This is a genomic window from Desulfosediminicola sp., assembly GCF_048381775.1.
Lineage (GTDB): Bacteria > Desulfobacterota > Desulfobulbia > Desulfobulbales > Desulfocapsaceae > Desulfopila > Desulfopila ganghwensis.
This window is the reverse complement of sequence record NZ_JBLXGE010000011.1, coordinates 173015-230685: the sequence shown is the minus strand read 5'-3', so window position 1 is coordinate 230685 and position 57671 is coordinate 173015. Positions and strand designations below refer to the sequence as shown.

The 57671-nt window shown below is 48.1% G+C and carries 51 protein-coding genes and 1 pseudogene (1 of these 52 cut by a window edge); 30 read left to right on the top strand and 22 right to left on the bottom strand.

All coding sequences use genetic code 11. The features are described from left to right. The 3 genes from ACN5NT_RS17975 to ACN5NT_RS17965 all read right to left on the bottom strand — a co-directional run. Window positions 1–1605, bottom strand: partial view of a Lon protease family protein gene (locus ACN5NT_RS17975; protein WP_136799641.1) — the 5' portion only. Its footprint begins 801 nt before the window's first position; the window shows 1605 of its 2406 coding nt (coding positions 1–1605); the start codon lies at window positions 1603–1605; its stop codon lies beyond the left edge, outside the window. 167 nt (window positions 1606–1772) lie between these two features. Then, a complete protein-coding gene (locus ACN5NT_RS17970; RefSeq protein WP_136799640.1) occupies window positions 1773–2588 on the bottom strand; it encodes a nitroreductase family protein in 816 nt (271 codons plus the stop codon). A 219-nt stretch (window positions 2589–2807) separates the two neighbouring features. Then, on the bottom strand, window positions 2808–3512 hold the full coding sequence (locus ACN5NT_RS17965) for an SDR family NAD(P)-dependent oxidoreductase (RefSeq protein WP_136799639.1): 705 nt from the start codon (window positions 3510–3512) through the stop codon (window positions 2808–2810). Between the two features lie 686 nt (window positions 3513–4198). Here ACN5NT_RS17965 and ppnN point away from each other — a divergent pair. The 7 genes and pseudogenes from ppnN to ACN5NT_RS17930 form a co-directional block, all read left to right on the top strand. Beyond that, complete coding sequence (gene ppnN, locus ACN5NT_RS17960) at window positions 4199–5599, top strand: nucleotide 5'-monophosphate nucleosidase PpnN (protein ID WP_419176348.1); 1401 nt, start codon at window positions 4199–4201, stop codon at window positions 5597–5599. 338 nt (window positions 5600–5937) lie between these two features. Next, window positions 5938–7155, top strand: coding sequence for a tryptophan synthase subunit beta (gene trpB / locus ACN5NT_RS17955; RefSeq protein WP_136799637.1), 1218 nt, complete (start codon window positions 5938–5940; stop codon window positions 7153–7155). Window positions 7156–7234: 79 nt separating this feature from the next. Beyond that, a complete protein-coding gene (locus ACN5NT_RS17950) occupies window positions 7235–7576 on the top strand; it encodes a hypothetical protein (protein ID WP_419176347.1) in 342 nt (113 codons plus the stop codon). Window positions 7577–8642: 1066 nt separating this feature from the next. Continuing rightward, entirely contained in the window at window positions 8643–11201 is a 2559-nt protein-coding gene (locus ACN5NT_RS17945; RefSeq protein WP_419176346.1) for a molybdopterin-dependent oxidoreductase, read from the top strand. A 20-nt stretch (window positions 11202–11221) separates the two neighbouring features. Further along, window positions 11222–11986 carry a 4Fe-4S dicluster domain-containing protein gene (locus tag ACN5NT_RS17940; protein ID WP_419176345.1) on the top strand — a complete coding sequence of 255 codons (765 nt, stop codon included), beginning with the start codon at window positions 11222–11224 and terminating at the stop codon, window positions 11984–11986. Between the two features lie 74 nt (window positions 11987–12060). Continuing rightward, window positions 12061–12696, top strand: coding sequence for a TorD/DmsD family molecular chaperone (locus ACN5NT_RS17935; RefSeq protein WP_419176344.1), 636 nt, complete (start codon window positions 12061–12063; stop codon window positions 12694–12696). 20 nt (window positions 12697–12716) lie between these two features. Beyond that, window positions 12717–12932 (top strand): annotated as a pseudogene (locus ACN5NT_RS17930) (4Fe-4S dicluster domain-containing protein); the annotation flags it as partial. A gap of 69 nt (window positions 12933–13001) precedes the next feature. On the opposite strand, the gene ACN5NT_RS17925 reads toward ACN5NT_RS17930, so the two are convergent. Next, window positions 13002–13421 carry a hypothetical protein gene (locus ACN5NT_RS17925; protein ID WP_419176354.1) on the bottom strand — a complete coding sequence of 140 codons (420 nt, stop codon included), beginning with the start codon at window positions 13419–13421 and terminating at the stop codon, window positions 13002–13004. Between ACN5NT_RS17925 and ACN5NT_RS17920 the strand changes: the two genes are divergently transcribed. The 4 genes from ACN5NT_RS17920 to ACN5NT_RS17905 all read left to right on the top strand — a co-directional run bounded on the left by ACN5NT_RS17920 (window position 13365) and on the right by ACN5NT_RS17905 (window position 15890). After that, entirely contained in the window at window positions 13365–13700 is a 336-nt protein-coding gene (locus ACN5NT_RS17920) for an ATP-binding protein (RefSeq protein ID WP_419176353.1), read from the top strand. The genes ACN5NT_RS17925 and ACN5NT_RS17920 overlap by 57 nt on opposite strands. Window positions 13701–13888: 188 nt before the next feature. After that, a complete protein-coding gene (locus ACN5NT_RS17915) occupies window positions 13889–14251 on the top strand; it encodes a hypothetical protein (RefSeq protein ID WP_136799631.1) in 363 nt (120 codons plus the stop codon). 116 nt (window positions 14252–14367) lie between these two features. Beyond that, the gene (locus tag ACN5NT_RS17910) at window positions 14368–14823 is read left to right on the top strand and encodes a YaiI/YqxD family protein (protein WP_419176343.1); all 456 of its coding nucleotides are present in this window, start codon (window positions 14368–14370) and stop codon (window positions 14821–14823) included. 329 nt (window positions 14824–15152) lie between these two features. Continuing rightward, window positions 15153–15890 (top strand): RDD family protein, encoded by a 738-nt coding sequence (locus tag ACN5NT_RS17905; RefSeq protein ID WP_419176342.1) that lies wholly within the window; start codon window positions 15153–15155, stop codon window positions 15888–15890. A gap of 249 nt (window positions 15891–16139) precedes the next feature. Here ACN5NT_RS17905 and sthA read toward each other — a convergent pair whose 3' ends face one another. Further along, window positions 16140–17552, bottom strand: coding sequence for a Si-specific NAD(P)(+) transhydrogenase (sthA, locus tag ACN5NT_RS17900; RefSeq protein WP_419176341.1), 1413 nt, complete (start codon window positions 17550–17552; stop codon window positions 16140–16142). Window positions 17553–17870: 318 nt separating this feature from the next. Here sthA and ACN5NT_RS17895 point away from each other — a divergent pair, with 318 nt between their 5' ends. The 4 genes from ACN5NT_RS17895 to ACN5NT_RS17880 all read left to right on the top strand — a co-directional run bounded on the left by ACN5NT_RS17895 (window position 17871) and on the right by ACN5NT_RS17880 (window position 20457). Further along, window positions 17871–18422 (top strand): TrmH family RNA methyltransferase, encoded by a 552-nt coding sequence (locus ACN5NT_RS17895; RefSeq protein WP_419176340.1) that lies wholly within the window; start codon window positions 17871–17873, stop codon window positions 18420–18422. 1 nt (window position 18423) lies between these two features. Beyond that, window positions 18424–19329 (top strand): DMT family transporter, encoded by a 906-nt coding sequence (locus ACN5NT_RS17890; RefSeq protein ID WP_419176339.1) that lies wholly within the window; start codon window positions 18424–18426, stop codon window positions 19327–19329. Between the two features lie 199 nt (window positions 19330–19528). After that, window positions 19529–19708 carry a DUF3012 domain-containing protein gene (locus ACN5NT_RS17885; RefSeq protein WP_136799626.1) on the top strand — a complete coding sequence of 60 codons (180 nt, stop codon included), beginning with the start codon at window positions 19529–19531 and terminating at the stop codon, window positions 19706–19708. 131 nt (window positions 19709–19839) lie between these two features. Then, a complete protein-coding gene (locus tag ACN5NT_RS17880) occupies window positions 19840–20457 on the top strand; it encodes a LysE family translocator (protein ID WP_419176338.1) in 618 nt (205 codons plus the stop codon). An 82-nt stretch (window positions 20458–20539) separates the two neighbouring features. On the opposite strand, the gene ACN5NT_RS17875 is transcribed toward ACN5NT_RS17880, so the two are convergent. The 4 genes from ACN5NT_RS17875 to ACN5NT_RS17860 form a co-directional block, all read right to left on the bottom strand. Continuing rightward, complete coding sequence (locus ACN5NT_RS17875) at window positions 20540–21226, bottom strand: PEP-CTERM sorting domain-containing protein (protein ID WP_419176337.1); 687 nt, start codon at window positions 21224–21226, stop codon at window positions 20540–20542. Between the two features lie 779 nt (window positions 21227–22005). Then, complete coding sequence (locus tag ACN5NT_RS17870) at window positions 22006–22764, bottom strand: nitrilase-related carbon-nitrogen hydrolase (RefSeq protein ID WP_419176336.1); 759 nt, start codon at window positions 22762–22764, stop codon at window positions 22006–22008. A 26-nt stretch (window positions 22765–22790) separates the two neighbouring features. Then, entirely contained in the window at window positions 22791–23888 is a 1098-nt protein-coding gene (locus tag ACN5NT_RS17865; RefSeq protein ID WP_419176335.1) for an ion channel, read from the bottom strand. Between the two features lie 321 nt (window positions 23889–24209). Further along, a complete protein-coding gene (locus tag ACN5NT_RS17860) occupies window positions 24210–24842 on the bottom strand; it encodes a nitroreductase family protein (protein WP_136799621.1) in 633 nt (210 codons plus the stop codon). 386 nt (window positions 24843–25228) lie between these two features. Here ACN5NT_RS17860 and ACN5NT_RS17855 point away from each other — a divergent pair, with 386 nt between their 5' ends. The 3 genes from ACN5NT_RS17855 to ACN5NT_RS17845 all read left to right on the top strand — a co-directional run bounded on the left by ACN5NT_RS17855 (window position 25229) and on the right by ACN5NT_RS17845 (window position 29784). Then, window positions 25229–26827 (top strand): aspartate:alanine exchanger family transporter, encoded by a 1599-nt coding sequence (locus ACN5NT_RS17855; RefSeq protein WP_419176334.1) that lies wholly within the window; start codon window positions 25229–25231, stop codon window positions 26825–26827. A gap of 368 nt (window positions 26828–27195) precedes the next feature. Then, on the top strand, window positions 27196–28491 hold the full coding sequence (locus ACN5NT_RS17850; protein WP_419176352.1) for a cystathionine gamma-synthase family protein: 1296 nt from the start codon (window positions 27196–27198) through the stop codon (window positions 28489–28491). A 537-nt stretch (window positions 28492–29028) separates the two neighbouring features. Continuing rightward, entirely contained in the window at window positions 29029–29784 is a 756-nt protein-coding gene (locus tag ACN5NT_RS17845) for a choice-of-anchor N protein (protein ID WP_419176333.1), read from the top strand. A 364-nt stretch (window positions 29785–30148) separates the two neighbouring features. Here ACN5NT_RS17845 and ftcD read toward each other — a convergent pair whose 3' ends face one another. The 3 genes from ftcD to ACN5NT_RS17830 all read right to left on the bottom strand — a co-directional run bounded on the left by ftcD (window position 30149) and on the right by ACN5NT_RS17830 (window position 35223). Continuing rightward, the gene (gene ftcD, locus ACN5NT_RS17840) at window positions 30149–31762 is read right to left on the bottom strand and encodes a glutamate formimidoyltransferase (RefSeq protein WP_419176332.1); all 1614 of its coding nucleotides are present in this window, start codon (window positions 31760–31762) and stop codon (window positions 30149–30151) included. Between the two features lie 169 nt (window positions 31763–31931). After that, window positions 31932–33176, bottom strand: a complete 1245-nt coding sequence (gene hutI, locus ACN5NT_RS17835) for an imidazolonepropionase (protein WP_419176331.1) — start codon at window positions 33174–33176, stop codon at window positions 31932–31934. Window positions 33177–33189: 13 nt separating this feature from the next. Beyond that, window positions 33190–35223: a urocanate hydratase gene (locus ACN5NT_RS17830; protein ID WP_419176330.1), complete on the bottom strand. Its 2034-nt coding sequence runs from the start codon at window positions 35221–35223 to the stop codon at window positions 33190–33192. 353 nt (window positions 35224–35576) lie between these two features. On the opposite strand from ACN5NT_RS17830, the gene hutH reads away from it, so the two are divergent. Beyond that, window positions 35577–37109 carry a histidine ammonia-lyase gene (hutH, locus tag ACN5NT_RS17825; protein ID WP_419176329.1) on the top strand — a complete coding sequence of 511 codons (1533 nt, stop codon included), beginning with the start codon at window positions 35577–35579 and terminating at the stop codon, window positions 37107–37109. 11 nt (window positions 37110–37120) lie between these two features. Beyond that, window positions 37121–37888, top strand: a complete 768-nt coding sequence (gene hutC, locus ACN5NT_RS17820) for a histidine utilization repressor (RefSeq protein ID WP_419176328.1) — start codon at window positions 37121–37123, stop codon at window positions 37886–37888. A gap of 137 nt (window positions 37889–38025) precedes the next feature. Here hutC and ACN5NT_RS17815 read toward each other — a convergent pair whose 3' ends face one another. Further along, entirely contained in the window at window positions 38026–38268 is a 243-nt protein-coding gene (locus ACN5NT_RS17815) for a MoaD/ThiS family protein (RefSeq protein ID WP_167495926.1), read from the bottom strand. Between the two features lie 84 nt (window positions 38269–38352). Beyond that, window positions 38353–40197, bottom strand: coding sequence for an aldehyde ferredoxin oxidoreductase family protein (locus tag ACN5NT_RS17810; RefSeq protein WP_419176327.1), 1845 nt, complete (start codon window positions 40195–40197; stop codon window positions 38353–38355). A 326-nt stretch (window positions 40198–40523) separates the two neighbouring features. On the opposite strand from ACN5NT_RS17810, the gene ACN5NT_RS17805 reads away from it, so the two are divergent. The 3 genes from ACN5NT_RS17805 to ACN5NT_RS17795 all read left to right on the top strand — a co-directional run bounded on the left by ACN5NT_RS17805 (window position 40524) and on the right by ACN5NT_RS17795 (window position 43298). Further along, entirely contained in the window at window positions 40524–41189 is a 666-nt protein-coding gene (locus tag ACN5NT_RS17805) for a response regulator (protein ID WP_419176326.1), read from the top strand. A 31-nt stretch (window positions 41190–41220) separates the two neighbouring features. Continuing rightward, window positions 41221–42996: a PocR ligand-binding domain-containing protein gene (locus tag ACN5NT_RS17800; RefSeq protein ID WP_419176325.1), complete on the top strand. Its 1776-nt coding sequence runs from the start codon at window positions 41221–41223 to the stop codon at window positions 42994–42996. Between the two features lie 110 nt (window positions 42997–43106). Continuing rightward, a complete protein-coding gene (locus ACN5NT_RS17795) occupies window positions 43107–43298 on the top strand; it encodes a hypothetical protein (protein WP_419176324.1) in 192 nt (63 codons plus the stop codon). A gap of 45 nt (window positions 43299–43343) precedes the next feature. Here ACN5NT_RS17795 and ACN5NT_RS17790 read toward each other — a convergent pair whose 3' ends face one another. Together ACN5NT_RS17790 and ACN5NT_RS17785 are read right to left on the bottom strand one after the other, a co-directional pair. Continuing rightward, complete coding sequence (locus ACN5NT_RS17790) at window positions 43344–44237, bottom strand: universal stress protein (protein ID WP_419176323.1); 894 nt, start codon at window positions 44235–44237, stop codon at window positions 43344–43346. Window positions 44238–44268: 31 nt separating this feature from the next. Further along, window positions 44269–44991 carry a hypothetical protein gene (locus ACN5NT_RS17785; protein ID WP_419176322.1) on the bottom strand — a complete coding sequence of 241 codons (723 nt, stop codon included), beginning with the start codon at window positions 44989–44991 and terminating at the stop codon, window positions 44269–44271. Window positions 44992–45771: 780 nt separating this feature from the next. Between ACN5NT_RS17785 and ACN5NT_RS17780 the strand changes: the two genes are divergently transcribed. From ACN5NT_RS17780 to lon, 4 genes are all read left to right on the top strand, one after another. Beyond that, window positions 45772–46110: a hypothetical protein gene (locus ACN5NT_RS17780; protein ID WP_136799833.1), complete on the top strand. Its 339-nt coding sequence runs from the start codon at window positions 45772–45774 to the stop codon at window positions 46108–46110. Between the two features lie 315 nt (window positions 46111–46425). Next, complete coding sequence (locus ACN5NT_RS17775; protein WP_136799846.1) at window positions 46426–47484, top strand: sulfite exporter TauE/SafE family protein; 1059 nt, start codon at window positions 46426–46428, stop codon at window positions 47482–47484. Between the two features lie 110 nt (window positions 47485–47594). Further along, window positions 47595–47870, top strand: a complete 276-nt coding sequence (locus ACN5NT_RS17770) for a hypothetical protein (protein ID WP_136799832.1) — start codon at window positions 47595–47597, stop codon at window positions 47868–47870. Between the two features lie 172 nt (window positions 47871–48042). After that, the gene (gene lon, locus ACN5NT_RS17765) at window positions 48043–50163 is read left to right on the top strand and encodes an endopeptidase La (protein WP_419176321.1); all 2121 of its coding nucleotides are present in this window, start codon (window positions 48043–48045) and stop codon (window positions 50161–50163) included. Here the strand turns inward: lon and ACN5NT_RS17760 are convergent. The 4 genes from ACN5NT_RS17760 to ACN5NT_RS17745 all read right to left on the bottom strand — a co-directional run bounded on the left by ACN5NT_RS17760 (window position 50139) and on the right by ACN5NT_RS17745 (window position 54670). Continuing rightward, on the bottom strand, window positions 50139–51497 hold the full coding sequence (locus tag ACN5NT_RS17760; protein WP_419176320.1) for a sigma-54-dependent transcriptional regulator: 1359 nt from the start codon (window positions 51495–51497) through the stop codon (window positions 50139–50141). The genes lon and ACN5NT_RS17760 overlap by 25 nt on opposite strands. Beyond that, a complete protein-coding gene (locus ACN5NT_RS17755) occupies window positions 51494–52936 on the bottom strand; it encodes a sensor histidine kinase (protein WP_419176319.1) in 1443 nt (480 codons plus the stop codon). The genes ACN5NT_RS17760 and ACN5NT_RS17755 overlap by 4 nt, the downstream gene beginning before the upstream one ends. A gap of 311 nt (window positions 52937–53247) precedes the next feature. Then, window positions 53248–53964: a DUF1326 domain-containing protein gene (locus ACN5NT_RS17750; RefSeq protein WP_419176318.1), complete on the bottom strand. Its 717-nt coding sequence runs from the start codon at window positions 53962–53964 to the stop codon at window positions 53248–53250. A gap of 334 nt (window positions 53965–54298) precedes the next feature. Beyond that, entirely contained in the window at window positions 54299–54670 is a 372-nt protein-coding gene (locus tag ACN5NT_RS17745) for a hypothetical protein (protein WP_136799827.1), read from the bottom strand. A 528-nt stretch (window positions 54671–55198) separates the two neighbouring features. Here ACN5NT_RS17745 and ACN5NT_RS17740 point away from each other — a divergent pair. Genes ACN5NT_RS17740 through ACN5NT_RS17730 form a run of 3 tightly spaced genes read left to right on the top strand, consistent with a single transcriptional unit; the run spans window position 55199 to window position 56974 of the window. Further along, window positions 55199–56101 carry a DMT family transporter gene (locus tag ACN5NT_RS17740; RefSeq protein ID WP_419176317.1) on the top strand — a complete coding sequence of 301 codons (903 nt, stop codon included), beginning with the start codon at window positions 55199–55201 and terminating at the stop codon, window positions 56099–56101. Next, on the top strand, window positions 56098–56367 hold the full coding sequence (locus tag ACN5NT_RS17735; protein WP_419176316.1) for a DUF3820 family protein: 270 nt from the start codon (window positions 56098–56100) through the stop codon (window positions 56365–56367). The genes ACN5NT_RS17740 and ACN5NT_RS17735 overlap by 4 nt, the downstream gene beginning before the upstream one ends. Before the next feature lie 52 nt (window positions 56368–56419). Continuing rightward, window positions 56420–56974 carry a hypothetical protein gene (locus ACN5NT_RS17730; RefSeq protein ID WP_419176315.1) on the top strand — a complete coding sequence of 185 codons (555 nt, stop codon included), beginning with the start codon at window positions 56420–56422 and terminating at the stop codon, window positions 56972–56974. Window positions 56975–57005: 31 nt separating this feature from the next. On the opposite strand, the gene ACN5NT_RS17725 is transcribed toward ACN5NT_RS17730, so the two are convergent. Next, window positions 57006–57224, bottom strand: coding sequence for a hypothetical protein (locus ACN5NT_RS17725; protein WP_419176314.1), 219 nt, complete (start codon window positions 57222–57224; stop codon window positions 57006–57008). After that, entirely contained in the window at window positions 57214–57576 is a 363-nt protein-coding gene (locus tag ACN5NT_RS17720) for a HesB/IscA family protein (RefSeq protein WP_419176313.1), read from the bottom strand. The genes ACN5NT_RS17725 and ACN5NT_RS17720 overlap by 11 nt, the downstream gene beginning before the upstream one ends. Between the last annotated feature and the right edge of the window lie 95 nt (window positions 57577–57671).

Genomic DNA, 57671 nt, shown 5'->3' with positions numbered 1-57671 from the left:
ATCAAGTGCTGCCTGCACATCATCACGTACGATTACATCCCCTTGGCGCTTTCGCGCCAGATGATCCGCTTCCTGAATTATTGCCAGCAACTCTTCAAGATACAGACTCAGCTTTTCTCCATCACCCGACAAACGGCTGCTATGTTCAATTACCCGCGCCATGCCACCTCTATCCATCGGCAGCAACTCTTCATTCTCGAGCATGCCTGCAACCAGGGCGATGTACTGCTCGATATTTAACTCGCTACGATCCATGGCGTGCTCGAAATCCACCTGTACCTTAAAGAGCGAATCAAACTCCGGATCATAATATTTCAATAAATAGTAGAGGTACATTTCTCCGATCAGCAGCACCTTGGCCCGCAATGGAATCGGCTGCGGCTCCAGGCTCACGGTATTGATCAGTCCAAGTAGTCGCTCCAGGGACTCAATCCTGATCTGACCTGAGCGCAGGGTACGCTTCAGCCCCTCGTAGGCATATGGCTGCATCAGGAGACGCCGGGCATCAATGATGATATACCCGCCATTGGCCATATGCAGCGAACCGGGTTTGATGAGAGTAAAGTGAGTGGTGAGCATACCCATCCTGGCCCAGTTCTCAATTCTGCCGTGGAGGTTCTGGTAGGTTGGCAAATCTTCATAAACCACCGGCGCCGAGTTGCTATCGTTACCCACCAGGACATTCACTTCATACCGGTCAAACGATGGCGTCCCTGCCATCATGACCATAAAATGCTCCCTGGCATCTTCTGCATGCTGCAAAAAATCATCGGAATGTTCAACTATATCATTCTCGACTTCCTGCAAATAGTTCCCCAGATCTTCCCGATCCCTATATTTAGTCTTCAAAGTACTGATAAGGCTGGACACCGCCTGACCGGCAGTTCTGCGCTTGAAGTTCAGTTTCAAGGCTTCCGCCTCGCGCTTGAGCTGAGTTATTCGCTGCATGCCTTCCTGCAACTCGACCTGATACTTTTCAATAAGCTCATCAATTCTCTGCCGTGTTGCCGCCGGCAGCTTTAAGAATTGTTCTGTATCCAGGATGTTGCCTTCTCCATCCATGGGCGCGACCATTATACCCTGATCACTCTTGACCACAGCAATAGATTCCCTTTTGGCATTCTCCTCTATCTCGCGATATATCCTGTCGACTTTGCGCTTAAGATCCTCCTGGACCGCCTTCATCTGCGCCTTTACTGCTTCACTCTCAAAAACGGTGCTGAGCGTCACCTTCATCATACTGATCAGGTCGCTCATCTCTTTTTTGAAGATCGCAGCCTTTCCGTTTTGAAACTCAAGCGCCAGAGGCTTGTGCGGTAACTTGAAATTATGGACATAGCACCAGTCGCTGGGGGCTGCTATGGTGAGCGCTTTCTGATCAATAAACGAACGAATAACCGTGTGCCGCCCGGTCCCTTGTGGGCCTACGACAAATAAATTAAACCCCTTATGTTCAATGCCTATTCCAAACTCAACCGCCTCCAGAGCTCTCTCCTGCCCTACAATCTGCAGGGTGTCCTTGAGCTCACTGGTACGCTCAAATGGCAGAGAAGCAGGATCACATCTCACAACAGCCTTTGAAGCCGGCACTGGTCGAATGGTCATTCTTCACCTCATTTTGGTCGATACAATATACTTTTGGCTGAAGGTTACGCTTCACTAATATGATAGCATGCACCGACAATTCACGACAATTGAGGTGAGAGTTTATTCTGGAAAAAACGGAGATTTTTGCTCACTCATCTCCGACCTCCTTGCGATTTCAGCACAAATCAGCGATAAATGATCTTTGGCTGATTGCGTGGTGGGATACGCTTATAGGTAAACTTTGGTACCCCAACCATAGCTACACCATGAAGAATATGATCTTCAGGCAGACCTATGAACTCTTTCAACGGTTCCCACTGGCTAGCGGCAAACATTACATAGCCGGCCCAACAACTGCCAGCGCCAAGCGAAGGGAGAATCAATTCCATATAAGCGAGCGCAGTGTGACAGTCTACGGTAGCTATACCAAACTCTTTTGAAGCATGTGTGATAACCAGATGTGGCGCATCCCTGCAGATTCGGTCAATCCCCTCGTCCCAGTCAGCAATAATCCGCTCCATATTGTAGGAAGCTGCAACCTCTGGATTATGCTTAGAAACGACCCGCATCCAATCAATTACCTGAGCCGCTATGGTCTTCACATCTTCCCTGTCAAAAATCACCAACCACTCAACCGGCTGCTTGTTACTGCCTGTCGGCGCCTTACTGGCGATAGAGATAGCCTTGTCAAGAATTTCACGGTCCATTGGTTGCCGGCGATACGTTCTGATTGAACGACGCGAACTGAGAAACAATTCTGCCTGCCCTTCATCGGGAAGCAAAGTGCTTTCGATCTCGCGACAACTCTCAGGGGTAATTCCGTCAATCGAAATAGCCGCTTCGGGGCAGATAGCGACACAGTGGCCGCAGCGAATGCACAGCTCCTCACCACCTTCAACCAGTATCGGTCCCGCGTCTTCGAGTTTTAATATGCGTGCAGGACATTCAAGAATACAGAGTGAGTCGCGCAAACATTTTTCGTTATCAACAGTCAGGAACATTTTTCCTCCTTTAAATTATTTAATTACCCCTGAAGCTCGGTGAAAACTGGTCATAAGTCAGGCGTAAGGTGGGTGGCCGGCGTACAGGCAGATTAGATTAAGTTAACGTGCTCAATAACATATTTGACAGAGACTACATCCCGAAAAAGTGTAATAGAAAACCGGCTGTGGTACAATTTCACACCTCGTCCCCTCACAAATCTCTATATCGATTTCCCATTACCACGACACAGAAGTGCGGTTTCGGAAAAAGCCGCCAGTCAGTTTTTGTGGGGCATCCAACGCCAGCCAAATAATGGTATCGGCCCCCTCCTCCGCTGAATTAGGTGCATTTTCACCGCCCAGTTCGGTTCTCACCCAACCGGGGTCGGCTGCATTGACAGCAATTCCGTCATCTGCCAGATCCGCTGCCAGACTTATGGTCAGCATATTCAGGCCGTTTTTTGACAAACTGTAGGCGGGAGTTTCTCCAGTTAGATTTTCGATGGAACCTGCCCCGCTGGAGACGTTTATAATACGACTATTCTCTCTAGCCTTCAGCAACGGGATAAAATTATTACACATCCTCCACGGCCCAAGGAGGTTGACATCCATGGTGTATTCCACTTCTGCCATGGCTACTTTAGACACCCGCTGCCAGTTGTCATAATTCACCGCCGCGTTATTGATCAGAATGTCGAGATATCCATACTTCGTTGTCACATAGTGGACCAATGTCTCGACACTTTGGTTCTCACTCAGTTCCAGGGGGTGAAAGTCAAGCAGTCTTGCATGGGTAGCCATCTCCATCATCGCCAACTGCCCATCATGGGGGTTACGACAAGTAAAAAGTGTTCGGACACCACGCTCACACAAGCCTCTGACCACCGCATTGCCGATACCCCTGTTGCCACCAGTAACCAATGCCAATTTCTGATTATCCATTCAACGCCTCTTTACTCATTCTTTCTCCACCTTGCTGGCTATGGAGTACTTTAGGCTATCTGGTACATACAGTCTGACGATTTCCCCCGAACTGTTCGGCCCAGGTCAACCAAAACAATAGCACAGGATAACTGAGAAGAGAGTATTTTTCTATTATCTGAAAAAAGTTGTCCAGGCCTGCGGCAGATACAGGCCTAGACAGAGGAGAGAATAGTGAGGTCTCACTTTGAAGAAGGTGCTATGGGATTTGTGCATGGTGCTTCAGGAGATCATTCATTTCACCCTGCGATTCGACCAAAGGCTTGTCATTTCCGCACATCGTTTATTCTGCACGCCTCTATTTCGTTTCACAATTGAACGTACCCCTTGTACAACCGCATTAGACACAACCTATGTGAGAGAACCGGCAGAAATTGATTAGCTTTAAGTTATAATAATTCTGTGTTTTGCCGAAAACATAACAACAGGTGTACATCATGTTTGCCTGACACAATCATTTTCCATCAGCCAGAAGAATCAGCTTGCCTTTTGAACGACAAGTGACTAAAAAAATCATCTGTGTCTTCAGCTTTTACACCGCATACTGCACGGTTTTTATTAATTTCTTCAAACGCTTCTCATGGCACCTTGCTCGAAGCAACCACGGCAGCACGCGTAATTATTGTTCATCAACACCAAGGAACATAATGGTTCATACTGTCAAAAATACTACTATTCTTCCCCATGGCTATCTCGACCTGCTCTCGCAGATGGAAGCTCACCGCTTACTGACTGCCAGTCAGGGGAAAATCCATGAACTTTTCCGTAACTGCTCACTCGCAGTTCTCAATTGCGGCGATGATCTCGACGATAGCAGAAAATTGTACGAGCGCTACCCCGACTTTGATATCGCTGTCATTCGTGAGAATGGTGGTATCGCCCTGGAACTGCAAAACGCTCCCGCCAGCGCCTTTGTAGGCGATAAAGTTATTCAGGGTATCCGTGAACATCTTTTTGCAGTTCTCCGGGATATTGTTTTCGCCGAGGATACCTTATACTTAAACCCGGCCCTCAATCTCACCACCAGCCGGGGTATCACCAATGCGGTATACCATCTGCTTCGCAATGCCGGGGTGCTCAACCCCAATTTGGAATCAGGCTTGATAGTCTGCTGGGGTGGGCATTCCATTTCACGGGAAGAGTACGATTACACCAAGGAAGTTGGCTATCAACTTGGCCTGCGTAGCCTCAACATATGCACCGGCTGCGGAGCAGGAGCCATGAAAGGACCAATGAAAGGTGCCACCATAGGTCATTTCAAGCAGCGTTTTACCGAAGGACAGTACCTGGGTATCACCGAACCGGGCATTATCGCCTCCGAATCCCCAAACCCCATCGTCAACGATCTGGTCATCATGCCCGATATTGAAAAGAGGCTTGAGACCTTTGTTCGCCTGGGCCACGGGGTTGTTGTCTTTCCTGGTGGCGTCGGAACAGCCGAGGAGATTCTCTACCTGCTCTCCATCCTGTTAGATCCAGCCAATCAGGACATCCCCTTTCCATTTGTTCTCTCAGGCCCCTCTTCAGCCAGGAACTATTTTGCTGAGATAGACCAATTTATCGGCCTTACCCTCGGAGAGGAAGCTCGCAGCAAATATGACATTATTATTGATGATCCTGAGCGAGTAGCCCAGGTTATGGAAAGAGGTGTACAGAAAGTCAGTGAATACCGTATGCAGAGCGATGACACAATGTTCTTCAACTGGTCATTGAACATCGATTACGATTCACAGATTCCATTCGAACCAACCCACGAGAACATGCTCACTCTTGACCTGAGCCTTGACCGTCCAGCCAGAGAACTTGCTGTAGATCTGCGTCGGGCATTTTCCGGAATCGTGGCAGGCAACGTAAAGCCAGCTGGCATTCAAGCGATTGAAGACCATGGTCTGGTCCAGCTTCGAGGCCAAAGCGAGATAATGGACTCGCTTGACAGTATGCTCAAGGGGTTTATCTCCCAAAATCGCATGAAAATCCCCAGCGATCAGGAGTACCTCCCCTGCTACTCCATCGTCCAGGATGAGGCATTGGCCGAACTCAAAAACTAGGAGTCTGATATAGCCCAACGGACCGACCTTCTACGCCCCGTGTGCCAGGGTATTTTCCATCGTGAATATCCTGGCCCTCTCGTATCAGTATGCTAGTACATTTTTTATTGAAATTACCGTCAAATTCCGTATTCTAGATCATTCGACTTCACTGTATCGGAGTCGTTATTTCTACTATTGAAATAACAGCGAAGAAAAGAGGCTACCCGGCTACATTTTGGCCGACAATTGGCTTGCTCAATCACCACTGCTGACCCGGATCATTGTGAAATAAACAAAGGGTTCATGAATATACGGTCTAATCTCAGGAATGTATTAAAAAATCAAGGAGTAAAGAAATGAGCACAGATATAAAGTCTATCGAAATGCCTGACAAAAATGGCTGGTTCGGCGAGTATGGAGGCAGCTTTATTCCACCACAACTTGAAAAGATTTTAGGTGAAATCAATGAGGCATATCTTGAAATCACCCAAGACCCTGCGTTTCATGAAGAACTGAACATGCTCTACCGCGACTTCGTCGGTCGGCCAAGCCCTATTTTTCATCTGAAAAATCTTTCCACCAAAGTAGGTGGCGCCCAGATATATCTCAAACGCGAAGACCTCAACCACACTGGGGCCCATAAGATTAATCACTGTCTTGGCGAGGCCCTGCTGTGCAAGAAAATGGGCAAAAAGAAAATTATCGCAGAAACCGGTGCGGGCCAACATGGCGTCGCGCTTGCCACCGCTGCAGTCCTGGTCGGGCTTGAGTGCGACATCTATATGGGTGTAATTGATATAGCTAAAGAGCACCCCAATGTCGTGCGTATGAAGATCCTTGGTGCCAATGTCATCCCGGTTGATCGCGGAACACAAACTTTGAAAGATGCCGTCGATGCTGCATTTGAAGCGTATCTTGAAGACCCGGTCAACCAACTCTACGCCATCGGCTCGGTAGTAGGTCCACACCCGTTTCCGATGATGGTTCGCGACTTTCAGGCCGTGGTGGGCAATGAAGCGAGAGTACAGTTTCAGGACAAATATGATAAACTGCCAGACAATCTCGTCGCGTGTGTAGGTGGCGGCTCAAACGCCATGGGACTTTTCAGCGCCTTTCTTGATGACAAAGATGTAAAGATCTGGGGTGTCGAACCATCAGGCCGAGGTTTCAAGGATGGAGATCATGCCGCAACGTTGACCAAAGGCAGCCCCGGAGTACTGCACGGTTTTAAATCATATGTACTCCAGGACGACAAAGGCGAACCGCTACCCGTCTACTCAGTTGCCAGTGGTCTCGACTATCCCGGTGTCGGACCACAACATAGCCTCTTGAAAGATATCGGTCGTGCGCAGTATGTTACAGCCAGCGACTCAGAAGCAATCGATGCGCTTTTCGAGCTTTCCAGAACCGAAGGCATCATTCCCGCAATCGAAAGTGCCCACGCAGTCGCTTTTGCAATTAAGCTCGCCAAGGATCTGAAGGAAGACGAAACCATATTGGTGAATCTTTCCGGCCGCGGCGACAAGGATATCGACTTCGTCGTCGAGAATTATGGTAAAAACTACGGCGTATAAACCACCACCGCCCTCTCCTCTATTTAGGAGTGAGAATAGGCCTTATGCTTGGTCATTGCGTCGGAAAGTAAGAGTGGGCATGCCACTCTTACAGGAGACAGACAGGATTATGTTGGAAATAACTGAAGAAGCGATGAAATTTTTCCCGGATCTCCGTCAGGAGGGAGATCACCGTCCAGCCATACGTATCGCCGTGATGGGAACCGGCGGCACAGACACCGGCCTTGGTCTGGTACCCGATGAAATTCTTGAAAACGATCTTGCTACCCAGCATGGCGAATTCACTGTGGTGATTGACAAAAAACTCATGGAATACTGCCAATCAATTACCATCGACTTCAGCCACGGTGAACCGAACCGTTGCGCTTCACTTTCCAAACGAGGATTTGCTATTAAGGCAAAAAACCCTGTAAAGCTCTGATTGGAACTATCTAAACTATTCAACCAAAACGGGGCTTCTCACCAGTTGGTGAAGCCTCGTTTTTTTTTAGCGACGTTTCAAATGGATTTGAGAATTGAACCTGCCTGGCTCACAATCAGATACATCATGGCAGCGAACGATTCGTTGTTTCGATACCTCTTGAACAATTTCCAGCAGCTTAAAACAAACTATTAAGTCCCTCAAGGCAAGCATTTATGTACATGGAGATCCATCGTTGAATAACCTGCTCAGCATGGCGTGATTTCTCAGAGTCGTGAGAGCAACTAATAACGCTGGAAGTATATTTATTGCCCTCGAGTAGCAAGGTCACTTTCACAATGAAAACCTTGATGCGTTGCCATGCCTGTTCAATGCTCCCACCATTTTGAATCCATGCCGGAGACTCTTTGATCCGCCTTGCAGACGCTGTTCCAGTTTCCTTGTGTCCTCACACCGGATTGACAAATCTCTGAACAATATGAAACCAGTCAATCGAGATTTTGTTTACGCAAATGTTCTATAAGATTGCTGGATGAACTACCTTCAAATTCAAGTATGAAACTGATTATATGAACGTTTTTCATTCCTCTCCCAGAGGCTACGAAGAGAACACGTTCAGAGGACTTAACCATATCAGTAAAAAATGGTTACATAAATGCGACCACGTTTGCCGCCAGTTTCATCAAGCCAAACTGAGCATAGTTCTGAAAATCGAAGTCCGCAGAAAAACAATTTAGGACAAACTCAACCTTGATAAACTTGATCTTTAACGAAACCTCCTCATATACTTCATGGTAGGAAGTTGTTTCCCTGAAGCCACATGTTTTCCACGGTTTTTGCTCATACCTCAACGTAATATCGATGAATTATATCTTATTATCTGTTTTAACTTCGGAACATCTTCCCCGGAGAAAGTTTTCTTGCAGCTATTCATCTGTAATGAGACGGGATTTTTGTTACAGGCAGGTATTGTATACCACCCCTGTGGGCTAGGACATAAAAATTGTTCATTAAGTAGTTTGTGTGTTGTCCCAATTTCCTATTCAAACTGTATGCGGAGGTAACCATGAAGATAAAAAGGAGGGACTTTCTGAAACTGACTGCAATGGCTGGTGCTGCCGTGGCGGTTAATGGGTACGCTCAGTCTGAGCCGGAAATGAACAGTCTTGCTCCATTGGGGGCAGACAGGACATCAAGCCCAGAAATAGGTGAATGGAAACCAACCACCTGTCAGGGATGCACCACCTGGTGTCCCGCTGAGGTATTTGTCCAGGAAGGCCGGGCGGTAAAAGTTCGCGGTAATAGGTATTCCAAGCAAAATGATGGTACTGTCTGCCCGCGTGGTCATCTTTCCCTGCAACAGGTATACGACCCTGACAGGATCAAGCAACCCATGAAACGGACGAACCCTGAAAAAGGAAGAGGGGTCGACCCGAAGTTCGTGCCTATCAGCTGGGATGAGGCGTTGAACACTATAGCGGATAAGATGATGGCGTTGCGCGAGGCTGAAGAACCGGAAAAATTCTGCCTTATGAGGGGACGCTATACCTATCTGCGCGACATTATCTATGATGTGATGCCCAAAGTATTTGGTTCACCAAATAACATTTCCCACAGTTCAACCTGTGCCGAAGCGGAAAAATTTGGGGCATTTTATACGGAAGGATACTGGGACTACCGCGACTATGACATATCGAATTCAAAATATATTCTTATCTGGGGCTGTGATCCTGTAGCCAGTAATAGAATGGTGCCCGCCACGATCAGGCGGCTTGGTGATGCTCTTGACAGGGCGACCGTTGCCACGGTTGACCCTCGTCTCACCACAAGTGCTGCGAAGGCAAACGAATGGCTCCCGCTACAGCCAGGTACCGATGGTGCACTGGCACTCGGCATTGCCCATGTCCTTCTCAGCAGTGGGGCCTGGAATAAGGAATTTGTCGGTGATTTCGCAGACGGTACGAACCTCTTTAAGGTGGGCGCAACTGTTGATGAGGCCTCCTTTATCGAAAAGGAAACCAACGGAGTCGTCAGGTGGTGGAATCTTGCGGTAAAAGACATGACCGCTGCAAAAGCTGCTGAGATCTGCGGAATCCCGGAAGATCAGATCGTCAGGGTGGCAAAAGGGCTGGGCGAGGCTGCACCAAATGTGGCCGTATGGATGGGGCCGGGAGCAGCCATGCAGGCCCGGGGTGCCTATTCGGCCATGGCTGTCCATGCGCTGGGCGGCCTACTCGGCAGTATCGATAATGAAGGCGGGTCGCTACAGACTGCCAAAATCCCTGTCAACAAACTCAACGCAGATCTCCTCGGCAAACATCAGGATGAACTGGCCAAAAAGCATTCAAAGCTTGAAAAGATCGATCAACGCGGTCGTCTGGAGTTGCCGGTTATCGCCAAGGGTAAATCCGGTGGTGGGGTTTCGACCAATAATGCTGCAAAGGGCATTCTTAACAAAGACCCAAATGAAATCAAAGTGCTGGTAGGGTATATGAACAACTTCCCGTTCTCCTGCAACGGCACGGATCTCTGGGAGGAGGCGCTTTCGTCGGTTCCATTCACCGTGCATCTGACCACCAATGCCTCTGAGTTTACCGTATTTGCAGATATCGTGCTGCCGTGCACGGTGAATATGTATGAGCGATACGGGTTTGTAAAAACCAAGGCGAACCGTTACGCCACCTGCACCCTGCTGCAGCCGGTGGTCAAGCCATTTTGGGATGTCATTGACGACGAATCCGCCTTCCCGTTCCTGATTTCCGAAAAACTCAAAGAGCGTGGTTTCTCAAACCTCTACGACTGCCTGGTGGAGATGTACTCAGACCCGGAAACCGGAGCAAAAGCCACTACCCCGGAAGAGTTTACTCTGTTCGCCTTGAAATACTACACCCACCCCCTGTGGGACGGCAAAAAGGACACCCACGGTGACAAGATCAACGGCTGGTCCGAGATGCTTGAAAAGGGTATGTGGAACTCGGGAGCATATAAATATAAGTCGCATTGGGGTGGCAAGTTCGCCACCACCACCAAGAAATTTGAATTCTACAGCGAGACCTTGAAAAAGGCACTTGCAGGCCATGCGGAAAAGCACAATGTCGATGTGGACACGGTTATGCAGAAGAGCAATTATACCGCCAGGGGCGAGCTTGCCTTTGTACCGCACTACGAGCCGCCATTGCGCCATGGCAGTGAGCAGGAATATCCTTTTGTCTTTATAGATTACAAATCACGCCTCAATCGCGAAGGTCGCAGCCAGAATAGCCCATGGTACTACGAGTTCAAACATGTTGACCCGGGCGATGTGGGACACCAGGATAGCCTGCGCATCCACCCCACGGATGCCAAAAAACTGGGAATCAGTAACGGCGACAAGGTGAAAATCACCTCCATGGGAGGCAGCGGCGAATGCGTTGCCCGGGTCTGGGAAGGCGTGCGGCCCGGTACAGTCAGTAAAGCCTACGGCCAGGGCCATTGGGCATACGGCCGGACCGCGACGGATGATTTTATGAAGAGCGCAACCAAAGGCGTGAACAACAACACCATCATTCCATGGGAGCTCGAACGCCTCTCCGGCTCGAACGCCCGTAACGGTGGTCATGCTGCAGTTCGTATCGAGAAGATTTAGCAAAGAGGAGGACATAAGCAATGACACAATATGGAATGATAATAGACCTCAGAAAATGTGTTGGCTGCGGAGCCTGCGCACTCGCATGCAAGACCGAGAATAACACTGCGCTCAGGAATAATGGTCAAACCCATAACTGGGCGGATTTCATCCATGAGACAACCGGAACATTCCCTAACACCAAATTCCGTACCATCCCGGTACTCTGCAATCACTGCAGCGATGCCCCATGTGTCGAGGAGTGCCCGGTTGAGCCAAAAGCTATGTATAAAACCGCTGATGGCATCACCATGCATAATGATGAGCGCTGTATCGGTTGCCGGGCCTGTCAGGACGCCTGCCCCTATAGCATGGACCATGTTGAGAAAGACGGTGCTTCAGGCGAATACAGCGTTATCAGTTACAATGAGGAGGGTGAGTCGACTCAACCGTTTTATACAGACAACACCCAAGTCATCAAAGACTGTTCAACCTCTGCGGCGGAGATCGCTTCATTGGCAGGGGCTACCCCGCCGTATAGAACAGATTACCAGCACTCTGAGTACGAAAATGTCCGTCGTGACAACATCGTCGAGAAATGCATTTTTTGTGATCACAGGGTACAAAACGGCAAGCAGCCTGCCTGTGTGGAGGCATGTCCTTCAAACGCCAGAGTTTTTGGGGATCTTGAGGACAGCAACAGCGAGGCGGCGAAACTGCTCGCCGATAACAAGGGGTTTGTCCTGCTGGAGGATAAAGGTACTTCGCCAAATGTCCATTATATACGCGACTATTCAGCACGCTAATCTCAACTCAAGATACAGCACCGTCAAATTGAGGCGGTGTTGTTTTCTATTACAGCGATACACTATCACCTACTATGAGCAATCCAGAAACCATCATACTCCGCAGTAACTGTTTCAAACTACTCGCTGCCTGCTTTTATGAGCCGGATAAAAAGATGTTTATCGAAGAGAAGGTGACCGAAAATCTCAGTGGCCTGTTGATAACACTCGATCCGGAAATGGCTCAGAATGCGCAGCAGTTGACTGAAACTTTTGAATCTTCTTTAGAGGAACAGCTCAAGGTTGATTATGCATCTCTTTTTGTCGGCCCTTTTGCGTTGCTGGCTGCTCCATATGGCTCTGTCTACCTGGAGGCTGGAGGGCGGGTGCAAGGCGAGTCCACTGTTGCCGTGCAAAGGTGTTATGACGAGGCTGGACTCTCACTTGATATTCAGGAACCGGCTGATCATATCGCTATTGAACTTGAGTATATGAGCTATCTGTCGTTGCGTGAGGGGGAGGCAGTTTCTGCCGGCAGGAATGCTGATGCCCGGAAATTATGGGAGATGCAGGCGCGTTTTTTAGGTCAGTTCATGTCCTGGGTTCCCTATTTTTGCCAGCGAATTGAACAAGGTGCAATGACAGATTTCTACAAAAAACTGGCACAATGTTTAGCGTCATTTTTTCAGCATTGTAAAAATGAATACATTGTTGAGCCAATCACTCTGTGAGCGCTGCCATCTCATTTGTCATGATTTCAACCTTAACCCAAAAGCTGATGCAATCGCCCCGGATAATCCTGGAAGAAAAGCACTGTCTGCGAAACCGATTACGAGGCTTCTCATGCCGTAGCTGTGTTGATGGATGCAGATCAGAGGCGCTAGCGGATAATGACGGGAAAGTGAGCTTAATCCCGCATAAATGCACCAACTGCGGAGCCTGTGTCGCCTTATGCCCAGGTGACGCTTTTTCATTTGACCGATTCAACCTCAACCAGCTGCTGGAAGAGAATGTACAAGGAAAAAGCCTTGTCATCTCATGCTATGGAAGCACCTACAGATCTGAAAATGAGCTCAGGCTCCCTTGCGTTGGGGTGATGATTCCTGAGTCTCTTCTCTTTTTGGGACTCAGACAGCGGGGGGATGTAAGGTTTAATCTCTCGGAATGCACGAAATGCCCAAACCGCCTTACAGCTGATGCCTTTATGCAGCTTTTTCAGCATGTACAGAGACAAGCCGCGCATCTCTTTCGTTCTCGCCTTACGCTGATTCGCACCGCAGATGAACTCCCAGCTGGTGATGATCAGGATCGTAGGAAGTTTCTGTTCAGCCTGGGCTCCACTGTGGTTAATGCTGTCCAGGGGAAATTTGCTCCAGAGACGATAAAGAAAAAGAGACCGATGGGGACCAGGCAAGTGATGTCCAGGACTCAGTTGCTCATAAGAATTCTTAAGCATGAGAAGGTAATTTGCGATGAGTTGATCCAACTATGTACCCCTGAGGCCCAGGTCTCGCTATCATGCACCCTATGCCCACGCTGTACAGGAATGTGCCATACAGGAGCTTTGAAAATCAGGAAAAGCGGAAAACACAAGGTGCTGTCATATGACCGCACCTTGTGCACAGCATGTGGGCTTTGTGTAGAGTTCTGTAAAGAAGAAGCCATCTCCATACGAGAACCAGGTCTTGTTTCGTCAAAACGAACTTCTTGCGGGAGTCCTGTTTTCTATCAATGATTGGTAGTTGCCCATCTAGAGTACAAGTCTTGCAGCAGGCTGACCGGCTCCTTCGCGCCAGAGCTGGAAAATCTATAGCATCCCATCCCTTTTCATGTTTTGCTCTCTTAATCCACACAAAACGGCGAGAAACCCACTTATTGTACTAAGCGAGACACACTCCTTAATCTTAACAACGCAGCTAAGAAATGCCCTACGTTGAAATCATAAGCAGTCATTATAAAGAAGTGTATGCGCAAGTTGATGAGCACGCTATCACATTTCTATCCAACGAAACTGATAATGTTAAAGGTTCTGTGAAGCTTTCAGACATAGAAGATGTACAAATATTAAAAGTTAACAATCCCTCGGACTTTTGCAGCACGATGGACTATGGAATGACCAACCCCACTTTCCTGCTGCCGACCAATGTGATAATCCGTATTATTCAATTCTTTCAAAAGAAAAAGAAACTGGTAGTATTCCAGATTAGCCTTAAAGATAAACGTACAATTATAGCAAAAGGAGAAGAGAAACATTTTCTTACCTTGAAGTCTGGAATACGCGCATAAAAAGCAAACCTGTTGACTCCCGTAATAAGACAAAATTATAATCATTCAGGGGTATGAGGGAGAGCCTATGCCGTGCGGCCCTCTGATTCAAACCCTCTTCGTAATATGGCAATGATATGAAAATCTGGGTAGATGCTGACGCCTGTCCTGTAGTGATAAAAGAAATACTCTATAAAGCAGCCAAGAGAGAACATGTACAATTGATTTTGGTGGCCAATCAGTACTTTCGCATTCCGCAATCCTCATTAATTACATTCCTGCGGGCCCCTAAAGGCATGGATGCTGCTGACAATGAGATAGCCAACAAACTGGATTCCGGTGACCTTGTTATCACTGCCGATATCCCATTAGCCGCCAGAGTCGTAGAGAAGGGAGGGCTTGCTCTCAACCCCCGTGGGGAAATTTACTCGGAAGAAAACATAAAAGAACGGCTCAGTACCAGGGACTTCTTTGACGATCTCCGTGCCAACGGAATTGAAACTGGTGGACCATCTGGAATGAGCGCGCGTGATAAACAAGCCTTTGCCAACAGCTTGGATCAATTACTGAGAAAATATAAAAACAGGGCATAACGCCCACTGCAAAAAGCAATAACTGATAATTCAGCTGTGGCGTCAATCAGCTAAAAAGTATTCCCAACAACTTGATATAGTGAATTGAATCCAGGAGGGCCAATTACCAATCTGCACCCCTCACACCTCTCTTTTCACCTTATTAAGCCTTGATTATAATCCAGCCTGTTCTTCAGAAAAGTACTGCGCCCTCAAAATGGACCTACTACCCAGATCCTTGACAAAACACGTAACGGTGCAATAATTCCCATCGTGCATATAATATAAATATTCGTTATAGTGAGGCAAATAATTATCTTACGCTTTTTCTCCCTTAGCTGACGAATAAAATGAACAACTCAGACATCCGATACGCACCACTGCCTCGAAGGATCAAAGCTGGATTACTCGACACGTTAATTTTCTTATCTTTGCTTATTGTTGTTCCAGCTATCATTATTGATATATTCCCAGATCAATCCAGGTACGCGACCATTCTTATGCTGTTCACCTTGTTCTTGCTTGAACCGCTGTTGATCAGGTATCTGGGTTCGACATTAGGGCAATACGCACTTGGTGTTGAAGTAATAAGCACGAACAAAGAAAAACGCTGCCCACTGCTATTATCTGTATTGAGGTATATTGCCAAGGTTACCTTGGGGAGTTTTTCTCTTATCTTTATGCTTTTTAGCAAAAAACATCAGGCTATACATGACCACATTGCCAACACCTTGGTCATATTATCCAGAAAGAAAATTGTGCGAGATCCTGACTTTGCTGCTGTTGGGGTATATGAACAGGAGGATTGCAAACATATTTATCCGTCTGCAATGAGAAGATTTTTCGTGTTCATATTCTGGTATGCACTTGTCTTAATAATCGCTTCATCGCTTATCAATATTGTCACGATAGTGTTGGTCTCAAACAATATGCTCGCAAAAGAACAATACGTAATAATTTATGAAATAATTACCAGGATTATTTTCTTCACAATATTCTTAGTTACAGCAATCCTGGCCTCTAAAGGCTCTTTATATGGCGCCCGTAAAAAAGAAGTTGAGACAATATCCGTGTCAGCCAAAATTTAGGCGTATTCTTACTTAATTACTCCTAATCTTCAGCTTGAAAAAGTGCGGTGAGAGACGTGAGGTCTGACCGATTGGCAAATGACCAATCCCCGAAATCATTATCCAATCGGCTTGTGGAGAGGAGGTTTTTAGCTTTAAGCAGTTGCCCCAACCACATCACTTCTCACCCCTTGAAGCTGAGCTTTAGTGGTTATCAGTTTATTCCCTTGTCACTAAAATGAGTACATCAAAGCACCCCTCACCCTGCTATTACCTGCACTCTTCGTAATCTATCTGATTCATGGCTGACAGTGCCGCTATTTTCAGCGCCTCGGAATAGGTCGGGTAATTGAATATATTCTCTATGAACAGGTCGATCTTGGCGTTATGGAAGAGCGCTATCAGGGCGATATGTATGATCTCGGTGGCACCGCCGCCGAAGATGTGTACACCTAAAATTTCCCGGGTATCCTTGTGGACGATCATCTTGAGCATCCCCTCAGACTCGCCGGAGATCTGCCCTCTCGGCAGTTCCTCGTAATAACATCGTCCCACTACATATTTAAAATCACGTTCTTTCACTTCCTCTTCGGTCATGCCCACATAGGATATCTCGGGGATTGTGTAGATGCCCACCGGGAAAATGGTAGGGAATCCTTCCGAGCGCCTTTGCATGGCGTTCAGGGCAGCGATCCTGCCCTGAATAATCGAGGTTGCTGCAAGACTCGGCCAGCCGACCACATCGCCCACGGCAAAAATGTGATCCACCGATGTCTGGTACAGGTCGTTCACCGTGATATACAAGTTCTTGTTGAGAACCACGTCGGTATTTTCCAATCCCAGGCCTTTGACATTCGCTTCCCTGCCCAGAGCAAAAAAGAGAGTATCCGCCCTATAGACTGTGCCATCATCGAGCCGTATTTTTGCCTTATTTCCTTCGGTTGCGATCTCAAAATCACCCACGTTGTGAATACATTCAACGTAGCCGTTGGGGAAGTGCTGCTGAAGTTGGTCGGTGATCTCCTGATCGATGAACTTCAACAGGCGCGTACCCTTATCCAGCAGGATAACTCTTACCCCCAGTGCAGCAAAGATCGTTGCATATTCAGAACCGATCACCCCGCCACCCAGAATAATCATGGAAGATGGTACGGTGCTGATATCAAGAATGGAGCGTGAATCGACTATTAATTCGCCATCGAAGGGTATCTCCGGCGGATTACGTGGACGCGAGCCAGTGGCGATAAGAATTATCTCTCCCCGGACCAGAAGCGGTCTGTCCCCACCGACCTGGTGCAAAGCCACCGTGTTATTGTCGATGAACGTCGCTGTGCCGCGTATCAGACTAATATTGTTTCGCTCCAGCTGACTGTCGATAATGGCATGCTCTTTCAGTCGGACATACTGGAGCCTCGTTTTCAGGCGATCCATAGAAATTTCAGAACTCCCCAGAGAGCAGAATTCCTCACCGAATATCTGTTTCTTCAGATGGCCGGTCAGGTGCAGCACCGCCTCCCTCAGGGTCTTACTCGGAAAAGTACCGGTATTGACACAGACTCCACCAAGGGAGTCTTCTTTTTCCACCACAAGTACACGCTTGCGACATTTCGCCGCCGTCATCGCGGCGCTCATCCCCGCCGGTCCGGTTCCAATTATTATGAAATCATACTGTTCAGGATTCATATCCATCCTTGCATTTGATATTTTAAACGGAACAAAAACCTCCCCCGATACTGTGCACTACTTCAATAACTATAGCATAATGAACAAAAGATACTGCGCTTCTCCATACTGCATTACAGCTATCATATGTACTATCCTGCCAACGCACAATGTGGCTCTATTATTTGATTTTCAAAGCAATTCTTTTGCAACGCAAGATTTGCAGCGACAATGATGCTCATAGCAAAATGTCATTGTTATTCAAGTTAGGCTGTATTAAGAATTACTATCGTCATATTTTGCATCTTAGGTAAGCACTTCATTCAAGGTGAGAAAGACATGCCCACCAGAGCAGAAAAGAAAAAACAGCAGGATGCCCGGAGATGGGCTGAAAGACAGTACATCAAGCATCGCAGGCATAACATGGTCTATGCCGAACCGGGTGTTCATGACTTTGTAATCGTGCTCGACAACCTGAAACCATCATTCAACATTGGTAAAATATTTCGCAGTGGTGATGCTTTCGGTGCGAAAGCCATTCACCTGATCGGCACTGAATATTTCGATGTCAAATCAGCAAAGGGCTCGTTCAAATGGTTGCCTGCCCATTTTCATCCCACCTTTGAAAAATGTTATGAACAGCTGATAGCCGAAGGATATACATTTTTCGTTCTGGAACCTGATGCGCCACACTCCCTACACAGGATGGAGATTCCTGCCAAAAGCGCCTTTGTTTTTGGCCATGAAGAGCACGGCATCAGTTTTGACAAAAACGCCTATCAGGGAGTTGCGTCTATTAAAGTTCCCCAGGTCGGCAAGGTAGAGAGTTTGAATGTGAGTATCGCCGCCTCAATCGTTATGTACGAATATGCACGACAACATGGGGAATAGCATGCAAACAGAGATGTCAGGCAAAGAACTCCCTTTTTCCACCTCCATGTTTGCCGTTTTCCTCTGTATGCTCTTCGGGGCCAACCCGGTAGCGGTCAAAACCACCCTGACCGGAATCGGCATTTTCACGTCAGCCGGAATACGTTTCGGAATAGCTGCTGCAGTTCTTTGTTGCTGGGCTAAAGTCGCAGGAATCTCACTTTATCTCAGCACCAGACAAGTGTTGCAGATGGCAGGGCTCGGACTCATCTTTTTCATACAAATCTCCCTCTTCTACTCTGGCATGAGTCGCACGACCGCCTCCCATGGTGCTCTTATAGCGAATACCGTCCCCTTTGTGGTGATGATACTCGCTCACTTCCTGCTGCCCGACGATAAAATCAACCCCAAGAAAATTAATGGTCTGCTTCTGGGCTTTGCCGGTGTTTTCCTGCTCATCAGGGACTCGCTCGACCTGACCGCTGAGGCCTTCTCGGGCGATTGCCTGCTTTTTCTGGCTGTTCTTTTCTGGGGTTGCAACGTCATCTACGTTAAAAAAATCATTGCCGATTTCAACCCGATACAGATCACCGTGTTCCCTATGATCTTCACAGTCCCCTTTTATCTGCTGGCAGGTTATCTACTCGACGGTGGAATGGTGCGGCAAGTTACCCCAATGGTCATCCAGGCCGTACTTTATCAGTCTCTGGTCACCGCATCTTTTGGCTTTGTTATGTGGAATTCGCTCATTCAGAAATATGGTGCCACCACCCTGCACTGCTTTCTATTTCTCATGCCCGTATCCGGAGTGTTGCTCGGTGTGCTTGTGCTCGGTGACTCTATCTCTTATAGCCTGGCGGCATCGATAATACTGGTGGCAAGTGGTTTGATAGTGATAAATTGGAAGAGCGACACTGCTACGGTCTGAAACTCTGCTTCCCCTGCCCCAGCGACACCTTGACAAAAAATGCAGCCAAACGTGTTGCAATATCAAAAATTTGCTGATATATCGAACTATTCACAACCCACAATTTCATATTAGTTTCTGGATATCCTGCCTCTACGAACACCTGGAGCATCCTGAGTATTACTTTTCACTTCAAACATCACAAGGAGAACTCGTCGCAATGGTACTGTTACGCACAACAATAGCAACACTCTTTCTTGGCATCTGCTTCACTACCCTCACCGCCTGCGCCCCGGAAGTCGGAAGCGACAAATGGTGCAACCAGATGAAAGAAAAACCTAAAGGTGAATGGACATCCAATGAAGCAGCAGACTTTGCCAAGCACTGTATTTTCAAGTAAAATCCCATATAACACCTGGCAAAGCGTATTCTCTTCCAGATTTCTCTCTCTTCCTGTCAGTGGCCCTAGAGGTTAGGAAGAGTGAGCATTTCGCTTTTCTCTGACCTACCTTAACTGAACAGGTACAACCAATGTTTATAACTCCTGAGTTTCTTGTTACCTCTCTGGTCGTTGTACTCATGCCGGGGACGGGTGTCATATATACCGTTTCCAACGGTCTTTTTCTCGGCTGGCGCGCTGCAACTGCCGCAGCCGTTGGTTGCACATTCGGAATCGTCCCCCATCTGCTTGCCTCGGTCTTCGGGCTGTCCGCAATCCTGCACATGAGCTCCCTGGCTTTTCAATGCATCAAGTACGCCGGAGCAATCTATCTGCTATACCTTGCCTGGTGCATGTGGAGGGAGACCGGTGGCATCAATTTCAATAAGCCCGAGAAGGCCAACGGCCTCTGTCAGATTGCGGTTCGCGGCACACTGATCAATATCCTGAACCCGAAACTTTCGATATTCTTTCTTGCTTTTCTGCCGCTCTTTATCTCATCGGGGTCTGCAAACCCAACTCTGCATATGCTACTGCTCAGCGCAATCTTTATGCTGATGACCTTCGTTGTGTTTGTTCTGTATGGTTTTTGCGCCCACGGTTTAAGAAGATATGTAACCGGCTCCGATCGCCTGTTGACTCTCATTCAGCGCTCTTTTGCAGCCACCTTTGCCGCTCTTGGTATCAAACTGGCCTTTACTGAGAGATAGTTTTTACTTGAATACAAAAAAGCACAGTGTGTCCCCACACTGTGCTTTATCATCTATGGTTGAAGCGTATCTTATTAATTAATTACTGCTTCTTCCTCAATCGCAGACCAGAAAGACCAACCAAGCCAGTGCCGAATAGAAGCATCGTCACTGGTTCGGGGATCGGTTCACCGCCTCCTTCATAATAACCGGCGGCAAAGCCGCTATCCGACCGCCTATAATCTGCAGTAAGGCTCTGCAGGTGTGCACCAAGCTGGAATGTACCAAGCCAATCATCATTACTCTCGGACTCTTTAGCATTCAGGAACAGATCCACATTCCAGAATCCTGATAATAAGGTTGCCTCGAAAGTAAGATCCTGACTATTAGTTACGTTAATTGCAGGATTAGAAGAATCCGCCTCAAAGTCAAAATCGGCACCACCGGAGCCAGCAGCATTTGTTGCCGGACTGGCCACTGACCAGGTTGACGGATCTAAATTGCTGAAACTCACATCGCTGGCGTCCACATTAAGATTAAAGAAGAATGCGTCAAGCTTCACATCCGGATGCATCGGTGAATTGATGTCTACAGTCCAGTAAGTCGTAGCTGAAGTGGTATCACCGGTTATGGTGACATCCACGATAAGATTATCCGGATTTTCCGGACGTGGATCGCCTATTAGTTGTGACGTTATGGTAAAGGGGTCTGCCACACTTTGTGTAGCGAACAGCATTGCACCTGTGATAAAAACGGCACAGGTTAATGTTTTCGAGAATTTCATTCTCATGGTAACCTCCATCACATCGGAATTTGGACGTAGTTTCCCGCAGGGTTTGGTAACCCGATTACGTGGAATATTCGCTAAGATGAACTGTTTTTGTGTTACATTCTTCCATACAACACAAAAACAGGAAGTGGGGTTTAACTCACCCTGCAGCTGCTATGGCGGATGCCATACTAAAGTTATATAGGGTCTATCACGTTGCGGTCAAGTTAGCTCAGCCAAAAAGCATAATATTTTTCACACCTCCAGCAAATCCACAACACATAACAACTTGCACCTATTTTTATTTTATATTCAATATTTAGCATCTTAAAAGAACACCACACCCTAACAACACCGCCCCATCCTATCCTTATACAAACAGAGAGCGTTTGGCCCCTTCCTCACTCCCCCTTCCATACATTTTTTGCCGACAAATAAAGCTGTTGCGTCTAAGGGAACGATTGAATGAATATCAGATTCGTATTAATGGAGAAGGTCGGAACAAAATTTGTGAAAAAAACGTAAGGACGGACATCAACAGTCGGGGCGCTATCATGTCAGGCCCGTTTCTGTATCAACAGTTTTTCAGGAAGGGGTCGGGTTCGGTGTCCATGACAGATTGGCGTCTGTAACTCACCGGCCAACAGGAGCAAGACCGATCTACAGGCTGGCGATGCTCACTGCCAACCGGAAGAGGCAAGTGCAATCAGGCGCTCTGGGAGGGCAAAACCAAGTAGATACTTTGTGCAAAAGATTTTTTGCTTTTTTGATGAATACGCGATGAACAGAATTTTATGATTTCACATGGGAAATCTCTTACGATAGGCCTGAAGTGAGTCACCATCCAATTGATGGGTGGTGACTGCCTGATCCCTGCCACACTCATGCAATACTTCTCCCTCCGGATCAACCAGCACTGATCCACCGGCGTAGCAGAGCCTGTTCCCATCCCTGCCTATCCTGTTCACACCCGCTACATAAATTTGGTTTTCAATCGCCCTGGCCAACAGCAATGAAAACCAGTGATTCTGCCTGGAATCCGGCCAGTTAGCAACATATATACCCAGATCATATGTACCTTTTCTCCTGCTACTCCACTCAGGAAAACGAAGATCGAAGCAGATAAATGGGCGAATGCGCCACCCCTTGAGATGTACCGTGAGGAGTGCTTCCCCCCCCGAATATACAGAATCTTCCCCGGCAAAGCTGAACAAATTATTTTTATCGTAATGATACAGCTCACCATCTGGCGTCGCCCAGAGAAGACGGTTATACAACTTACCATCATCACGAATGATACAGCTTCCTGTTATTGCGGCACCTGTGACGGAAGCCATTTTCGTCAGCCAGTGAGCTGTGGTTCCCTCACTGGTGTTATCCATCACCTCCGCTAATTGCTCACCGGCAAGGGTAAAACCGGTGGTAAACATCTCAGGCAGGATAATCAGGTCTGTCTGACCAGCCAACTGAGTCAATTGTGGCGTCAAAACTTCTCTATTTGCGGTCGGATTTTCCCAGATAATATCTGATTGAACCAGTGTCACTCGCAGATCTTGCATATTACACTCCACAAAATTATGCCGAACTATTCGGATTCGCTCAGAATAAGTGTTACCCAGTCGACATCCGGCCTGTGCTGGGCGATAACGAAGAGATGATCATTAGGATACACTTCAAGATTTTCTCCTGGATTCATGACGATAGAACCATCTTCGTCACGTTTTATACCCACCAGCAGAGCATGGGCGTCTGTGGAGCGCAGCATTTGCCGTACGTAAGGAACCGGGATGCTTTTATCAAGCCCTGGCCATGCCTTAATCGAGAAGAAGGTATCACCAGACGAACTATCGATCAGTAGCCGCATCACCTCAGATAGATCCGGATTCGATATCTCCCTGGCCAGCATCAGGTCATTAAGGCGGGTAATGACTTTAATACGATTATATTGTTTGCCATCGATCAGGCGATGGGCAATCCTTGCCTTGTTGATCCTGTCTATATGACGGATATTGGCACGGTCCCGAATATAGACCGTGGTAAATGCCTGCCTGTTCAACTCATCCACGGCAAGGGTCGTTAAAATCGTCTCCTCGTCGGTATACCCGTAGATGATGACGAAATCGGCATCTGCAATACAGGCTCTGGTAATCACATCTTCACTGCCTATACTGCCTCGTACATACTCTACCTCATCACCGAAAGGGTTCTCCTCATAGACGTCTGTGCAGACAACCAGATCAGTACGACAATAAAACGGATCGTTGCGAATCTCCTTGATCAAAGTGGTAACTTTTTGTATTGCGCCACCGCCAAGGATAACAATGTGATTCTTCAAATTCAGCTGTTTGAGTCCTCGCACGCGTATTTTCCTCCGTTCTATAAGCTTATCTGCACCGGCGCCAATAGCTGTAGCCATCAGCCCAATACCGAAAATCATATCGAAAATTGCAATGATCTGACCTGGCACACTCTGGGGTACCACATCACCATAGCCCACTGTGGTAGCGGTCACAAAAAACCACCAGGTACCTTTCCAGAGGGTTTTGGCAAAGGTCTCCTGGGCGAAAGTCTGATAATCAAATACAAGCAACAGACCCGCCGACATCGTATGCATAAATAGCAGCACGATGATTATGGTGAACCAGTCATATTTCTTGTAAAGATGACGGATTTTCTTAATCACCAACAGATACATAGAGTTACCGTGTACTTGAGAGTTGCATTATGCTGCGACTAACAGCAACCAACTGCCTGAATTCATCAAAATTTTGTAAAGACTGCTATTTTAACGAATTTTTGGATATTGGTCTTGGAAATTTTTTGATATTTTCGGCTTGTTGAGTGAGGGGTGGTTGTGCTCGCAGGGGAGACAGGTAGAAACAGCTTAGACAGCTCTACATCTACACATGGTCAGGCACGTGTAGGGAAAAGAGGATAGTAACAACCTGCCACAGTCTCTTCCGGTGAGCGACTGCGGCAGGTTAGGCTGTTTTTTTAGTATTGCTCACTTGAATGAAACGACAATTTCATCTCTGGTCTTGCGCCATTTAGCCGGATGGAGTTCAAGGCCCGGCTTTTTGTAGCCCACAGCGAGCAGCATTGGAACCCAGAAATTATCGGGAATGTTAAACTCCTTACGAACAGCTTCATGGTCAAATCCATCCATAGGATGAGATTCCAATCCCAGGCTGGTTGCAGCATACATAAGACTCATTCCGAAAAAGCCTGCGTTTTTGGCTGCAAAGGCAAGATTGGCGTCTGAATTCCAGTTATAAAGAGATTTAGCGGCATTCAGAAACCAGTCTCGTTGCTCAGGTTGCATGGAGCCTGAGTCAAGCATCTGCTGCCAGTTCTTTTCAACTGTCGGATGCCCTTCCTGCCAGCCATTCTTATCTGCCAGCAAAATAAGGTTCACAGGAGCCTCCACAACTTTGGGCTGATCCCACGCGAGTGCTTTCAAGGCCTCTTTCTCGGCATGTTCCCGTACCACAATCAGATTCCATGGTTGCAGATTGAAACTGGATGGCGACTTAGCTGCCAACTCTATCATCTCATCAAGCACTTCACCTGATACATCTCTATCTGGATCAAAAAAATTGATTGCGCGTCTCTGTTCAACGATATCTCGAAAGCTCATATTGTCTCCTGTCCATATGGTTGCATGCCAGTTTGGCATTTAAAAGATTACAACAGCTTCTCACTTTCCCGCTATCAGGTTGAGCGATAAAGGATTCGTTCAACTCCTAAATGGTTTAATATCAAACTATATCACATCTAATCAGTGTCAATGGGTTCAAGTTCATTATTTGATAATTATTCCCAGCCACATAACTATCTTTACGACCTATGCCCTTCAAGTATCGCAGACTTCATCTCTTCATAAAAGGATATTACATTGTGAAATATTTTAAAGATGAACAGAGGGACCTCTACCCCTTTACTTTAACTGGTAAATTGACCAGGCCCTGAGTATAGTAAGCGCAGGCTCATTATTTTTTCTCTTGTACTTCACCCGGGTTTGCTGTGGAACTTTTACATAATCATATTTTCCTTCTGCTGCTGATAACTATCATCGGTACGGCATTCGGCAAGCTTCGCCTGAAATCCTTTTCTCTTGGCTCTTCAGGAATTATCTTTATAGCTCTTTTTTTCGGTCATTTCGGTTACACGCTGCCCACCGATTTTCAAACCCTCGGTCTCGTCCTGTTTATCTATTCCATCGGTCTTCAGGCCGGCCCTGGCTTTATCACCACCCTTCGCAGCAGGGGGCTGCATCTTTCCCTTGGTGCTTTCGCAATCATTGGCATCGGCTTTGCCACTACCCTGGTCATGGCATGGGTCTATGGTTTTGGTCCCGATATCAGCGCCGGCATCTTTGCCGGTGCGCTCACTTCCACCCCCGGTCTGGCAGTTGCTGTTGAAATGGCAGGTGATACCAGCGCTGCAGCCAGCTATGGCCTGACATATTTCTTCGGTGTCACCGGTGTTATCCTTTTTGTGCAGCTTATTCCCAGGATTCTGAAGGTTGACGTTGAAAAAGAAGAGATCTACCTGAATGAAGAGGTGGCCAGTTCCCGGGAGCCGCTGAAAATGCAACATGTCGAGCTCACCAACCCCAACATTTTCAACCAGAAGGTTAAGGATTTACGGTTGGGGAGCCTGGCGCCCGTGGTCATTACCCGTCTGCTGCGGCTTGGTGCAGATCAACCTATTCTGGTCAGCGGCGAGACAGTGCTGCATGAAGGTGACCATATCCGCATTGTTGGCCGTCCCGCCGACCTGAAAAAGATACTCCCCCTGCTGGGCTGCCTGATAGACAAAGAAATCCAGTTCGACAGGGCACTCAGCAAAAAGTCGATCATCGTTTCAAGAAAAGAAGTGGCAGGCATGACCTTAAACCAGCTTAACTGCCGGGAGGTTTTCAATGTGCAGACCACAGGAGTCACCCGGAACGGATTTGACCTGCCCGCGACCCCGAATCTCCGCCTGCAGATGGGAGACATCGTCCACGCGGTTGGTCAACGGAGCGCGCTCAGGAATATCATCAAGATTTTTGGTAACAACACCAAGGAACTCTACAGCATAAACCTGCTGCCGATCTTTATCGGCCTGCTCATTGGCTTTCTTATCGGCCAGCTTCCTCTGTATCTGCCCTATGCTGGTACTTTTACCCTCGGCACCACAGGTGGCGTGCTGGTCTCTGGAATAATTCTCAGCAATATCTATAAGACAGGTCCATTTGTCTGGGAAATTCCCAGCACTGCCAACAGCTTCATCAGAGCCCTGGGTTTGACCCTGTTCATGGCCACAGTTGGCACCAGAACAGGTGAATCTATTGTTGCGACTGTAAGTGAACAGGGAATAGACCTCTTTATAGCCGGTGCAGTTGTTACCCTCGTGCCTCTTATCTCTTCAATCTTTATCTGCAAGTATTTGTTGAAGATTCCCTTTCTGCGGATGCTCGGTGTAATAACAGGCTCCATGACCAGTACCCCTGGCCTTGCCGCTGTGAGCGAATTATCAAAGACCCACTATGCCTCTTCCGCCTACGCCACCGTCTATCCTGTCGCCTTGATCGCTATGATTTTGTTTACCAAACTGCTGGTCTTGATCTTGAGTTAATGACAAGAACCTGCTTAAAGCCAATCAGTTCTTAAGCAACTTCTTCTTCTCACTGAATTATCATAGTTTGTTATATCTCCCGCACATTCGTTACCATCTCAAAAAGAGCACAAATAGAAATTCGTAGAAACGGGTTTCAAATCGGAAGGAGCTAAAATAGCAACAGGAACTATCGAACTCTGCTATTAGCAGGTTCACTATGACAACTCAATAATTTTAGATATCTCTTACGGTGGGCCACCACAAGTGTACTCCTAAGCCATCAACAGTGCCGCAACAACGGAACTCGAGGGCGCTGGCAAATAGTGAAGTCATCAACTACCCTGAAAGAAAGTTCAGCCTTTAATCTCAACTTTCGGGGTAACAATATGGCTGCCAAAAGTTCATTCCGTCGCACTCATCTCGGTAAAAGAAGGCTCTCTCCGACAACCCAGATGACCGCTTATGGTTACAATCCTCTCTTTTCGGAAGGATCAGTAAAACCGCCCGTTTTTCTTACCTCAACCTTTACCTTTCAATCAGCTGAAGAAGGCGCCGAGTTTTTTGATGAGGTAGCAGGCAGAAAACCGGTCGATCAGGACCGCGGTGCAGGTGGACTGGTCTACAGTCGCTTTAATCACCCGAACTGTGAAATAGTTGAAGACAGGTTGGCTATTCTTGATGGAACTGAATCTGCGCTCATCACTTCTTCTGGTATGGCGGCAATAAGCAGTCTCTTTCTCACCTTTGCCAGACCAGGTGACAGCATCGTTCATTACAGCCCTCTTTACGGTGGCACAGAGACTTTACTCTCCAATTATTTCAATAGTTGGGGGGTAACTCCCATGGCCTTTTTCGACGGCCTTGCTGATGCTCCGCTGACAGAATCCCTCACCAAGGCATATGCAAAGGGACCGGTAAAAATTGTTTATCTCGAAACACCTGCAAATCCGACCAATAGTATGATCGACCTCGCCATGTGCCGACAGGTCGTGGACAAATGGAGCCAATCACGCGGAATCGCATCCCCTCTTATTGTTTGCGACAACACCCTGCTTGGACCAGTCTTTCAAAAACCTCATGACTTCGGCATAGATCTCTGTATCTATTCATTAACCAAATATATCGGTGGTCACAGCGACCTTATCGCAGGTGCAATTACCGGCAAAAAAGCGTTATTGCACAAACTGCGCTTAACCAGAAGCAGCTTTGGTTTTCAGCTCGACCCACACTCCTCATGGATGCTGACACGATCTCTGGAGACCGTCTTTTTGCGAATGGAGCGTGCTGCGAAATCAGGAGTTAAGGTTGCGGAATGGCTGGCCGGCAACAAGCTTCTGCCGTGCAAACTGCTACACCCGCATTTTCTCGATGACCAGACCAAAAACGTATACGAACGCCAGTGCACAGGACCCGGCTCCACCTTCTCGTTCGTGGTTGAAGAAAATCGCCAGCTTGCTTTTAAAATTCTCAATGAGCTACAACTGTTTCAACTGGCGGTAAGCCTTGGCGGTACCGAGTCGCTGGTTTGTCACCCGGCCTCGACCACCCATTCAGGTGTACCAGTCGATATCAGGGAAAAAGTTGGGATAAGTGAGGGGCTGATCAGGCTCTCGGTGGGGTTGGAAGATCCGGACGACCTTATTGAAGACCTTCGGCAGGCATTCGCTCAAGCCAGGAAATGATAGCATTATCTGCGCACCGTGATTGTACCCCATAGACTACTGGAATTTCCTACCCAAACCTTCGAATCTGACAGTTCTGAATTGTTTTTCGTATTTTCTGAACAATTTAATTCTTCAGAGTGCAGAAAGATAATGCCCTGCAGTCGGCCAGACGGCCTAACACATTCACAACCATGCTTTAAAGTATTCCAGCCCAAAATAAACAGCGAGTATCTCAAGCTGAGAACCTGTTACAGCCTGAAAAGGTTTCGTCTGGCAATCTCAACCTAAGCCTCCTGAAGCGGTCGGCGGAAAATCGATACTTCCATGATTTTTTCTCATTTAATTTTGAGAACTATTCTTGAGTAAGAAATTCGCCAGAGGCCCTACAAACACATTACTCTCTTGATATTTTACTCAAGATTTCAATCGAATGAACATACCTAACCCCATTGTCAAGGTTAAATTGTGCCTTAGCATATCAAACAATAAGGTCCAATTACGTAGCGTCTTTGTAATTGAACCTTTTAACCGTATTAACCCGGAGGGGGAATAGATATGAAAAAATCACTGACGATTGCTGCTATTGTATTTGGAATGGCAGCATTTGGAACAACAGCATATGCATTACCAGCATTACAGTTAGGACCTGGAACAGGTGATTGGACTTATATTGGCGGAGGAGACGACACCTGGTATACAAGTGATGATCCATATAACCTGCAAGCGTTGGCCAATGCCACTCAGGCGGACGGGGGAGATGGAGATTACGCATGGGATACAGATGGGGCAATTATGCAATACGCTTATTTGGTTTTTACCGCAGTCCCGAACGCTGATTCCGCTACAGATCTCTTTGATATAGATATTTTCAACGATGGTGGTGTAACCCTTGTGGATTCAGGTTTTGGGACACCTCCGCCGGAAGACCCGAATAGCCTTTCGCCTCATAGTGTTTTCCCAACATATTATGAAGTTTATGAGTTTAGATTTGATGATGTCCTTGAAGACATTTGGAATACAGAGGAAGGAGAGTCTGGGTCGGGTAAGGGCTACATTGAAGATTTTGTAGTAGACGTATTGTACTATGACCCTGGAGTTGAAGGTATCCACATGGATCTTTTAACGATCTTTCAAGATGGAAAATATAATCCTGGTGATTTTGAGAATCAATTTTTAGTCAAGGCGAATGCCCCATACTCCCATGATGCTCAGTACGCTTCACCAGAGCCAATTCCAGAACCAGCAACAATGCTCCTCTTCGGAGCTGGTCTTGCCGGACTTGCCGGAATGAGCAGGAGAAAGAAAAAGTAAGCTCACCGTCATATGGGGATAAAAAGGCAGGTCCTAAAATAGATCTGCCTTTTTATTCACGTCATAACATCGTGTCCAGCATTGTAGTAGATACTATATGCACAATCATGCAACGGTATTCACTTGTTCACCGTGGTAAATTTCATAGCTCTATCCCGTAATCTCAGTTCACAGATTATCATTAACACTATCAAACGATTGCAACCTTTCTGTCGCGAAGGTTTTTCCTGTAAATGTTCAAGCTCAACACTATCGTAAGCTGTTCCATTTTCAGCCAATACAGTGATGGACTATACTTTCAAATAGGCTCACACAGACTAGATTCTGGTTATCAGATTTGATTGCAACGCCAAATCCAGATTTATCAATGTTCCAGCAAGTTAAGAACTTTCTCGCATTGCTCTTTGGCCCGCAGCGTGAGTTGTTCAGCTTCTGCCAAAGTAGCTTGGCGATACTCCTCGTCCTTTATCCCTTCCATATTGATCAGCACGTTCTGATATGCTCCCCAGATACCGGTCTCCAGAGAGCGGGCGCCAACCTGGGTGTCTGATTTTGAAGCTGGATTACCATATTCAGCCACCAGATTGAGCGCATCCCAGGCGGAATCGGCCAAGCGCATGGTGGTGAGCGGCACCTGAATCGCAGTCTTCAACCCTGCCTGCATCTTCGCGGTCCGGGCCTTTTTTTCGGCCTCACTATTTTTGGGCATACGCAAGCCTTCCATATACTCATTGAAGGCCGAGGTATCAGCATCTATCATTGGTATCAACTTTTGGGTCACTTCGTGAAGCACCGGAATGGCTTCCATCATCTTCGGCTGCACACCCTCAAATTTACGTACCCCCCAGGTGAGCTTGGCTACCATGGAACCCAGCCCCGACCCGATTGCCGCCACCGCTGCCGAAGCAGAGCCACCGCCTGGTGCCGAGCTTCTGGCAGCGATCTCTTCGATAAACTCCCTCACGCTCATACCGGCAAGAGGTTCATCGGGCTCTTCGGCCACAATATATTCAATTATCTTTTCTTCCGGCTTGAACGGCGCCACCGAATTCAGACCCATCCGTTCCACTGCCAGCCTGATTTTCTGATCTTCCTGATAGATGAATAACCCTTCTTTTTCTATGTAATAATCCGCTGCCATCAACATCGCCTCCAGCGGCACTACACCCACAATTTCAGAACCTGTTACGGCAAGATTCAATGCCGCAGCCTCTTTTTTAGCCTCCTCGTACATCACATGGATAGGTGTGACCTGATAGTCGTTGAGGTTTACCGTGACCTGAGCCAGGTTATACTCATCAACAAACCAGCCCATCCCCTTAACTTCTTTCAAGCTACCGGGGCTGTCTTCACCGCGGCCGGCTTCCCGCAAGTTGAGGGCAATCCTGTGGGCCTGGTTGGAAGTACCGAGGATATTGACATTGTAGGCAATCAGGAACTTTCTGGCCCCGGTGGCGGTGATGCCCCATTCCGGTACAAAGTCGGTTGGACCGAAATCCGGCTTCCACCTGGGGTCCTGCAGTTTTTCGGCAAGTCCCTCATATTCTCCGGCGCGCACATCTGGCAATTTGCGCCGATAGTCATGTTCTGCCGCCTCTTCGTAGAGGTACAAAGGAATTTTCAACTCCTGGGCAGCCCGTGCTGCGAAATTTTTGGCGATTTCAACACATCCAGCCATGGTAACACCTGCCACCGGTACAAACGGGCAGACATCCATGGCTCCGAACCTGGGATGTTCACCACCATGCTTTCGCATGTCGATCCGCTCCCGCGCCACCCTTGCGGCCGCCAACGCACCTTCAATGATGCTCTCCGGCCCGCCCACGAAAGTATAGACTGTTCTATTGGTGGAACGCCCCGGATCAACATCAATCAGGGAACAGCCTTTCACATTTCTGATCGCCTCCGCGATCGCTTCTATGATCTCCGGATCTCTTCCTTCAGAAAAGTTCGGAACGCACTCTATTATCTTCTTCATGGCATCCAGTACCCTGATTTTCTATTATCATTCTTTACCGAGCATGGATCCAGAGGATGTTTACTCCTAACCCCTGTCACCTCACGCCTCACAATGCTCTTCTAACTTCACGCACCCAGGTTTTCCTTCCCCCATCCAACATCCAACGTCCAACCTGCGGTTAACGTCATCAAACCACCCGAACCCCTTTCTTATACACTTCTTGAACCGGCGATACTCCGGCATGATATGCAAGAATTGCCGGTGAGTCCCCATCAAGGGTCAGAAAATCAGCCTGCTTGCCAACATCAAGGCTGCCCACTTTATCCGCCATACCGATGGAATAGGCTGCATTCAAGGTGGCGGCAACCAGAGCTTCCGCCGGTGTCATATTCATATTGAGCACTGCAAGTCCGATAACGAATGGCATCGACTCTGTATAACTGGAACCGGGGTTACAATCAGTGGCCAGCGCCACAGGCAGGTTATTGTCGATCATAAACCTGGCCCGGGCATAGGGTTTCCTCAGGCTATAGGCCGTGGCTGGCAACAGATTAGCAACAACGCCTTGAGCCGCCATTGCCCTGATATTTTCGTCAGAAGCAGCAAGCAGATGATCCGCAGAGCACGCCATGAGTTCTGCAGCCAAGCCCGCCCCACCGAGATCATGCACCTCATCGGCATGAATCTTCACCTTCATGCCCTGTGCTTTGGCTGCTTTAAGCAAGCGCCGCCCCTGTTCAATGGTAAACACCCCCTCTTCGCAGAAAATGTCGCATTGATCAGCGATACCTTGCTCTACTACCGCGGGCAACATCTCATCTATCACCAGGGTAATGAATTCATCGGGGTTGTTTTTAAATTCCAGCGGAATGGCGTGGGCACCGAGAAAAGTTGCCACCACATCCTGCACACCTTCTCTGGCGAGTTTACCAATAGCCCGTAATTGCTTGAGTTCACTCTCTGTATTGAGCCCATAGCCACTCTTGATTTCCAAGGTGGTGGTACCGCTTTTCAAAGCGGACAGCGCATGCTTTCTGGTTACTTCATATAATTCGGACTCGGTGGCTTCAGCCACCGCCCGAACCGAGGAGAGGATTCCCCCACCCTTTTTCAGGATTTCCAGATACGGTGTTCCGGCAAGCCGCAACTCAAACTCTGCCTCGCGACGTGTGGCAAAGCACATATGGGTATGCGGGTCGACAAAACCTGGGATCAGGCATTTGCCCTGCATATCCCTCGTCTTGACCTTGCTGAGCGTTGATGCCTCTTTGGTAACCTCGTGCTCTTCACCAATCGCAACAATTCTGCCGTCATCAGCAACAAGCAGCGCGCCATCAGGAAACGCTGCCAATTCGCCCTGATTGTTACCACCGCATGGTACGCCTCGATCGACTGGGTTGAATATCCTACAGTTTTTAAACAATATGTACATAATGCCAGCCTCTCTATTTCTGCAACCGGGTAAAGAGATCCACTACCGCACTTTCAACCGCCTCTTCGTCGCTCACATAGGGAATGGTGATCTGGTCTCCATTGCTGTTGTCGCGATTATAGGCCATAGCCACATCCATTGCGTTAGGATTGCGCGCCCAGTTGCGGCGTGCGACCCCACCCATAACATCCCAGCTCATGGCTGAACGCAGGATTTCATCCACCCGGTCGCTGCCATCGAGCACCATGCCGAAGCCACCGTTGATAGCTTTGCCAATACCGGTGCCACCGCCGTTATGCAGTGCCACCAGCGACATACCGCGCGCTGCATTACCCGCAAAACAATGCGTGGCCATATCAGCGCAGACATTGGAACCGTCGTAAATATTCGCAGTCTCACGAAATGGGGAGTCGGTACCACCCGGGTCGTGATGGTCGCGACCAAGCATAATCGTTCCCACTTCCCCATTTCGCACCATCTCATTAAACTTGAGAGCGATAGCAGCCCGGCCGCCGGCATCTGAATAGAGGATTCGCGCCTGACTACCTACAACCAGCTTGTTTTGCTCCGCATCGCGTATCCAGATATAATTATCACGATCTTCCGCCCTGCGCTCCGGATCGATGCAGCTCATCGCCGCGGCATCGGTTTTTTTGAGATCATCATGTTTTCCGCTCAGGCATACCCAGCGGAACGGGCCATATCCGTAATCAAAGATCGGCCCCATGATATCCTCGAAATAAGAGGGATAAATGAAACCATCCCGTGCATCCACACCGTTTTTGGCAACTTCCGTGACCCCGGCATCGAAAACGGCTTTCAAAAAGGCGTTGCCGTAATCGAAGAAATAGGTGCCCTGTTCTTTCAGCCTCTGCACTGCTGCGATATGTCGTCTCAGGCTTGTATCGACCAGTTTTTTGAATCGCTCCCGGTCAGTTGCCAGTAAACGGGTGCGTTCCTCAAAGCTGATACCGGCAGGACAATAGCCACCATCGTATACCACATGGCAGGAGGTCTGGTCGGATAGCAACTCCGCCTCAAACTCCCGGTCCGCGATGTACTCGAGCAGGTCCACCACATTGCCATGATAGGCGATGGAGAGATTTTCTTTCGCAGCTCTGGCTTCTCCAGCCAGACGCAGTACTTCCGCCATATCACTTGAAACCACATCTACCCAGCCTTGCTGATGGCGGGTAGTAATACGGGAAATATCCACCTCGGCGGTGATTGATACCGCACCTGAAATTTTCGCAGCTTTTGGCTGTGCACCGCTCATTCCGCCCAGGCCCGACGAGACAAACAGCAGACCACGCAGATCACCTTCAGCAGGTACTCCACACATCTTACGACCGGCATTGAGCAGGGTGTTGTAAGTGCCATGCACGATTCCCTGGGGGCCGATATACATCCAGCCCCCGGCGGTCATCTGACCGTAGGAGGAGACACCCATCTGGGTAGCGATCTCCCAGTCATCCGGGTTGTCATAGAGGCCCACCATCAAGCCGTTGGTAATGATCACTCTGGGTTGATCGGGACTCGACTTGAAAAGGCCAAGCGGATGGCCTGACTGCATAACCAGAGTTTGATGGTCGGTAAGCGCTTCCAGATATTTCCGGATCAACCGGTACTGCATCCAGTTTTGACAGACCGCTCCGGTCTCGCCGTAGGTGACCAGCTCATAGGGGTAAAGGGCGACATCAAAGTCGAGATTATTATCGATCATTACCTGAAAGGCTTTTCCCTCAAGGCAATTGCTTGTGTATTCGTCAATCGGTTTAGCGTAGAGTCTTCCCTCGGGCCGGAAACGGTAACCGTATATACGGCCTCTGGTGCGTAACTCCTCCAGGAACTCCGGGATTAACTCGTGGTGATGTTGCTCTGGAATATAGCGAAGCGCATTTTTCAGCGCGGTCATGGTCTGTGACTGGGTGAGCCGAAATCCACGATCAGGAGCACGGCGTATACCTTCCAAAAATCCCTTCTGCCGTGGTAGCTCGTCATCTAGTCGTATGGTCATAGCCTTTGCGGCCGTTACATTGGTTTGCATTGCAACCTCTTTATTGGTTGGTCTTTGTCTGATATTGCTGCAAATTAACTCGTATTCAGCATGACATTGAGATTTACCCGCACGCTCATGGGATAAAACCTCTCTTGAATTCATATCAGATAATATGCTAAACGCTCCAGCTTGTATATACAAGTGAATATTTCAATCAACTTCAACAATTCGGCTATTTACCTACATCTAACCTCAATAACTTGAATTTTCATCTTGAACGAGATTAAATTTGTATATACATTGTCAGCACATTCGACTGACACTCCATCTGATTTCACAGATGCAACACATTCTAATCGGGGTTCAACTCTGTGAAGCCCGTTACTTCATTCTGACGAACTATGCGCACATTTGAAATAGAACCAGGAAAAATTTCCCTCGAAGAGCTCCGCTCCGTCTCCAGAGAGGCTACCCGGATCAATCTCAACCCAGCCTGTCGTAATGCCATCGATGATTCCGTTGCAACGGTACGCAAGCTTATAGATGAGGGCCGCGTCATCTACGGTATCAATACCGGTTTTGGCCTGCTGGCCCATACTGTGATACCAAGAGATGAACTTGAGCATTTGCAGGAATCAATCGTTCTTTCCCACGCAGCCGGAGTCGGCAACCTGATGAGCGAATCCACCACCAGGCTGCTGATGGTACTGAAAATCAACAGTCTGGCTCGCGGTTATTCCGGCATTCGCTATGAGGTAATCGATGCTCTGGTGCAGCTGGTGAATCATGAGGTTTACCCCTGCATACCGGTGAAGGGTTCCGTGGGAGCATCCGGTGACCTTGCCCCGCTCGCACACATGAGCACCGTGTTGCTGGGCGAAGGCGAAGTGATGCATAAGGGAAAGCGATTGACCGGCAAAGAAGGTCTGACAATCGCCGGTCTCTCCCCTTTTACCCTGCACCCCAAAGAGGGACTAGCCCTGCTCAACGGTACCCAGGCCTCCACCGCGCTGGCTCTTAAAGGACTTTTTGCGGCTGAGGATCTCTTTGCCGCCGCAGTGGTAACAGGTTCCCTTTCTGTTGAGGCGGCCATGGGCAGTCGCAGACCTTTCGATCCTTTGATCCATGAGGTGCGGGGCCACCAGGCACAGATTGATGCAGCCAGGATCTATCGTGACCTGCTGCAGCATAGCGAGATTGAAGTTTCCCATCTCGACTGCGAAGCTGTGCAGGACCCCTACTCACTCAGATGCCAGCCCCAGGTGATGGGCGCCTGCCTGACCCAGATACGAAACGCTGCCGATACGCTTTTAATCGAAGCCAACGCTGTCTCTGACAACCCACTGGTATTTGCGGAAGTGAATGATATTTTCTCTGGCGGCAATTTCCATGCCGAACCGGTCGCAATGGCAGCAGATAACCTGGCACTGGCAATAGCCGAAATCGGCTCACTCTCTGAACGCAGGATGGCCCTGCTTATCGACTCGAACATGAGTAAACTGCCGCCATTTCTGGTTGAGAAAGGCGGGCTGAACTCTGGTTTTATGATCGCCCAGGTAACCTCTGCCGCACTTGCCAGTGAAAATAAATCCCTGGCCCACCCTGCATCCGTAGATAGTCTGCCCACCTCGGCCAACCAGGAAGACCATGTTTCCATGGCAACCTTTGCCGCAAGACGGCTCACCGATATGGCAGAAAACACTGCCAACGTGCTCGCCATTGAATTACTCGCCGCCTGTCAGGGCCTTGATTTCCGGGCACCACTCAAGAGCAGCGAGCTGCTTGAATCCGCCAAGAGTCAAGTGAGAAATCGAGTGCCTTTCTATGACAAGGACAGATATTTTTCCCCTGATATTGCAAAAATCTGCGAGCTCATCCAACAGGGTGAGTTAAATCATCTGGTCGATTCCTCACTGATACCAAGTTTCAAATAACAGGCATAATCATGAGCAGCTCAAAAGCAGCATCGCTTTCAACCGGAGAAAATGCTCCACCACTCTATCAGCAGGTTAAAGAGTATATACTCAGGAAAATACATTCCGGCGAATGGCATGCCGATATGAAAATTGACTCTGAAGCGGAGCTGGTTGCTGCCACCGGAGTATCCAGAATGACGGTCAACCGTGCTTTAAGAGAATTGAGCGCAGAAGGACGTCTCATCCGCAGGCAGGGGCTCGGAACTTTTGTCGCTGAAAAGAAACCGCAGGCAGCGTTACTTGAGATCAACTCCATAGCCAGAGAGATCGAAGCGCGGGGAGGTAAATACTCCTGTACTGTGCATCTGTTACAAGAAGAAAAAGCACAGCCCGGGGTTGCCGCCAGGATGGCGTTGCAACCGTACTCAAGTGTCTTTCATTCTGTCATCGTCCATCGGGACAACGTTATACCAATTCAGCTCTCCAGCAGGTATATCAATCCAGCCTTCGCACCGGAGTATCTCAAACAGGATTTCACCTCTGTCACTCCCAACGAATACCTGCTGAGTCTTGCGCCGATAACAGCTGTTGAACATGTGGTTGAAGCGCTTATCCCCGACCCATGGGTCCGGGAGTTGCTTGAAATCAATTCCGCCGAGCCCTGCCTTGCCCTCTACCGCACGACATGGGTCGGTAATCTTATCGCCACCTATTCTGTCTTCTATTCACCAGGCTCACGCTATACGCTGGGGTCGAGATTCGTGCCCCCGAGTGGTGGGGTAATTGAGGTGAGTTAGGCGTTGGGCGATGGACGTTGAACGTTGAACGTTGGAAGGATAGCATATCTGTTATTTTTTCCTTTCAATCACTAAGAAAAAGGCCCGGCTGGTTACTCTACCTGCCGGGCCTTTTCCTGCTCTGTACACAATTCGTATCAACCTCCAGCAATAGTCGGAAATAAAACGATGTAATCACCTTCAGCCAGAACCGTTTCGAGATCGCATGTCGCCTCGTTAATCAGGATCATTCTCACCTTCTCCACGGGAACAGCGAGATCGCGCGCCAGATCTGCGACAGTCGTGCCGACAGGAACGGTAACATAGCAGGTAGGGCCATCGTCACATGGCTTGTATTTTGCCAATGAGGCAAAGAGCTTCAATGAAACTGTTATTTTCATAATTGGTTGATTCAACCTCGGACCAGGCATGTCGATCTGCGACAGACCGACATGCCCCGGGAGAAAGGGATTGAAATTTTCAGGCTATATCTGAATACCCAATGCTTCAAGAGTCTCTGATTTGGGCACGCCATTGTCATCCCAGCCTCGCAACTCATAATAACGATCGAGAGCTTCATCCATATTATGCGGCACCTTACCAGCCCGACTGCCGTTTTCGCTTGCCTTGTAGACCACTGCAGGTAGCTTGTCATCCTTACGGTCTATGCCGTACTTTACATTGACCATACGCTGCAGGGTATAGATCCGCTCCGCGGCTTTCAAAAGATCGTCCATGCTCCATTCCCAACCGGTGATAGCGTTGATGGAATCAAGCATTACGGTCATGCTATAGCCGCCGAAAAGCATGAACTTGCAGTGGCAGGCTGCCTGGGTAAGTGTTCCGTAATCCTGGTATTTTGCTGCAACAAATTCTGAATTTTCCATCTGGAAACGATCCACTTCCTGATCGACTCCGGCCTCGGGCAACAGAAAACCTGCGGTGGCAACCTGCGGATTACCACGCTCATGGTGCGGCCCCACATTACCTGTTGCATAGTTGACTGCCAGGGAGAAAAATGCGCGAGGATCGTGGGCAGGCAGATCAAGACCTTTAACATGCGGTGCCAGCTCTACAGCTTCCTCACCGAGTTTTTCTGCAGCAGGCAGCAAGCCATCACCAAATAACTCACCAAACCCGGATTTACGGTTGCCGAGGTTGTGAATCAACTCGATCATGGTGTCCGCATCGCCCCATTTCAGCTCAACACCGCCGATATCATCAGCAGTCATCAAACCATTTTCCTGGCAATCCATGGTGTAACCAAGAAATGAGCCCATTGAAATACAATCCAGACCGTATCTGTTGCAGAGATCATTCATCAGCGAAAGGGCTTTTACATCATCCATCAGGCAGTTGTTACCAAGCATACCCAGCGCCTCATATTCGGGTCCTGGTCCTTTCATTGCATATTTTTCGGGTTCTGCGACCTCTACCTCTCTGTGACAACCAACAACGCAGGAACTACAGGCATGGGGCTTGGCACCAAGCACATCCGTGTAGTTCGGCACACCGAGTTTTTCTGCTCCTTCCGGCCAGGAAGCTTCGCTCCAGTTTTTGGTGGGTGTGTCACCGTCGGCATCACAGCCGATCTCAACAAATGGGGTACCGTGCAGACGAAGCCAGTCCTTGGTGTTTTCGTGAACTGTTTTGCCGATACTCTTATTGATCTCAGCCAGTTTTTCCGGCTTATTAACAGCGACTTTTCTGGTGCCATTCACAACCACAGCCTTGAGGTTCTTCGACCCCATCACCGCGCCAAGACCGCAACGACCTGCAAAACTATGTTTATCAACCACGATACAGGCTATGGCGACCTTCTTCTCACCAGCCTGGCCAATTGAACAGATGGAAGATTTTTCCAAACCTGTATCAGCGACAATCGCATCGGACGCCTCAAAGGCATCCTTCCCCCAGAATTGTGCCGCCTCGCAAATCTCAACCTGGTCGTCATCTATCTTCAGGTAACATGGAGACTCCGATTTACCCTGTACGATCAGGGCATCGTAACCGGCATTTTTCAGGGCCATTCCCCACCCAGCACCGGCAGCGCTTTCACCATAGATTCCGGTAACCGGAGATTTTGAGACAACAGTGAACTTCGCCGCTCCCGTCTGCCTGGCTGCCTGCAATGGCCCGGTGGCAAAAACCAACCTGTTTTCTGCGTCATATGGCCCAACTTCAGAACCAACTTCATCAGACAACACCTTGGCACCAAAACCGCCACCACCGAGGTAGAGTTTCCAAACCCTCTCTCCTACCTCCTCGATAGTCGTCTTTTTGGTCGTTAAATCAATTCTCAGAACCTTGCCCCAATATCCGTTCCCCATAACCAACTCCTTTATTTCGTGCTTTACCTCAATACCTGTTTCGCCTTCGTCCTCCAGTTTCTAAGGTCTTCAGCTCTTCAATACCCGGAGTTATAGTCTTGGCAATGATGCGGAACAATGGGGGGAACACCCCATTTCTCCCTACAGGACAACTGTATCTTTTAGGCGGCTACCTGAATGAAAGAGCAAAGACGCAAGGCATGACCCCATCTCGACAACCTGTCATTTATAGTAAACTTCGGTTGTTCTTTTCCTCTTTCCATTATACTTTTGCAGTACGTTGCGATAAGAATTGCCATTTTACTCATGTACTTCGAATAATTTTTATGACCAATACACCTATCCGCATTGTTATTGCTGAAGACCACCTGCTTGTCCGCGAGGGTATGAAGGCCCTTATCGCCTCTCGAAAAGGCTTTGAGGTTGTCGGTGAAGCGGATAATGGACTGGATGTATTGAAAATCTGCCAAAAGGCCCGTCCGGATCTGCTCCTGCTTGATCTCTCCATGCCTAAAATGAGCGGTCTTTCCACCCTGCGGCAGATTAAATGCGAGATACCCGAAACACGTATTCTGGTCATAACCATGCATGCGTCCAGGGAGTATGTCTTGCCGACTCTTAAGGAAGGAGCAGACGGCTACCTGCTGAAAGGAGACGACCCCGAAGAACTCTTCGTCGCCATGAAGTCCGTTATTAAAGGCAACGCCTATCTGAGCGGGGTGCTCTCCCGCCAGCTTATCAATAATTACATCATAGATAGTGACGCCGGAAGTATCACTGCCGATGACCCTCTCTCACCTCTCACCAAGAGGGAACGTGAGATCTTTCAGCTTGTGGCAGAAGGTTTTACCAACCAGAAGATCGGAGAAATGCTCTTCATCTCACCCAGAACCGTTGACCGGCACAGGTCGAACATGATGAAAAAAATGAAAGTACACAGCGCGCGGGAAATTATCGAGCTTGCCCGCCAAAGCGGCATCATCCAACCATGATCATGCCTTCCTGTTCTCCCCCTTGGTACTAATGGAAGCTCAACCTCTCCCCGCTATTGAAGAGACCATGGAAAATCTGCCGGTTCCCTGTCAGGTCTTCACCCTGGATGCCGGCGACGCGCTTATTTTCAGCAAGGCTAACAGCGCGGCCGATCGCTTATTGCGTATCACCCACGATAATCTCAAGGGCATGCGGCTGGAGCAGGCTTTTCCACAATTGGCTGACTCGGTTGTCCCCGAGCGCTATAAACATATTCTGGCAACGGGCAGCAATTGGGGCTATCACGGAGTATACTATGATGAATCAGGGAATTTCATCGGACTGTTCCATATACATGCCTTTCGCTTGACCGACAAAAAACTCGCCTGCTTTTTAACGCCGGATGCAGACACCGACACAGAAGTCATTATCCATAAAAGCCCGCTTACTTTAAGTAACCACTCTATCGATTATGGGTCTGCCGCAGAAAGGGAAAACCGATCCCCAAAGCCTGCAACCCAGGCAACAGGTGCTACTGAGTTCACACGTGACCGCGTGGCAGATACGGATATGGACAATATTTTGTTCACCGACCTCTTCACCATTGTTGAACTTGAGGCAATCCAGAAAGCTTTCTGTGATGTCACCGGTGTTGCTTCAATCATCACCATGCCCGATGGAACGCCAATCACCCGCCAGGAAAACTTCTGCACCTTCTGCCGCCAGGTAATTCGCTCCACTCAACAGGGCCTGGCCAATTGCATTTACTCCGACTCCATCATAGGCAAACCCAATCATCAGGGCCCTACCATCCGTCCCTGCCTAAGTGGTGGCCTGTGGGATGGCGGGGCCAGTATTATTGTAGGGGGCAAGCACGTCGCCAACTGGCTCATCGGACAGGTACGTCTTTCAAACTCTGTTGATGAAAATCGACTGCGGGAATACGCCAGGGAAATCGGTACCGATGAAAGCACCTTTATGGCAGCCTATCATGAAGTACCTATCATGAACTCCAAACAGTTTTACCGTACCTGCAATTCACTCTATCTTTTTGCCAACCTGTTGTCTGAGATGGCATATCAGAACCTGCGCCTTGCAAGGGCTAACGCTGCCCAGAAAGAGATTACCCTGGCTCTTCGCCACTCCAAGTCACGACTGCATCGCCTTTCCTCCAAACTGATACTCAGCCAGGAAGATGAACGAAAGAGGCTGGCCCTCGAACTCCATGATGGTATTGGCCAATCACTTACGGCGGTAAACTATTCCGTCCACGCTATTCTGGCTAATCTGCAAAAGCCTGAGGTGGACCTGCGTAACTGCATAGACACCTCCTCCCGAATTATAGCAAGCGCCATAGCAGAAGTACGCAAGATGCAGGTTGAATTACGCCCACGCATACTCGACGAACTTGGCGCCATTGCCGCCATTCAATGGCTTTGCCGTGAATATCTTGATGTTTACAAACAATTCACCATCGACCTGAATATCAATATTCAAGAAGAACTGATACCTGCACCACTCAAAGCGGTTCTATTCAGAATTGCCCAGGAGGCAATGAATAATGCTGCGAAATACAGTGAAGGGGACACCCTGTTCTTCTCACTGCTCAAAATTGACGATGAAATCCACCTTACAATCAGAGACAACGGGAAAGGGTTTGATCTTGAGAAAATCATTGAATCGGATGATTTCAATCGTGGGCTTGGCCTTGAAGGTATGAAAGAGCGGGCAGAGTTGTGCGATGGTACTTTGACAATCAACTCTGCAGCCGGCAAGGGGACCCGGGTGACAGCCTGTTGGCCGATATCTAACATTTCAAGACAGTAGCGGAGCGTTGGAAGACAGGGAAAATTGCGTCCTGTAATTCAGCCGAGGAGGCACTACGCTCACATCGATATTCCTGATCAAAACCAAAGAGATACAATTAGTAAAAGTAATTGAAGGGCTATCTATCTGTATTTACCGGGGTTTCCGAGGTCTATTCTGTCAACGGCACATTCGATCTGGTAGTTATAGTGAAATTGAACAGTGGTGAAGAACCGGTATCTCCTGTAACTGACGAGATGGGGTCTGTTGCCGGTATTGCCAGACCATGGTCGCATTTGATTGTTACAGTCGTGGCGATCTGAAATCAGTATATGCCATGAAAATGTAGCAGTTGCATTTTACGTTCATTAAAAAATAGCCGTTACAGAGGCTCTGCCCTGTCTTTCTCCATTCTTGACTGCAAGGATTGGACATGAACTGATGGAAACAAGTCGCTCAATGGTGCTGCCACCGAATATCTCAATAAAAGCCTGCTCAGTTCTTACACCGAGCACAATAAGATCCATGTGCCGTGCTTTGGCATAGTTTGCCAGACAATGCTCCGGGATATTGTAATCCATGCTGTTGATAACAGATATACCACGCAACTCAGCCCTTGAGGAAAATGCCTCCAGAGCCGCTGTGGCCTTTTCTTCAGCCTCTCTTGCAACACCATACCGTAATGAGCGCTCAGCCGGAATATTTACTGAATAGAGCCCATGAACCTGGCTGCCATAGCTTTCGGCAATATCGAATGCCCGTATTTCCCCAATGATACCTTGTTCAGATTCAGCCACATCCACAAGTATATTAGAAAACCTGATTTCCGAACCCTCCGGTATAACCAGGACGTCACAGCTACTGTTGGTGACTATTTCCGCCAGGATTCGCCCGAGTAACATTCTTTCAAACTGGAGTTTTCGTTTACCTCCCAATACAATAAGCGAAACAGACTCCTCCAGAGCTACCTCTAGAATCTCATCGCTGGGCTTTCCTTTCCGATGGACTGTCTTCAGACTCAAGCCTAGCGAATTCGCATAATCAAATGCCTCTTTCAAAATCTTCTGAAAAGGCTCATCAAATTTTTTCTGAGCATCCTCGATACAGAATCGATTCATATTTCCTTCATAATTAGGTGTCACGGCAACAATGACCACCCTGGCCCGAAGAGTTGAAGCAAGCACCAGCGTTTCTTTGAATACTGATCGGCTCGCCTCTGAATTATCAATGGCTGCAAGTATCGTTTTAGTGGAATGTTTCATGGTCTGATTTGCATGTTTAACAATCGGAATTTTAGCGGCCAATCCTTTTGGTCGCAACCTTCATAGCACCTGCGCCTCGCTTCCTGCCCTCCCCTTGACGGATTGGAATTTTCCCTGTTTCCGAATTTTTTTCAAACACGAAAGAAATAAGACCATCGAGAAACAGTTGCTGGACATAATAGAATACGCAAACAGTCAACAGGGGCAATATTGCATACAAACCGCCCGCTGACCAGCACTGCACAATCGCCTTTGAATTGGTGAAAAACAGCCAGTATAAGACTATGGCCAACAGGCCGTAACAAATCATTTTGACATATTCGCCGACTACCTTCTTATCCTCTATCTCCAGATCATCAATGTTCAGTGTGTTCCGTTTTTGCCTTCGAAGTACCCGCGCAGCCACCCCGCCATCACCACCGATACTGAAAACCGGTACCGAAGCTCCCTGTTCGGCATCATCAATTCGCACACCTTCATCAACTACCACAAAAGAAACTTTGCGGACCAGCAAACAGAGACGGTGAACAACCTTACGAATCCTGCCGGATTCTTTGACATGGCTGACGGTTATCCCAGTTGCGCAAGCCCTGCTGGTCAACTCTGTAAAACTTTTCTCCACGGCAGAGTTAAAACGCCTGATTCTCCGCCCTCCATCCCATAACCGCGGCATGGTATTGATATATGCCACCAAAACCGCACATTGCAGCCTCCCAGCGACCTCCAGGGCATAATTCATCAGTTTTTCGGACAAGTGACCATTCCGTGTCACAATCAGTATAACTGAAGAACGCTGTATGAGTCCCTGTTGAATATCCTCATACCCATTAAAACTAGAATCCGGCATCGGGTCCAATAGCTCCATCCTGTCGAGAAAGCTGTTGAAGGTTTATAATTATTGTTTATTGCCGCATTACACACTGCAGATTTCATGCCCGATGATGCAGTCCATTTATCTTGTTGAATCTACTGTAATTGATATATTCTCTTTCAAGGATGGATCAGAAACCGTTTCACATTGCAACAATCTTCAGAGAGCACTTTCCACATCCAGCAATAATTCTCTTGTCCAAACATCTCCCACTGCACTTCATATTTTTTGTTTTACTCATCAATGACCGGATATTCATTGGTTTTTAGCAAGATCCTCTCCTTACGCCAAGTTCATTTATCTCTCCATGGATTCCCATTATATGACTTCGAGACTGTTGCATATTGAAACAATCAGCCTGAAGCCTACCCCAAGCGACTCATCCCGCTAATATTAAGCACTTAATTTGACATTCGCCTTTTCTATCGTTGCATTTTGCAACATTAGCTCCAGGAAAGACAAACAACCTTATATTATTGTTTTTATTGCTTTTATTACAAATAGCGAGCCTGGCATCTAAGTTGCAAGCCATAGGTACAGAAAAGAAAGCAATCACTCTATCTGGACACAGAACAATACATAGCCGCAATACCACGGGGGTCAAGAGCACATGCAGGTATTGCCGATAACTTGAAAATACAAGCCAAAGGAGATGAACAGCAAATGAACCAAATCACTCAACCGCAAACTCAGCTCGCCGTAAATAGCGGCAAAGCCAACGTTTCCAAGGCTGAAAGAAAAGAGAGCAAAGTGGCAACCACCGTTGCTACTCAAACACCCTACAAACCGAAGAAGCCGGTTGGTCAAATGGTCCTCTTCGGGGCAATGTCTCTCTCTGCTTACCTGTTTCTCTTCTCCAACGAAGGTCTCGTCACCAAAACCTTCACTCTTGGCGGGTGGCACGCCGCATTTCCGGTAATGACAGCATTTGCTTTTTCATTTATCCACGGAGCATTTGCCAGCAACCTGCTGAGTGTTCTTGGACTTGAGGCGAAAAAATAACAGAAGGTCCACCAATAGCAGGAGCAACCAACCATGAAAAAAATCCTTTTTACACTTTTAACGGTACTCATATCGGCTTTCGTGATTCAAAACGCCTACGCAGCTGGACCACCACCGAAGAATGTAATGAAAGGTGTATTCGTTCAGGTCGATGGAAATGCAGGAACAGCAACAATCAAGCTTGATGGACACGATGACCTCAAGGTGCTTACCCTGGGCGAGGGAATGGAGATCGAAGACGTGGCGTTGGATAAGAAAGTACTGGTCAGCCTCGACACCCATGCGGGCCCCAACGTCATTAAAGATATTTCCGTCATGTTCATGGACATGACTGTGAATAAGATCGTAGCCTTTTTGCTGATCGGACTGATCGGCGGTCTTCTCTCTGGCTTTATCGGCTCCGGCGGAGCTTTTGTGCTGACCCCCGCCATGATGTCACTCGGAGCGCCTGGCGCAGTAGCCGTAGCCAGCAATATGTGCCACAAATTTCCCAAGGCCATGGTAGGTGCCTACAAACGCTGGAAGTACGGTCAGGCTGATATCAAGCTCGGACTGGTCATTGCCGTCAGCTCTATCGTAGGCGTACAGATCGGTATCAAGATTCAGAAATTCATCCTCAACAGCTGGGGAAATGCAGGTTCCAACCTCTACGTAAGCGTAGTCTTCGTCTGCGTTCTGGTTCTGGTAGGCGGCTATGTGTTTATCGATGCGTATAAACTTGCCAAAGGTAAGAGTGAAGCCACAACATCCGACCTGGCAATAAGACTTCAAAAAATTAACATCTGGCCCATGATGGAATTCAAGGTAGCCAAGCTGCGCATCTCTGCCTGGGTCACCATCCCCGTCGGCCTGTTCACCGGCATGTTGGCCGCCACCATCGCCGTCGGCGGATTTATAGGTGTTCCTGGCATGATCTACGTGGTCGGCGCTTCAGCCCTGGTTGCCAGTGCAACAGAACTTATCGTCGCTTTCATTATGGGAGCCTGGGGTTCCATACAGTGGGGTCTTTCGGGACTTATCGACATTCGTATGACTCTGCTTATCCTGGCAGGGTCTCTTATCGGCGTCCAGCTCGGCGCCCTTGGTACCACTTACGTAAAAGATTACATGATAAAGCTCGTCATGGCCGCCGTCATGTTAATCGTAGCGGTCTCCAGGGGAGCAAAGATTCCCGGTTATCTCGCTGACCTCAATCTGATCCCCCAGCTTCAGGAAAGCCTGGTAACAAATCTTAACAGTCTGAGCTTCTGGGCTCTCATGGCCGCTCTGGCTGTCGCTGGAATTATCATTTCTGTGGCCATGATCAAGGGAATGATTCAGGCACGTGCGGAAGAAAAAGCCCAACTATTGGAAGAAGCTGCCAACCCGAGCTGACGTCATGCCCAGTTGAACGATAAATTTCAGAAACTGGAACAACCGAAAACTCAGTGATTCGAGAGGAAAGAGCACCCGGTGCTCTTTCCTCTCGGCAGAGGAGAGAGCTCATGGAGTCAGGATTGCTTTTCTCAACTATGGTACTGGCCGTTGGAGCATTGCAACTCATAGACAGGGTAGTCCATTTCTTTAACAAAAGGTTCATGTCCGGGAGCAAAGCTTCATCAGTGAATGCAACACGTGATGACTGGTATATGTTTTTCAACCGCTCCGACCTGACAGGCAAACCAAAGACCAAACCGGTCAAGCCCAACAGGAAAAACTCGGCACCGAAAAGCAGGATCGTTGAAAAACGTCGCCCCAGCCGGATGCGTGCGGCGCTGTAAACGTTACCTTTCTGTTCAACCCTGCATCTAAGCTCTATCATAATCAATTAAAATTACTTTCCAGCTGATACTGGTATACTGCAGTACGAACTGTCAGTCGCCCCGGGGACTTCGGTCTACGGATTCAGACCCGACGCACGAAACCTGCAACAACAAGGAGTTCGAAGAGATCATGTTCTTTAAAAAGAAGAACAAATCAGAAGACCAACCGCAAATAGTGCAATCCGTCGAGGAATCTCCACTTACCTTATTACGTAACCGGGTCTCAGAGGCCGATTTGCCGCAGACAGCCCGGGATGCGGTCAGCAGGGAGCTTGAAAAACTCGAAAAATCAGATCCGGGCATCGCTGAATATTCCGTCGGCCTGAATTACATAGAACTTGCACTCGCCCTCCCCTGGAATTCCTCGACCATAGGCAACCTCGAACTCAGTCGAGCCCGCAAAGTTCTTGACAATCGACATTGCGGCCTCGACCAGGTCAAACAGAGAATTCTCGAATTCCTTGCCGCCAAGACCCTGAGGGAATCCATCAGCCAGACTATTCTGCTCGTTGATGATGAAGAAATTGCCAGGATCAACATGAATCATGTATTGAGCAAGGAAGGTTATACCTGCCTCTGTGCATCCAATGGTATCGAGGCATTGAAATTTCTCAGCGAGGAAAATGTCGATCTCATTGTCAGCGATCTGAAGATGGATAAGATGGACGGTCTCGAACTGCTGGCGGAAGTTAACCGATCCTACCCTGAAATACCGGTGATCATGGTTACCGGCTTCGCAACAGTAGATTCTGCAGTTAAGGCCCTGAAAAGCGGTGCCGCCCATTATCTCGGCAAACCGATCAACCTAAATGAGCTCAAAAAGACAGTTGCGGAGGTACTCAGCCAGAAGCACACCAGTGAGATCGGCAAAGGACCGATTCTCTGTTTTTCCGGCCCACCGGGAACTGGCAAGACCTCAGTAGGTCGCGCCATCGCAGAGGCATTACAGTTGCAGTTCGTCAGGACCTCCATGGCCGGCCTGCGCGATGAAGCGGAACTCCGTGGCCACCGGAGAACCTATGTCGGCGCCATGCCAGGGCGCATTATTACCGAGCTCAAGAGAACCGGTGTCAACAACCCGGTTTTCATGCTGGATGAAATTGACAAGATTGGCCAGGATTTCAGGGGGGACCCCGCCTCCGTCATGTTGGAAGTACTCGATCCCGAGCAAAACGTCCGTTTCATGGACCATTACCTGGATATCCCGTTCAACCTTTCCAGAATCATGTTCATAGCCACTGCCAACGATATCTCCCAGCTTCCCGGGCCGTTACTGGACCGCATGGAGATTGTCGAATTTTCCGGCTATACGGAAAAGGAAAAAGCCGAGATAGCCAGCCGGTTCATTATCCCGAGACAACTGAAAGCAGCAGGACTCGACAGGGAACCGATCACTTTCGAGCCCGATGCAATCAACAAAGTCATTGTCGAATACACCAAGGAGTCAGGGCTGCGTAACCTTGAAAGGGAGATATCCACCATTTGCAGGAAACTGGCCCTAACCAAACTCAGCACCCAAGAAGAGCAGTTGAACAAGGTTATCGATTGCGAGGCTGTTACCACTCTGCTTGGCCCCAGGAAATTTTTGCGGGACGAGGCCAGTCAATGGCTGCCAAAAGTCGGAATTACTACAGGCCTGGTATGGTCGGCAACCGGCGGAGAGATCATCAGCGTCGAAACAGCCGCCATGCAGGGCAGTGGCAACCTGATGCTGACCGGCTCCCTCGGCGAAGTACTGCAGGAATCGGCTAAAGCGGCGCTCAGCCTTATCAGGAGCAGATCTGCTGAATTCGGTATAGCCAATGACCACTTTTTCAAGGAAATAGACATCCACATTCATTTCCCTGCAGGTTCGATTTCTAAAGACGGACCATCTGCGGGTGTCACAATTTTCGCCGCTCTGCTATCGCTGCTGACCCGTAGACCTGCGCGCAGGGATATTGCAATGACCGGAGAAATGACCCTGAGTGGACGAGTTCTTCCGGTGAGCGGTATCAGGGAAAAACTCCTCGCCGCTCAGCGATCAGGAATTACAAGGGTTTTCCTGCCAAAAGCCAACAAGGAAGAGTATGATGCCTTGCCTGTTGATGTTACCGAAGGGGTGCAGGTGGAACTGATCGACGATATCGATGAAATCATCTCTCATGTCCTGATTCACCCGGAACACAATCAAGTTAAACAAGACAACAAAGAAGAGAGAACACCAGTGGAGAATACCGCTGATGCTCAGTCAGGGTTGTCCAGCCCGTAACGTTTGATCTTACGCCAAAGTGACACCCGATCGATCTTGAGGATTTTGGCAGCTTTCGATTTATTCCCTTCGACCTCGTCGAGAACTTCCAGAATATAATTTTTTTCGTGTTCCTCAAGGGAGGGCCAGCTATTTCCACTGTCCCGCAGCTGGCTGCTGCCCGTCGTGGGAAGATCACGGTCAAAAGCTGAACCGTTGATGAGATCGCCGTCACTATGCAGCAGCAACCGCTGGGAAATATTCTCCAGTTCACGGATATTCCCTGGATATTCGTAAGCAAGGAGCGTTTCAATCACCCGGGAAGACACTTTGGGAATCTCAGCGGAATTCGGCGAATGCTTTGCCAGAAAATGGTTCACCAGAAGAGGGATATCTTCTTTACGTTTCGCCAGCGGCGGCACCTGGATAGTCAGCACATCCAGTCGATAGAAGAGGTCGACTCTGAAAGTGCCCTCCTCCGACTCTTTTTTCAGGTCCTTGTTAGTGGCTGCCAAAATCCGCACATCCACTGAAATTTCCTTAGTGCCTCCGACCCGCATAAATGTGCGTTCCTGAAGAAATCTCAGCAGCTTGACCTGCATGGCAAGCGATAATTCACCCACCTCATCAAAAAAGACCGTTCCTCCATCGGCCATTTCCAGAAGCCCTCTTTTAACCTGCCCGGCCCCTGTAAAAGCCCCTTTTTCGTAGCCGAACAGCTCACTGGTTATCAGCTCCTCGGTAAAGGCACCACAATTGAAAGCCACAAATTTCTTATCAGCCCTGGCACTCAATTCGTGTATGACCCTGGCAACCAATTCCTTGCCGGTCCCGGTTTCCCCTTGAATCAACACATTACAGTCAAGCTGAGCAACCTGCTCGATGCTCTCCTTGAGCAACTGTGTCGTAGGACTGTGACCGATTATCTTGACCGTCCCGGCATGAGAAGCAACCTGTTTACGAAGTTTCGAAATTTCCGCCTTGAGCGCCCTTTTCTCGAGCGCTTTTTGAACAAGGGCGAAAAGTTCATCCATGTTCACCGGTTTGGCAAGATAATGGTAGGCGCCTTTTTGCATGGCTTCGACTGCCGTACTTATGGTTGCATAACCGGTAATTATAATGACCTCACAGTCGGGCCAACATTTTTTCACCGCTGAGAGTACAGCTATCCCGTCATGACCTTTCATGCGTAAATCGGTTAGGACGAGATCGAACTCCTGACTTTGCACGAGCTTGATCGCTTCCCCTCCGTCAGCAGCCGAAAATATTTCGTATTTGCTGTCCTTTTCCAGCATATAGACAACATTTTCGCGAGCTATTTCTTCGTCATCGACGACCAGTATTCTGGGTATCATCCTGTGCCCTTGCTATCCCTTTCACCGTCGGATCTCAGTGGCAGGGAAATAAGAAAAGTGGTGCCTTTTCCAGGTTCGCTATCAACCGAAATGTTCCCCTCATGCTTCTGGATAATTCCATATGTTATTGACAGCCCCAAGCCCGTTCCCTGCCCCTCCTCTTTGGTGGAGAAAAAAGGATCAAACAGGCGCCCCTGGATATCTGCAGGAATGCCGCAACCGGTATCGTGAACCGAAATGAGGACTGTATCCGAATCAGTAGACTCCCGAGCGGATATGGTAATCCGGCCTGCACCATTTATCGCATGGGAAGCGTTGATGATCAGGTTCAAAAAAACCTCCTGCATCCCCTGGAAGTCCATGGGCATATTCAAGGATGAAGGAATATCCACTACCACCTCAATAGACGAAGGTACTTGACTGTGAACCAGGTTGGCAGCACGATTGACAACTTCCTTCAGGTTGGCATATCTCAGCGCAAACTCCTTTTCCCTGGAGAATTCCAAAAGCCCCTGAACCACATCCCTGGCACGAGCTGTTTCCTTGTTGATATTGTTCAGCATCTTCAGGATGAAATCGCGTTCACCCGTCTCAAAGTCACTGATAGCGATCTGGCATGATGTTGATATGTTGTTCAGCGGGTTGTTGAGCTGGTGGGCTATGCCCGCACTCAAGGTACCGATGGATGAAAGCTTTTGAGATTGAACCAGCTGATCCTGTCGACGTTGCAACTCGGAGACCATGGTATTGAAGGCATCTATCATCTGCTCCATTTCATCCCGGGTATCCACAACTTCAATGGGACTGAATCTGCCGTGGGCGATATCCTCCGTAGCCTTCTTGATAATATTCAACGGTTTGAATACTTTAAGAAACATGATCAGGGGAACGATTATCCCCACCATAATCGCTATGGATGACCACACCACCAGGCGAAAAATCAGCTCTTCCAGAATGATCCTGATCTGCTTATGCTCAAACGCAACCAGCTCCTCTGAGAGTTCGTTCATTTTCTGCCCTTCAATACGAACGCCATCCGATAAAATGTTCGGTGCGTTCCCATCTGTACTCCGCGGAAGATTAGCAAGGATTTCCATCTGTTCTTTATATGCGAGCAGGGTATTTCGAAGCTCGGCAAGCAGAGGGCGAACCTTGAATTTCATCGCAAGCACATCAATTTCTGCCATCGTTTCAAGGGCAAGTTCTATCTGCTTCCGATTATTCTCAAGAGCACCCTCCGTTCGGTACAGGAGGAAATTTTTTTCATACCGCCGTACTTCAAGCACCATTGTGTCAAGTTTATATGCCAGCTCCAGGGTTTCCAGTTTCTCCTTTGCCGTAAGCAGATCATTCTGCGCGACAAAAAACATAACCAGAATGCCGATTATATAACTGGCCAGCACCACAATCATTTTAAATCGAATATCTAGAGCAGGCATAATTTTCTTGATGATCTCAGAGGATTCTCACTAGTCCGGATGACCCAATGTAACAGAGTGCAGGTTAAAACGATACCGTAAACTACCACAATTCTGGTTGATATTTCAGTTGAATACCATGAATCAAGCACTGGTATTCGCTGCATAGAAACCTGCCGCGAATATTTCTATTTCCTGTGCATGACTTGGAAAATTCCCGGATTTAAAGGAAGAAGGGAGAGGGGGGGGAGGGGGGAGGAACGATAAAAGACGGGAAGTTCTTTATAAAAAGAATTTCCCGTTGTTTCAGATGTTACGTTGCATTTTTTCGACTAAATGCTCAGGTCTTCAGAGGTCATGTCTATGGTGATCATAAAACCTGTAGTTCCTTTGAATTCGAAAGCTTTGTCACCGACTTTCCAGGTTTCAATTTCATTGGGCATCATTTTGAAACCGCTATTTCTTGGCGCCCCAAAATACGCAATATTAGTCAACATGGCAGAATGATCTTCCATTCCCTGCCAACTATTCAGGATGATGTGAGCATTCTCACCGCCAGCGAGCTTTGCCTCTGCACGCTGCTCCGATGCCACCCATTCTACAGTAGTATCAGCCATTACCTCGAATGATTGCCATTTCACAGGGAAAACGTTCCCAAGAATGACTTTTATCGCCTCTTTCTGGTCATCTGTAGTTCCTATCTGAAAAGTGAGTATTGCCCAATCGGTCTCACCGTCTTTCCAGGTCTCACCAAGATCACCAGCAACCCAGAATTTTACGCCGGCAAGATCAGTCTCACCATAGTGGCCCTTGTTGACCTTATAAGCCATATTAAATTTGCAGAAGTGTTTTGCACCATCTTCGGTTTGATGCAACGCTGGCTCGGTGTTGAAATAACATTGGCAGAACATCGGGCAACTGCACGCCTCAATAACTGTGCCGTTAAAATGCCATTTTTCAGCCTCAGCACCTGATGACTGTAAGGGCCCTAGAAGAATAAATGCTGCGGCTAATATGCCGATAAACAAGGAATAATTTTTTGATTTCATTGTGCGATCCTCCTCGTTTGGAATTCTTGTTATCCGAACGTCTATACGGAGGACCCAATGAGATGTTTGGTCTGATCCAGATCACTGCTCACTGCATACAAGTTCAAGCACCCTTGACGCTCCTCACAAGTAAAGACGTCTGGGACGTAAATGAAAAATATGGATTGTGCGTGGTATGTCAAATCAATCTGGAAAGCGTGAACTATATAGTTCAGTAGTAATTACAAAACATTACAACTATTCAGTGAACTTCATAGAAAGTTACCTGTAACGTTAGACTGTAAACGAAAACAGATCGGACCATCAGAGTCAATGGCAAGACAGTGAAGCTGAGCTAAATATCAATTTCATAATTGTCGATTATGTAAGCCATAATCTCATCCATCTTCTTTTCAGAAATGATTTGTAAAAAAACATGTGAATCAAGATAGGCCAAAAGGAAATTGACAGAGTAGTTTAAGGTATCATCAGGTTCAATTTCAAAGTCTTTAATCCTTTCCTCTATAGCATATGCTGTGACTTCCTCACCAAGGACGGCATCAGTTACCCCTCTGTTTTTCAGGCAAAGCCAAGGTCCATATTGGTAAACATTCTCTAAGCTATCCCTTGAAAGATCAGGATCTCGAGTCACTACCATCTCAACTGCCATATTTAACGAGTCCATTACTTCCTTGGCCCAATCTTTATTTTTCTTTGGCGGTTTCATAATGTCTTTGAGCAAAGCGTGAAGTTGATCAGAGGATTTCAGCGAGTCCGCGTTGAGAGATCGTATATTCCCTTAACATGCTTCAGATACGTGAACTCAACTTCAGATGACCAATTATGATTGAGATAGATATTTCTCCTTTTTTAAGTAGAGACACCGTAACTGCAAAAATACGCAAATTGAACATATTATGAATGAACACTGCAATGCTCCTCCACGACTTTGAAAGGAACATGCCCCAACATAACAAAGTATTACCGTAGCAAGACTGGGCCAAATAGTTGCAATTGTCAATACATATATTACCTATATAAGGGATATAAAGTTAAATAATCAAGAATATCATGTAATTGATGGAAACCGTACAAACTCTCATCAATATTCCAATAACGCTATTCGATATAATCAGAGGATATCCCCTCTCTCTCCTTACACCTAACTCCTCACTGCTGAAATAAACTCATTGACACAACCCTGATTCCGCAGCACAATAGCCTCTCTCTCCCCACACATTCATAAGGATTTTCAATGCGGTACCTTACCTACGTTTCACTGGTTTTCACAATGCTGCTCTGGGGCGGCACTTTCATTGCCGGGCGCTCCCTCGCCGGTTCAGTAAGCCCTGCTGCGGCAGCATTTTTTCGCTTTACCATTGCCACTATCGCACTGGCTGTTCTGGTTAGATTAATTGATGGGCGGATCATTATTCCCCCACGTAACCTCTGGTTCAGACTGCTGCTTTTGGGGGCAACCGGCATCTTCAGTTACAACATCTGCTTTTTTACCGGCCTGCAATACCTTGAAGCTGGTCGGGCTTCATTGATTATCGCCCTGAATCCGCTCGCCATAGTTCTTGGTGCCACCCTTATTTTAGGAGAATTGCTCACTTTTAAGCAGGTTTGCGGGATTCTTATTTCGCTTGTCGGGGCTTTTCTGGTTATCACAAATGGGCATCCCGGCATGGTGCTTGAGGGGGGATTCGGAACTGGTGAGTTGGCTATTCTCGGTTGTGTCGCAAGCTGGGCCGCCTATTCAATAATCGGCAGAACTGTCCTCAGCTCTCTTACCCCGCTTTCAGCAGTCTTCTATTCTTCGCTCTGCGGGACTTTATTGCTTCTCCCTTATGCACTTGCAGATGGTTCGGTTCTGAAGGCGTTTTCCTACTCTTCCAGTGACTGGTTGAGCCTTGGCTTCTTGGGCCTACTTGGCACGGCTGTGGGTTTTTCCCTTTACTACCGGGCAATTCAGGCTATTGGAGCCAGCAGGGCAAGTGTGTTCATCAACCTTGTTCCCTTTTTCGCCATCATTCTTTCCTGGTTTTTCCTGGATGAGTCAATCGGTCTTGCCGCCCTTTCTGGTGGACTGCTGCTGCTTGCCGGAGTAACCTTGACCAACCGAGGTGCAGCTGTAAAGGTGAATAAGACACAATGATTGACGATAAGACAAATTCTCCGGGCCAAGTCATGCCTTTCGACTATCAGGCCTTGCTTGAGCTTACCGAGACGAAAATGCCATTTGGCAAATATAGCGGCAGACTATTGATAGATCTGCCCGAGCGATATGTGGTCTGGTTTGCCGGTGAAGGATTCCCGCCGGGAAAACTTGGCGTAATGTTGCAGACTGTTTATGAAATTAAAGTCAACGGGCTGGAATATTTATTTGACCCCATAAGAAAGACGCCCAGGAAGAAGGTGTAAGCGCAATCAGACCAACTTTTATCCCATAATCAGCTATGGACAAGGAACCCGTATGACTATTGACACACCGGAGAAGGACAGCTTTTTGCAGGAATTGCATCGCACTTCAGGTGGGGAAGCCAGGACACATGTCTCGATGTATAAGCTGGGTGAGAGTTTGGGACTGACACGATCTGAAGCATCAGCCTTGAGCGAAGACCTCATTATTGACGGCTATGTGGAGTTACAAACACTTTCCGGTGCTATATCCATAACCCAGGAAGGCCTGGCCGCTATTGGAATTACTGCTGAAGTTTCACCACCCCAGGACTTTCCGCAAATAAGCGGAGAAGAGATCATCACCGACAACGACAGCCAGCTGCTGAACCGTGTTATAGACAAAGTACGACACTGTACATTCAGCACCGATACCGATCTGGCTCAACTTGAAGAGTTACTGATCGATCTGAAAACACTCGAGATCCAACTCCTGTCCAGCAGACCCAAAACAACCATTGTCCACGCTATACTAACCTCTATAAAAGAGGAAATTAGGCAACATGCTGCCAGTGACGCCCTCTCAAACCTCGAAGCCGAGCTGGAGAGTCTGGTCAACCTTAATAATTAGCGTGTCGGCAGAACCACACGAGATATTCGGCTTACAACGGAGAGGAGTTCTTCAGCCGATGAATTATTACGAAAGCAAGCGCCGCCAGTTCATTGCGGCTCAATTCTGATTCCAGCTTCTGTAATCGGGCCTGTATGCGTTCCGAAGACCCGGGGTCTTCCTCCGCTAGCCTGAGGGCTTCTGCCATCTGCTGTTCGTTGATACAATGTACTGACTTGCCGCCCAAAAGCGGGATCGGGTCATGAACCACAGCTCACTCCTTTTTTATTCAGGGTAGGGAAACCAGCCAACTCAAAACTCGCACCGCAGCCACACGACGAGCTATTTGAACCGTTGGTGAAGCGGAAGCCGGCGGAAATCAGATCGTCAGAATAGTCGATATCGAGTCCGTCCAGAAATAGGGTTGACTCCTGGTCCGACACCACAACGATACCGGCTTCGTTTTGCACCACCGATTCCCCCTGCCGCTTTTCTGTGTCTATCTCTGCGTCGTAGGTCATACCGGCACAACCACCCCGTTTCACAATTATACGTACAAACCGGTCACTTCCCTGCAGCTCTTTTACCAGCATCCCTTTGGCCTTTTCACTGAATGTTATCATCTCCAGTCTCACCTTCATCAGATTGTAAGCAGATAAGAATTTGTTGTACTCATTCATAGTACATCGTTCTTCCGCCCCAGACACTATAGGGTCGT

Coding starts and splice junctions, on each gene's coding strand:
- ACN5NT_RS17970 (WP_136799640.1), bottom strand. CDS start 2,588: ATGTTCCTGACTGTTGATAACGAAAAATGTTTGCGCGACTCACTCTGT.
- ACN5NT_RS17965 (WP_136799639.1), bottom strand. CDS start 3,512: ATGGATAATCAGAAATTGGCATTGGTTACTGGTGGCAACAGGGGTATC.
- ppnN (WP_419176348.1), top strand. CDS start 4,199: ATGGTTCATACTGTCAAAAATACTACTATTCTTCCCCATGGCTATCTC.
- trpB (WP_136799637.1), top strand. CDS start 5,938: ATGAGCACAGATATAAAGTCTATCGAAATGCCTGACAAAAATGGCTGG.
- ACN5NT_RS17950 (WP_419176347.1), top strand. CDS start 7,235: ATGCCACTCTTACAGGAGACAGACAGGATTATGTTGGAAATAACTGAA.
- ACN5NT_RS17945 (WP_419176346.1), top strand. CDS start 8,643: ATGAAGATAAAAAGGAGGGACTTTCTGAAACTGACTGCAATGGCTGGT.
- ACN5NT_RS17940 (WP_419176345.1), top strand. CDS start 11,222: ATGACACAATATGGAATGATAATAGACCTCAGAAAATGTGTTGGCTGC.
- ACN5NT_RS17935 (WP_419176344.1), top strand. CDS start 12,061: ATGAGCAATCCAGAAACCATCATACTCCGCAGTAACTGTTTCAAACTA.
- ACN5NT_RS17920 (WP_419176353.1), top strand. CDS start 13,365: ATGGGGACCAGGCAAGTGATGTCCAGGACTCAGTTGCTCATAAGAATT.
- ACN5NT_RS17925 (WP_419176354.1), bottom strand. CDS start 13,421: ATGCTTAAGAATTCTTATGAGCAACTGAGTCCTGGACATCACTTGCCT.
- ACN5NT_RS17915 (WP_136799631.1), top strand. CDS start 13,889: ATGCCCTACGTTGAAATCATAAGCAGTCATTATAAAGAAGTGTATGCG.
- ACN5NT_RS17910 (WP_419176343.1), top strand. CDS start 14,368: ATGAAAATCTGGGTAGATGCTGACGCCTGTCCTGTAGTGATAAAAGAA.
- ACN5NT_RS17905 (WP_419176342.1), top strand. CDS start 15,153: ATGAACAACTCAGACATCCGATACGCACCACTGCCTCGAAGGATCAAA.
- sthA (WP_419176341.1), bottom strand. CDS start 17,552: ATGAATCCTGAACAGTATGATTTCATAATAATTGGAACCGGACCGGCG.
- ACN5NT_RS17895 (WP_419176340.1), top strand. CDS start 17,871: ATGCCCACCAGAGCAGAAAAGAAAAAACAGCAGGATGCCCGGAGATGG.
- ACN5NT_RS17890 (WP_419176339.1), top strand. CDS start 18,424: ATGCAAACAGAGATGTCAGGCAAAGAACTCCCTTTTTCCACCTCCATG.
- ACN5NT_RS17885 (WP_136799626.1), top strand. CDS start 19,529: ATGGTACTGTTACGCACAACAATAGCAACACTCTTTCTTGGCATCTGC.
- ACN5NT_RS17880 (WP_419176338.1), top strand. CDS start 19,840: ATGTTTATAACTCCTGAGTTTCTTGTTACCTCTCTGGTCGTTGTACTC.
- ACN5NT_RS17875 (WP_419176337.1), bottom strand. CDS start 21,226: ATGAGAATGAAATTCTCGAAAACATTAACCTGTGCCGTTTTTATCACA.
- ACN5NT_RS17870 (WP_419176336.1), bottom strand. CDS start 22,764: ATGCAAGATCTGCGAGTGACACTGGTTCAATCAGATATTATCTGGGAA.
- ACN5NT_RS17860 (WP_136799621.1), bottom strand. CDS start 24,842: ATGAGCTTTCGAGATATCGTTGAACAGAGACGCGCAATCAATTTTTTT.
- ACN5NT_RS17850 (WP_419176352.1), top strand. CDS start 27,196: ATGGCTGCCAAAAGTTCATTCCGTCGCACTCATCTCGGTAAAAGAAGG.
- ACN5NT_RS17845 (WP_419176333.1), top strand. CDS start 29,029: ATGAAAAAATCACTGACGATTGCTGCTATTGTATTTGGAATGGCAGCA.
- ftcD (WP_419176332.1), bottom strand. CDS start 31,762: ATGAAGAAGATAATAGAGTGCGTTCCGAACTTTTCTGAAGGAAGAGAT.
- hutI (WP_419176331.1), bottom strand. CDS start 33,176: ATGTACATATTGTTTAAAAACTGTAGGATATTCAACCCAGTCGATCGA.
- ACN5NT_RS17830 (WP_419176330.1), bottom strand. CDS start 35,223: ATGCAAACCAATGTAACGGCCGCAAAGGCTATGACCATACGACTAGAT.
- hutH (WP_419176329.1), top strand. CDS start 35,577: ATGCGCACATTTGAAATAGAACCAGGAAAAATTTCCCTCGAAGAGCTC.
- hutC (WP_419176328.1), top strand. CDS start 37,121: ATGAGCAGCTCAAAAGCAGCATCGCTTTCAACCGGAGAAAATGCTCCA.
- ACN5NT_RS17815 (WP_167495926.1), bottom strand. CDS start 38,268: ATGAAAATAACAGTTTCATTGAAGCTCTTTGCCTCATTGGCAAAATAC.
- ACN5NT_RS17810 (WP_419176327.1), bottom strand. CDS start 40,197: ATGGGGAACGGATATTGGGGCAAGGTTCTGAGAATTGATTTAACGACC.
- ACN5NT_RS17805 (WP_419176326.1), top strand. CDS start 40,524: ATGACCAATACACCTATCCGCATTGTTATTGCTGAAGACCACCTGCTT.
- ACN5NT_RS17800 (WP_419176325.1), top strand. CDS start 41,221: ATGGAAGCTCAACCTCTCCCCGCTATTGAAGAGACCATGGAAAATCTG.
- ACN5NT_RS17790 (WP_419176323.1), bottom strand. CDS start 44,237: ATGAAACATTCCACTAAAACGATACTTGCAGCCATTGATAATTCAGAG.
- ACN5NT_RS17780 (WP_136799833.1), top strand. CDS start 45,772: ATGAACCAAATCACTCAACCGCAAACTCAGCTCGCCGTAAATAGCGGC.
- ACN5NT_RS17775 (WP_136799846.1), top strand. CDS start 46,426: ATGTTCATGGACATGACTGTGAATAAGATCGTAGCCTTTTTGCTGATC.
- ACN5NT_RS17770 (WP_136799832.1), top strand. CDS start 47,595: ATGGAGTCAGGATTGCTTTTCTCAACTATGGTACTGGCCGTTGGAGCA.
- lon (WP_419176321.1), top strand. CDS start 48,043: ATGTTCTTTAAAAAGAAGAACAAATCAGAAGACCAACCGCAAATAGTG.
- ACN5NT_RS17760 (WP_419176320.1), bottom strand. CDS start 51,497: ATGATACCCAGAATACTGGTCGTCGATGACGAAGAAATAGCTCGCGAA.
- ACN5NT_RS17755 (WP_419176319.1), bottom strand. CDS start 52,936: ATGCCTGCTCTAGATATTCGATTTAAAATGATTGTGGTGCTGGCCAGT.
- ACN5NT_RS17750 (WP_419176318.1), bottom strand. CDS start 53,964: ATGAAATCAAAAAATTATTCCTTGTTTATCGGCATATTAGCCGCAGCA.
- ACN5NT_RS17745 (WP_136799827.1), bottom strand. CDS start 54,670: ATGAAACCGCCAAAGAAAAATAAAGATTGGGCCAAGGAAGTAATGGAC.
- ACN5NT_RS17740 (WP_419176317.1), top strand. CDS start 55,199: ATGCGGTACCTTACCTACGTTTCACTGGTTTTCACAATGCTGCTCTGG.
- ACN5NT_RS17735 (WP_419176316.1), top strand. CDS start 56,098: ATGATTGACGATAAGACAAATTCTCCGGGCCAAGTCATGCCTTTCGAC.
- ACN5NT_RS17730 (WP_419176315.1), top strand. CDS start 56,420: ATGACTATTGACACACCGGAGAAGGACAGCTTTTTGCAGGAATTGCAT.
- ACN5NT_RS17720 (WP_419176313.1), bottom strand. CDS start 57,576: ATGATAACATTCAGTGAAAAGGCCAAAGGGATGCTGGTAAAAGAGCTG.